This window comes from Grimontia sedimenti (genome assembly GCF_011045095.1).
Lineage (GTDB): Bacteria > Pseudomonadota > Gammaproteobacteria > Enterobacterales > Vibrionaceae > Enterovibrio > Enterovibrio sedimenti.
In genome coordinates this window covers 1-57043 of the sequence record NZ_JAALDL010000013.1, presented here as the reverse complement: position 1 = coordinate 57043, position 57043 = coordinate 1, and the positions used below count along the sequence as shown (strand labels likewise).

At 50.0% G+C, this 57043-nt stretch carries 59 protein-coding genes and 2 pseudogenes; 23 read left to right on the top strand and 38 right to left on the bottom strand.

The window, feature by feature from the left end:
- Positions 1 to 133: 133 nt before the first annotated feature.
- Together G5S52_RS24360 and G5S52_RS16475 are read right to left on the bottom strand one after the other, a co-directional pair.
- Positions 134 to 1183 carry an O-antigen ligase family protein gene (locus G5S52_RS24360; RefSeq protein WP_165016000.1) on the bottom strand — a complete coding sequence of 350 codons (1050 nt, stop codon included), beginning with the start codon at positions 1181 to 1183 and terminating at the stop codon, positions 134 to 136.
- Positions 1184 to 1192: 9 nt separating this feature from the next.
- On the bottom strand, positions 1193 to 1927 hold the full coding sequence (locus tag G5S52_RS16475; RefSeq protein WP_165015997.1) for a glycosyltransferase family 25 protein: 735 nt from the start codon (positions 1925 to 1927) through the stop codon (positions 1193 to 1195).
- A 287-nt stretch (positions 1928 to 2214) separates the two neighbouring features.
- Here G5S52_RS16475 and G5S52_RS16470 point away from each other — a divergent pair, with 287 nt between their 5' ends.
- The 3 genes from G5S52_RS16470 to waaA all read left to right on the top strand — a co-directional run bounded on the left by G5S52_RS16470 (position 2215) and on the right by waaA (position 5552).
- On the top strand, positions 2215 to 3144 hold the full coding sequence (locus tag G5S52_RS16470) for a glycosyl transferase family 90 (protein ID WP_165015994.1): 930 nt from the start codon (positions 2215 to 2217) through the stop codon (positions 3142 to 3144).
- Between the two features lie 84 nt (positions 3145 to 3228).
- On the top strand, positions 3229 to 4278 hold the full coding sequence (gene waaF, locus G5S52_RS16465) for a lipopolysaccharide heptosyltransferase II (RefSeq protein ID WP_165015991.1): 1050 nt from the start codon (positions 3229 to 3231) through the stop codon (positions 4276 to 4278).
- Positions 4272 to 5552 carry a lipid IV(A) 3-deoxy-D-manno-octulosonic acid transferase gene (gene waaA / locus G5S52_RS16460; RefSeq protein WP_165015987.1) on the top strand — a complete coding sequence of 427 codons (1281 nt, stop codon included), beginning with the start codon at positions 4272 to 4274 and terminating at the stop codon, positions 5550 to 5552. Before waaF ends, waaA begins: the two co-directional genes overlap by 7 nt.
- 18 nt (positions 5553 to 5570) lie before the next feature.
- Here the strand turns inward: waaA and G5S52_RS16455 are convergent, their stop codons facing one another.
- On the bottom strand, positions 5571 to 6293 hold the full coding sequence (locus tag G5S52_RS16455; protein WP_165015984.1) for a 3-deoxy-D-manno-octulosonic acid kinase: 723 nt from the start codon (positions 6291 to 6293) through the stop codon (positions 5571 to 5573).
- 198 nt (positions 6294 to 6491) lie between these two features.
- Here G5S52_RS16455 and G5S52_RS16450 point away from each other — a divergent pair, with 198 nt between their 5' ends.
- Genes G5S52_RS16450 through coaD form a run of 4 tightly spaced genes read left to right on the top strand, consistent with a single transcriptional unit; the run spans position 6492 to position 9608 of the window.
- The gene (locus tag G5S52_RS16450; RefSeq protein WP_165016336.1) at positions 6492 to 7559 is read left to right on the top strand and encodes a glycosyltransferase family 9 protein; all 1068 of its coding nucleotides are present in this window, start codon (positions 6492 to 6494) and stop codon (positions 7557 to 7559) included.
- A 2-nt stretch (positions 7560 to 7561) separates the two neighbouring features.
- The gene (locus G5S52_RS16445) at positions 7562 to 8338 is read left to right on the top strand and encodes a glycosyltransferase family 2 protein (protein ID WP_165015981.1); all 777 of its coding nucleotides are present in this window, start codon (positions 7562 to 7564) and stop codon (positions 8336 to 8338) included.
- Entirely contained in the window at positions 8335 to 9129 is a 795-nt protein-coding gene (locus G5S52_RS16440) for a glycosyltransferase family 2 protein (protein WP_165015978.1), read from the top strand. The genes G5S52_RS16445 and G5S52_RS16440 overlap by 4 nt, the downstream gene beginning before the upstream one ends.
- Entirely contained in the window at positions 9126 to 9608 is a 483-nt protein-coding gene (gene coaD / locus G5S52_RS16435) for a pantetheine-phosphate adenylyltransferase (protein ID WP_165015975.1), read from the top strand. The genes G5S52_RS16440 and coaD overlap by 4 nt, the downstream gene beginning before the upstream one ends.
- A gap of 30 nt (positions 9609 to 9638) precedes the next feature.
- Here the strand turns inward: coaD and mutM are convergent, their stop codons facing one another.
- From mutM to radC, 5 genes are all read right to left on the bottom strand, one after another.
- Entirely contained in the window at positions 9639 to 10448 is an 810-nt protein-coding gene (mutM, locus tag G5S52_RS16430; protein ID WP_165015972.1) for a bifunctional DNA-formamidopyrimidine glycosylase/DNA-(apurinic or apyrimidinic site) lyase, read from the bottom strand.
- Between the two features lie 4 nt (positions 10449 to 10452).
- Positions 10453 to 10959, bottom strand: coding sequence for a hypothetical protein (locus G5S52_RS16425; protein WP_165015969.1), 507 nt, complete (start codon positions 10957 to 10959; stop codon positions 10453 to 10455).
- A gap of 168 nt (positions 10960 to 11127) precedes the next feature.
- The gene (rpmG, locus tag G5S52_RS16420; RefSeq protein ID WP_002535344.1) at positions 11128 to 11295 is read right to left on the bottom strand and encodes a 50S ribosomal protein L33; all 168 of its coding nucleotides are present in this window, start codon (positions 11293 to 11295) and stop codon (positions 11128 to 11130) included.
- Positions 11296 to 11308: 13 nt separating this feature from the next.
- Positions 11309 to 11545 carry a 50S ribosomal protein L28 gene (gene rpmB, locus G5S52_RS16415; protein ID WP_046307935.1) on the bottom strand — a complete coding sequence of 79 codons (237 nt, stop codon included), beginning with the start codon at positions 11543 to 11545 and terminating at the stop codon, positions 11309 to 11311.
- Between the two features lie 287 nt (positions 11546 to 11832).
- Positions 11833 to 12507, bottom strand: coding sequence for a RadC family protein (gene radC, locus G5S52_RS16410; protein WP_165015967.1), 675 nt, complete (start codon positions 12505 to 12507; stop codon positions 11833 to 11835).
- 224 nt (positions 12508 to 12731) lie between these two features.
- Between radC and coaBC the strand changes: the two genes are divergently transcribed.
- The 3 genes from coaBC to slmA all read left to right on the top strand — a co-directional run bounded on the left by coaBC (position 12732) and on the right by slmA (position 15230).
- Entirely contained in the window at positions 12732 to 13955 is a 1224-nt protein-coding gene (coaBC, locus tag G5S52_RS16405; RefSeq protein WP_165015964.1) for a bifunctional phosphopantothenoylcysteine decarboxylase/phosphopantothenate--cysteine ligase CoaBC, read from the top strand.
- Positions 13956 to 13975: 20 nt separating this feature from the next.
- Positions 13976 to 14431, top strand: a complete 456-nt coding sequence (dut, locus tag G5S52_RS16400) for a dUTP diphosphatase (RefSeq protein WP_165015961.1) — start codon at positions 13976 to 13978, stop codon at positions 14429 to 14431.
- Positions 14432 to 14639: 208 nt separating this feature from the next.
- Positions 14640 to 15230 (top strand): nucleoid occlusion factor SlmA, encoded by a 591-nt coding sequence (gene slmA, locus G5S52_RS16395; protein ID WP_002535349.1) that lies wholly within the window; start codon positions 14640 to 14642, stop codon positions 15228 to 15230.
- Positions 15231 to 15321: 91 nt separating this feature from the next.
- Here the strand turns inward: slmA and G5S52_RS16390 are convergent, their stop codons facing one another.
- The 3 genes from G5S52_RS16390 to rph form a co-directional block, all read right to left on the bottom strand.
- Positions 15322 to 15552, bottom strand: a complete 231-nt coding sequence (locus G5S52_RS16390) for a hypothetical protein (RefSeq protein ID WP_205743944.1) — start codon at positions 15550 to 15552, stop codon at positions 15322 to 15324.
- A 286-nt stretch (positions 15553 to 15838) separates the two neighbouring features.
- On the bottom strand, positions 15839 to 16480 hold the full coding sequence (gene pyrE / locus G5S52_RS16385) for an orotate phosphoribosyltransferase (RefSeq protein WP_002535351.1): 642 nt from the start codon (positions 16478 to 16480) through the stop codon (positions 15839 to 15841).
- Between the two features lie 112 nt (positions 16481 to 16592).
- Complete coding sequence (rph, locus tag G5S52_RS16380) at positions 16593 to 17309, bottom strand: ribonuclease PH (RefSeq protein WP_165015955.1); 717 nt, start codon at positions 17307 to 17309, stop codon at positions 16593 to 16595.
- Positions 17310 to 17489: 180 nt separating this feature from the next.
- Here rph and G5S52_RS16375 point away from each other — a divergent pair, with 180 nt between their 5' ends.
- The 6 genes and pseudogenes from G5S52_RS16375 (at position 17490) to recG (ending at position 24516) form a co-directional block, all read left to right on the top strand.
- Positions 17490 to 18353 (top strand): YicC/YloC family endoribonuclease, encoded by an 864-nt coding sequence (locus G5S52_RS16375; RefSeq protein ID WP_165015952.1) that lies wholly within the window; start codon positions 17490 to 17492, stop codon positions 18351 to 18353.
- A gap of 154 nt (positions 18354 to 18507) precedes the next feature.
- Entirely contained in the window at positions 18508 to 19128 is a 621-nt protein-coding gene (gene gmk / locus G5S52_RS16370; protein WP_165015949.1) for a guanylate kinase, read from the top strand.
- Positions 19129 to 19222: 94 nt separating this feature from the next.
- Positions 19223 to 19498, top strand: coding sequence for a DNA-directed RNA polymerase subunit omega (gene rpoZ, locus G5S52_RS16365; protein WP_002535357.1), 276 nt, complete (start codon positions 19223 to 19225; stop codon positions 19496 to 19498).
- Between the two features lie 24 nt (positions 19499 to 19522).
- A pseudogene (gene spoT, locus G5S52_RS16360) lies at positions 19523 to 21630 on the top strand (bifunctional GTP diphosphokinase/guanosine-3',5'-bis pyrophosphate 3'-pyrophosphohydrolase).
- Between the two features lie 73 nt (positions 21631 to 21703).
- The gene (gene trmH / locus G5S52_RS16355) at positions 21704 to 22396 is read left to right on the top strand and encodes a tRNA (guanosine(18)-2'-O)-methyltransferase TrmH (RefSeq protein WP_165015946.1); all 693 of its coding nucleotides are present in this window, start codon (positions 21704 to 21706) and stop codon (positions 22394 to 22396) included.
- 38 nt (positions 22397 to 22434) lie between these two features.
- Positions 22435 to 24516, top strand: coding sequence for an ATP-dependent DNA helicase RecG (gene recG, locus G5S52_RS16350; RefSeq protein WP_165015943.1), 2082 nt, complete (start codon positions 22435 to 22437; stop codon positions 24514 to 24516).
- 45 nt (positions 24517 to 24561) lie between these two features.
- Here the strand turns inward: recG and G5S52_RS16345 are convergent, their stop codons facing one another.
- The 3 genes from G5S52_RS16345 to ompR form a co-directional block, all read right to left on the bottom strand.
- Positions 24562 to 24933, bottom strand: a complete 372-nt coding sequence (locus tag G5S52_RS16345; RefSeq protein WP_002535365.1) for a GntR family transcriptional regulator — start codon at positions 24931 to 24933, stop codon at positions 24562 to 24564.
- 139 nt (positions 24934 to 25072) lie between these two features.
- Positions 25073 to 26416, bottom strand: a complete 1344-nt coding sequence (gene envZ / locus G5S52_RS16340; RefSeq protein WP_002535366.1) for a two-component system sensor histidine kinase EnvZ — start codon at positions 26414 to 26416, stop codon at positions 25073 to 25075.
- A 3-nt stretch (positions 26417 to 26419) separates the two neighbouring features.
- Positions 26420 to 27136, bottom strand: a complete 717-nt coding sequence (gene ompR / locus G5S52_RS16335) for an osmolarity response regulator transcription factor OmpR (RefSeq protein ID WP_002535368.1) — start codon at positions 27134 to 27136, stop codon at positions 26420 to 26422.
- Between the two features lie 239 nt (positions 27137 to 27375).
- Here ompR and greB point away from each other — a divergent pair, with 239 nt between their 5' ends.
- On the top strand, positions 27376 to 27861 hold the full coding sequence (greB, locus tag G5S52_RS16330) for a transcription elongation factor GreB (protein WP_039849440.1): 486 nt from the start codon (positions 27376 to 27378) through the stop codon (positions 27859 to 27861).
- A gap of 38 nt (positions 27862 to 27899) precedes the next feature.
- Entirely contained in the window at positions 27900 to 30239 is a 2340-nt protein-coding gene (locus G5S52_RS16325) for a Tex family protein (protein WP_046307921.1), read from the top strand.
- A gap of 225 nt (positions 30240 to 30464) precedes the next feature.
- Here the strand turns inward: G5S52_RS16325 and G5S52_RS16320 are convergent, their stop codons facing one another.
- From G5S52_RS16320 to bioH, 3 genes are all read right to left on the bottom strand, one after another.
- Positions 30465 to 30938: a hypothetical protein gene (locus G5S52_RS16320; protein ID WP_002535372.1), complete on the bottom strand. Its 474-nt coding sequence runs from the start codon at positions 30936 to 30938 to the stop codon at positions 30465 to 30467.
- 97 nt (positions 30939 to 31035) lie between these two features.
- Positions 31036 to 31368 carry a hypothetical protein gene (locus tag G5S52_RS16315; protein ID WP_002535374.1) on the bottom strand — a complete coding sequence of 111 codons (333 nt, stop codon included), beginning with the start codon at positions 31366 to 31368 and terminating at the stop codon, positions 31036 to 31038.
- 98 nt (positions 31369 to 31466) lie between these two features.
- Positions 31467 to 32249: a pimeloyl-ACP methyl ester esterase BioH gene (bioH, locus tag G5S52_RS16310; protein WP_046303542.1), complete on the bottom strand. Its 783-nt coding sequence runs from the start codon at positions 32247 to 32249 to the stop codon at positions 31467 to 31469.
- A 40-nt stretch (positions 32250 to 32289) separates the two neighbouring features.
- Between bioH and G5S52_RS16305 the strand changes: the two genes are divergently transcribed.
- Together G5S52_RS16305 and nfuA are read left to right on the top strand one after the other, a co-directional pair.
- Positions 32290 to 32970, top strand: a complete 681-nt coding sequence (locus G5S52_RS16305) for a ComFC family protein (RefSeq protein ID WP_235956334.1) — start codon at positions 32290 to 32292, stop codon at positions 32968 to 32970.
- A 101-nt stretch (positions 32971 to 33071) separates the two neighbouring features.
- The gene (gene nfuA, locus G5S52_RS16300; protein WP_002535379.1) at positions 33072 to 33656 is read left to right on the top strand and encodes a Fe-S biogenesis protein NfuA; all 585 of its coding nucleotides are present in this window, start codon (positions 33072 to 33074) and stop codon (positions 33654 to 33656) included.
- 49 nt (positions 33657 to 33705) lie between these two features.
- Here the strand turns inward: nfuA and dinF are convergent, their stop codons facing one another.
- From dinF to G5S52_RS16270, 6 genes are read right to left on the bottom strand one after another with little or no spacing between them, the layout of a single operon-like run.
- A complete protein-coding gene (gene dinF, locus G5S52_RS16295; RefSeq protein WP_165015940.1) occupies positions 33706 to 35043 on the bottom strand; it encodes an MATE family efflux transporter DinF in 1338 nt (445 codons plus the stop codon).
- Between the two features lie 50 nt (positions 35044 to 35093).
- Entirely contained in the window at positions 35094 to 35612 is a 519-nt protein-coding gene (locus G5S52_RS16290; protein WP_165015935.1) for a GNAT family N-acetyltransferase, read from the bottom strand.
- Positions 35613 to 35641: 29 nt separating this feature from the next.
- Entirely contained in the window at positions 35642 to 36559 is a 918-nt protein-coding gene (gene cyoE, locus G5S52_RS16285; RefSeq protein WP_165015932.1) for a heme o synthase, read from the bottom strand.
- Entirely contained in the window at positions 36552 to 37610 is a 1059-nt protein-coding gene (locus G5S52_RS16280) for a COX15/CtaA family protein (protein WP_165015929.1), read from the bottom strand. The genes cyoE and G5S52_RS16280 overlap by 8 nt, the downstream gene beginning before the upstream one ends.
- An 11-nt stretch (positions 37611 to 37621) precedes the next feature.
- Positions 37622 to 38149 carry a redox-active disulfide-containing membrane protein gene (locus G5S52_RS16275; protein WP_062666878.1) on the bottom strand — a complete coding sequence of 176 codons (528 nt, stop codon included), beginning with the start codon at positions 38147 to 38149 and terminating at the stop codon, positions 37622 to 37624.
- Complete coding sequence (locus G5S52_RS16270) at positions 38146 to 38868, bottom strand: SURF1 family protein (protein WP_205743943.1); 723 nt, start codon at positions 38866 to 38868, stop codon at positions 38146 to 38148. Before G5S52_RS16270 ends, G5S52_RS16275 begins: the two co-directional genes overlap by 4 nt.
- Before the next feature lie 31 nt (positions 38869 to 38899).
- On the opposite strand from G5S52_RS16270, the gene G5S52_RS16265 reads away from it, so the two are divergent.
- The gene (locus G5S52_RS16265) at positions 38900 to 39106 is read left to right on the top strand and encodes a DUF2909 domain-containing protein (protein ID WP_002535390.1); all 207 of its coding nucleotides are present in this window, start codon (positions 38900 to 38902) and stop codon (positions 39104 to 39106) included.
- A gap of 9 nt (positions 39107 to 39115) precedes the next feature.
- Here G5S52_RS16265 and G5S52_RS16260 read toward each other — a convergent pair whose 3' ends face one another.
- From G5S52_RS16260 to lexA, 5 genes are all read right to left on the bottom strand, one after another.
- Positions 39116 to 40003: a cytochrome c oxidase subunit 3 gene (locus G5S52_RS16260; protein WP_062666875.1), complete on the bottom strand. Its 888-nt coding sequence runs from the start codon at positions 40001 to 40003 to the stop codon at positions 39116 to 39118.
- A 16-nt stretch (positions 40004 to 40019) separates the two neighbouring features.
- Complete coding sequence (locus tag G5S52_RS16255) at positions 40020 to 40568, bottom strand: cytochrome c oxidase assembly protein (RefSeq protein ID WP_002535392.1); 549 nt, start codon at positions 40566 to 40568, stop codon at positions 40020 to 40022.
- A 9-nt stretch (positions 40569 to 40577) separates the two neighbouring features.
- Positions 40578 to 42170 carry a cytochrome c oxidase subunit I gene (gene ctaD, locus G5S52_RS16250; RefSeq protein ID WP_165015925.1) on the bottom strand — a complete coding sequence of 531 codons (1593 nt, stop codon included), beginning with the start codon at positions 42168 to 42170 and terminating at the stop codon, positions 40578 to 40580.
- A gap of 12 nt (positions 42171 to 42182) precedes the next feature.
- On the bottom strand, positions 42183 to 43331 hold the full coding sequence (gene coxB, locus G5S52_RS16245; RefSeq protein WP_165015922.1) for a cytochrome c oxidase subunit II: 1149 nt from the start codon (positions 43329 to 43331) through the stop codon (positions 42183 to 42185).
- A 434-nt stretch (positions 43332 to 43765) separates the two neighbouring features.
- Positions 43766 to 44389 (bottom strand): transcriptional repressor LexA, encoded by a 624-nt coding sequence (lexA, locus tag G5S52_RS16240; RefSeq protein ID WP_165015919.1) that lies wholly within the window; start codon positions 44387 to 44389, stop codon positions 43766 to 43768.
- 244 nt (positions 44390 to 44633) lie between these two features.
- On the opposite strand from lexA, the gene plsB reads away from it, so the two are divergent.
- A complete protein-coding gene (gene plsB / locus G5S52_RS16235) occupies positions 44634 to 47066 on the top strand; it encodes a glycerol-3-phosphate 1-O-acyltransferase PlsB (protein WP_165015916.1) in 2433 nt (810 codons plus the stop codon).
- Positions 47067 to 47134: 68 nt separating this feature from the next.
- Here the strand turns inward: plsB and ubiA are convergent, their stop codons facing one another.
- Both ubiA and G5S52_RS16225 read right to left on the bottom strand, forming a co-directional pair.
- A complete protein-coding gene (ubiA, locus tag G5S52_RS16230; protein WP_165015913.1) occupies positions 47135 to 47995 on the bottom strand; it encodes a 4-hydroxybenzoate octaprenyltransferase in 861 nt (286 codons plus the stop codon).
- Complete coding sequence (locus tag G5S52_RS16225) at positions 47996 to 48532, bottom strand: chorismate--pyruvate lyase family protein (RefSeq protein ID WP_165015910.1); 537 nt, start codon at positions 48530 to 48532, stop codon at positions 47996 to 47998. It lies immediately after the preceding gene.
- Between the two features lie 201 nt (positions 48533 to 48733).
- Between G5S52_RS16225 and G5S52_RS16220 the strand changes: the two genes are divergently transcribed.
- Complete coding sequence (locus G5S52_RS16220) at positions 48734 to 49141, top strand: flagellar basal body-associated protein FliL (protein WP_039849444.1); 408 nt, start codon at positions 48734 to 48736, stop codon at positions 49139 to 49141.
- A gap of 57 nt (positions 49142 to 49198) precedes the next feature.
- Here G5S52_RS16220 and glpD read toward each other — a convergent pair whose 3' ends face one another.
- From glpD to ftsY, 8 genes and pseudogenes are all read right to left on the bottom strand, one after another.
- Positions 49199 to 50734: a glycerol-3-phosphate dehydrogenase gene (glpD, locus tag G5S52_RS16215; protein WP_165015907.1), complete on the bottom strand. Its 1536-nt coding sequence runs from the start codon at positions 50732 to 50734 to the stop codon at positions 49199 to 49201.
- Positions 50735 to 50885: 151 nt separating this feature from the next.
- Positions 50886 to 51646: pseudogene (locus G5S52_RS16210) on the bottom strand (DeoR/GlpR family transcriptional regulator).
- A gap of 94 nt (positions 51647 to 51740) precedes the next feature.
- Positions 51741 to 52577 (bottom strand): rhomboid family intramembrane serine protease GlpG, encoded by an 837-nt coding sequence (gene glpG, locus G5S52_RS16205; protein ID WP_165015904.1) that lies wholly within the window; start codon positions 52575 to 52577, stop codon positions 51741 to 51743.
- Between the two features lie 22 nt (positions 52578 to 52599).
- A complete protein-coding gene (glpE, locus tag G5S52_RS16200; RefSeq protein ID WP_002535414.1) occupies positions 52600 to 52929 on the bottom strand; it encodes a thiosulfate sulfurtransferase GlpE in 330 nt (109 codons plus the stop codon).
- Between the two features lie 321 nt (positions 52930 to 53250).
- Positions 53251 to 54114 carry an RNA polymerase sigma factor RpoH gene (gene rpoH, locus G5S52_RS16195; protein WP_002535417.1) on the bottom strand — a complete coding sequence of 288 codons (864 nt, stop codon included), beginning with the start codon at positions 54112 to 54114 and terminating at the stop codon, positions 53251 to 53253.
- A 128-nt stretch (positions 54115 to 54242) separates the two neighbouring features.
- Entirely contained in the window at positions 54243 to 55148 is a 906-nt protein-coding gene (gene ftsX / locus G5S52_RS16190) for a permease-like cell division protein FtsX (protein WP_165015901.1), read from the bottom strand.
- Complete coding sequence (gene ftsE / locus G5S52_RS16185) at positions 55141 to 55806, bottom strand: cell division ATP-binding protein FtsE (protein ID WP_165015898.1); 666 nt, start codon at positions 55804 to 55806, stop codon at positions 55141 to 55143. The genes ftsX and ftsE overlap by 8 nt, the downstream gene beginning before the upstream one ends.
- A gap of 5 nt (positions 55807 to 55811) precedes the next feature.
- Positions 55812 to 57043 (bottom strand): signal recognition particle-docking protein FtsY (gene ftsY / locus G5S52_RS16180; RefSeq protein ID WP_165015895.1); only part of this gene is annotated, 1232 nt, incomplete at its 5' end.

Genomic DNA, 57043 nt, shown 5'->3' with positions numbered 1-57043 from the left:
ATAGAACCTTCGTAGGCGATAGCCATTATAAACAAATAGATCGTGAGGGTTTCTGCATGGAGAAAAGGAACATCTGTTAATGCTGCAATTGAATATATGACTGAAGACAGCGCTCCAATAGATGTAATGAGGGTTATTTTTTCCAAACAAAGAGTAATGGAAGAAAAATTAAAAGTAAGATACTGAAAAGACCTCCCACTCCATTTTTTACCATGGAGTCTATGTATTGGTTATGATAATGCGAGTGTTTTGCTGCTTGCTTACTTATATACCCTTCTTTTGCAAGTCTTTCTTTCTCTTCCTTGTGTGACTCACCATAGCCTAAAATCGGCTTATCTTTAATTAGTTCAGCTCCAGCATGCCATAACTGAAGACGAAAACCGATCGAAGTATTGAGATTACCAGACTCAATTGAAGCAACTTCTTTCTTGGTTGCCTCATACCGTGCAACTATTGAAGATATATTCAATGTTAAAAGGCCAACAATTGAAAGTATGAAGATTGAGATATATTTCCTCATTCTTATTTTATTAGCGTTCTTAGTTAAAACGTAGCAAACTAACAATACAACAGCCACTCCCATGGCCAGCATGACACCACGACTCTCTCCCAATACAAGAGCATTAGATGAAAAGATAAAAGATGTAATCATCATTATTTTTTTCTTCTTGCTTTCTGCTTCAAAAAAAACCGCCAAAGAAGAAACAAGAAGAACAGCTGCAATCGTACTCAAGGGAATTGGGTTCATTTCCCAATGCCGCCCAAGAGACATTACACTCCCTTGGTAATAGGAAAAAAAACCAATAGATATAGCACCAAGAAAAAGAAAATAATGCACATTATCAGCAAAAATTTTCAATGTTCTTTTAGGTAAAATAGTGAAATAAAAAAATACAATAGCACTGGCCCTCACAACATTTGAACTATATCCATTTAAAAAGTAAAATATAATAGACAGCACAAAAAACAAGCCTAGCAACCATGCTGACTTCCTATTTTTTATATTTTCCGCAACACATTGAAATCCATCATTGAAAATAACAACGAGAAAAGAAAAAATAAATGCAAAAACCATATGTTTCTTTGCATCCGCATATAAAAACTGAACAGCAAATGCCCAAACTAAGGGAAGGAGAATAATACAGTCGATTACTACCTTTCTATAAGAATTAAATTCTCTCACCAAAAAATTCTACCTATGCTTCCAAAAAATAATTCTAGCTATAGATTCGTGGATTCGAAATAGCTCTCTATATAACTTAGAAAACAACCCAACTTGCACTTTATGCTTCCTTGACTTAGAGTCAGATGAGATAGTTGACGGTATATTTGCCCTCTCAAACAGAGATGGATGCACACTGTACGTTTTCACGCCATGCCTCCACGGTTTTTCCATATAGTCATCGACGGGCTCTATAAACCTCTTTGCATTCTTAACAAACTTTTGGGCAGCTAAAGGTGAAAGAATATAAGCAGTGGTTCCGCAACTTTTTTTACTAAACTGACCGACAGAAATACCGCAACTAAGCTTATAAAGTTCAGTAAAAGCAGACTGAAATGTCGAAGAAAGCTTAATATACCCATACTTTGAAGCATAATTCATGACTTCATCCAGAACCTCAGTTGAAACGATATCATCAATGTCAACGTTATCCTCAAGTATCAAGATAGGCGTATCTAGTTCAATACATTTTTCCCACAGTGAATAATGGCTTGCAAAACACGCTACTTCATTTGGTCGCAAGAAGTAGCCCTTTCTTTTGAACGTCAACTGAGGAGCAGCTTTTTCAGAGTGAGTAAATCTCTCAGAGCTACTGCCATCAATTGCATCAAAAAACTCGAATTCAACACCAGCTTTGTCAAGTTGTAGCTTCATCCTTTCTCTTCGATCACAAGAACGAGCTAAGCTGAGCACATACACCTTCATCAGTTTTTCCAATGCACCTAAACAACGCTGATTATACTCACCTAAGGGCAAACTCTACAAATCAAGTGCTTCCAATACTGTGCCTCCAGGCAACCGAACCCAAATTATCAATAGATAAAATCAGCGATATGTGTACTCACAATCAATTGACTATGATTTGATACTACTCATCAGTTTCAGCTTTGATTGGTTGACCTTGTATAATCAGCAAGGTTAAGAAGATACTTCTTCTCACTATTTGTAAAAAAAGAAGGCAATGCAGCAACTCTCCCAGAGGAAAACACCACGTGAAGTTCCCTTATTACTCAAAAAACGCGCTCAAAGCACTCATTCCAAACATCTTATGGCACAAAGTCGGTAGCTTTTTGTTAGCTAAAATCACATCAGATCAGAGAGCATCGATTGAGGAAAGAGTGAGTTACTACAATAAGCTAACGGTAGCCTTTGCTCCAAAACCTGAACAACAACAATTTTCTACTGTTGCTGCATTCAAAAAAACTCGCGGCTGGACTTACTTCTTTGATATCAAAGATGTAGTGCACTTTTTTGATCCTGATTTTTCGTTTAACTACATTAATGGTGACGTCACACATGTTCCTAACACACCAAGTTTTGTAAAGAGTCGCCCCATTGGCAGCATGAACGGTAATTCAGTTCTACTGAAACTCAACAAAGTGAGACATTTCGCGTTCGTCAAAGACAAAAGAAAATATCAAGAAAAAAAAGATATGGTGGCGTGGAGAGGCGTAGGTTATCAACCCCACCGTCAAACGGTCATTAAGGCTTTCTATAATCACCCAATGTGCAACATTGGTCAGACTAAACCTTGTCATGGCGCTCCTTGGGAAAAGGAAGAAATGAGCAAAAAGGAACAACTGGCATACAAATTTCTTCTTGCGATTGAGGGCAATGATGTTGCAACAAACTTAAAGTGGGCAATGTCATCAAACTCGTTGGTGATGATGTCTAGGCCCAAGTTCGAGACTTGGTTTATGGAAGGTAGACTCCAGCCTGGTATCCACTACGTTGAGCTAAAAGATGATTACTCGGACCTGATAGAGAAAGTTAACTATTATCTAAGCCACGAAGATGAAGCTCTAGGCATCATTAACAATGCCCACAGGTGGGTAGATCAATTCAGAGATCCTCAGGTTGAGAGAATGATTTCTCTTCTGGTCGCAGAGCGTTATTTCGAGCTTACAAGAAAAACTTCGTAAAGCTAAAATGTAATAAACCCCTCCAAGTTCGAGTAGAATGTCTTGCAATCACATTGAAATACCTCTCTATGAGCTCACATTGATATGAAAAAAATCTTGGTTATTGGCCCTGCTTGGGTAGGAGATATGGTGATGTCGCAGGCACTCTATATCGAACTCAAAAAACATCACCCTGATAGCCAGCTAGATGTTATGGCGCCTGACTGGTGTCGGCCTCTTCTCGAACGAATGCCGCAAGTTGATAAGACTATCGCGATGCCACTTGGCCATGGAGCATTAGCCTTGAATGTTCGCCGACATTTGGGTAGAGAGCTGCGCCAAGAAAAGTACGACTGTGCCTACGTTTTGCCTAATTCCGCAAAATCCGCACTTATCCCTTGGTTTGCGAAAATCCCCCTTCGCATTGGCTGGCGAGGAGAAATGCGCTATGGCCTACTCAACGATTTGCGGCCGAATAAAAAAGCTTTTTCCTTAATGGTTGAACGCTATATCGCCCTGGCTTACCCACGTGAAGACATGATTGACAGTTCCAGTTTGCCCGGATTGTCTAGGCCAAAACTGAATATTGATACGAAACTACAGCGAAAAGCTATTGAAAAATTCACCCTGCAACTCAACCGGCCCGTTGTCGGCCTGTGTCCTGGCGCAGAATTTGGTCCGGCCAAACGTTGGCCAGAATATCATTTTGCAGAAACGGCCCAAAGACTCATAGACATGGGTTTTCAAATTTGGTTGTTTGGTTCAGCAAAAGACAAGGAAGTAACGTCAAAAATTGTCGCCAGCTTAGATGAGAACCAACAAAAGTATTGCTCTAATCTAGCGGGTAAAACCAGTTTAACTGAAGCGATCGACCTGCTTGCTTTGTGCGGTACTGTGGTTAGTAATGACTCAGGACTCATGCATATCGCCGCTGCGGTCGGTTGTCGTTTGGTTGCTTTGTATGGTTCTACTTCTCCGGGTTATACACCACCTCTGGCGGAACATGTCGCAGTGTTACATACAGACATTGAGTGTCGACCTTGTTTTTCTCGCGAATGCCCAAAGGAACACCTTAAATGTCTGGCCGAATTAGAACCGGCTCGGGTGCTTAACGAGATTATCAGGCTAAACCCTATAGAGGTCGACGCGTGTTAGCCCGCTTTATCTACACACTATTACTAGCTATCGTTAGCCCAGTATTACTCTGGTCTCTTTACCGAAGACGCACTAACAAGCCTAGAATTGGTAATCGCTGGAAAGAGCATTGGGGTTATACTCCCACCTTGCAAGGGAAAAAACCTTTGTGGATACATGCTGTTTCAGTCGGCGAAGTTCTGGCTGTTTCACCATTAATTAGAGAACTTAAGCAAAAAGAGCCATCACTTCCGGTTTTACTCACCACAACGACAAGTACAGGAGCAGTGCAAGCTGAAAAGCTTGGTACGTTAGTCGAGCACCGCTACATGCCTATCGATTTTAGTCATTGCATTAACCGCTTTCTTAAAACAGTAAAACCCCGAGCTTTGATAATAGTAGAAACCGAACTTTGGCCCAATACACTGCATACAGTCCATCAGAATGGCATTCCAGTTACAGTTATCAATGCACGTCTTTCTGAGCGTTCTGCATCCGGCTATCGTAAAATCCAACCTCTGTTTAACGTAATATCAAATTCGCTAAGTGAGGTACTCTGCCTGCACCAAGACGACAAGCAGCGCTTTATCCAACTTGGAGTAGATGGAGCCAAAGTTTATGTGAGTGGCTCGATTAAATATGATCTATCTATTACCCCAGAAACACTGATCAAAGGACAACGTTTACGCTACCTTTTGGGCCCAGATAGGCCTATCTGGATTGCAGCTAGTACGCATAAAGGTGAGGATGAAAAGATGCTAAATATACATCGACGTATTCTCGAAAAAAGCCCTAATACACTTCTTGTCCTAGTTCCGCGTCATCCTGAGCGTTTTGATGACGTCGAGAGGCTTTGCCACCAGCAAGCACTTCAAACAGTGCGGCGTAGCCACACAGATGAAAAGGTGACAGCTCAAACTCAAGTGTATCTGGGTGACACCATGGGTGAGCTGCTCGTTATGCTTGAGTGCGCTGACATTACGGTCATGGGCGGCAGTCTGATAGGAGACAAGGTTGGGGGGCACAACCTATTAGAACCTGCAACATTAGGAAAACCCAGTCTGATTGGTCCAAGCTTTTTTAATTTTACTGATGTCACCAATCAGCTTTCAGATGCAGGGGCAACCAATGTCTGTGCGGATGAAACAGTTATTGCCGAAAGACTTTTTGAGTTATTTACTAACCCTCAAAAACGTTTAGCGATGTCAATTGCAGCCGAAGAAGTAGTGCAAAAGAACAAGGGGGCGATTGCCTTTACGATAGATCATATACTATCTCGCGTTTCAAAATGCTGATGGCACGAATGACAAGGCTTATTTAAAGCCGCTTGATCTATACCCATCAACTAGCCAGCCCCAGTGGTTGGCTTCATCAAACTTAATCCCAGCTTTGCTCTTTTCTTTTAAGAACGAGCGCAATAGTCGGTTTAAGTTGGTCTGTTTCCAACTATTACCTTTACGCAGCCCACACTTATCAAAATCGATTAGCCAAACTCGGTTATTATCATCAAGCAAAATATTGTGGGCATTCAAGTCAGTGTGGCAAACACCAGCGTGATGCATCTTTGCAACCTCTTTTCCAATCGCAAACCAGATGTGCGGAGTCAAGTCCGTATCTGCAAGCACTTTGACAAGATCTTTAGCATTTTGGATCAATTCAACGAGAATATCTGCGCGATAGGACAGCAAACCTGCTTTACTTGCTTTGGCAGCAACAGGCTGAGGAACATTCACTCCAGACTCACGAAGGTGTCGTAAAAGAACGAACTCCTGATAACATCGCGTATTTTTCCAACCACTAAACCAATATTGATCGGAAACCAGTTTTCCAAACAAACCTCCACGATGGTAGTGGCGGAGTGCCATAGGTAAGCGCTCGCCCTGTACAAACAACGTTATTCCTCGCCCTCTGGCAGAGCCAATGACTTTACTGTTCTGCTCCCAAAAAACTGGCTCAAAAGCTGATGCAGCATCACACTCCGATAATAGCGCCCCGTCAAACCACACTTGGCAATCGGGCAACGTTTTCTGATCCATTTACTTTCTCTTATCGATATATTGCAATAACTTACTCTGATAACAGTAACCAGATATCAGTGGCGCAGTTTATCCTCTCGAATCCAAACATTGTAAGCGATACAATGTTGCTGAATAAAGGTGGGAAGACGGTAACTTATCCCCCATACAAATTCACTCATATTTACTGCTTCGCTGCTCAAGGATACTATGAAACCTTTGTTTTCTGATGCTCCAAAATCAATTTGTATTCTTCGCCTATCCGCGATTGGTGATGTTTGCAACGCTATTGCGGCAGTTCAAGCCATTCAGAGTTACTGGCCCGAAACTCAGATAACTTGGATTACAGGCAAACTCGAAGCACAACTTCTTGATTCAGTGAAAGGCATACGGGTAATTGTCTTTGATAAAAAATCAGGTTTTAATGCCTACACCTCAGTATGGAAGCAGTTGGAGGAGGAAACGTTTGATGCCCTTCTGCACATGCAATACGCGATACGCGCGAGTGTAGTTAGCTTGGGTATAAAAGCAACATATACCCTCGGGTTTTCGGCTGATCGTAGCCAAGACTTCCAAACACTTTTTACCAATGTAAAAGTCCCATCACCAAAATCGAATCATGTCGCAGATGGTTTCATGGCATTCGCCTATAAGTTAGGTGTTAAAGATATGGTACCTAATTGGACACTTGAATACTCAGAAGCAGATAAACACTGGGCGCGCAGCAAGATGCACAACAAAAAGCCCAATCTACTGCTTGTACCTGGGGCATCAAAAGCATACAAAAACTGGAATGCGGCAGGTTATGTCAGCGTAATCAACCATGCCCGTAACAATGGATGGCATGTCATTTTGGCGGGTAGTCCCTCTCAGGTGGAAGTAGAACTGGCTAATGACATTCAGTCAATATTAGAGAAACCTTGTGAGAGTCTTGTGAGTCGGTCGAGCCTTTTGCAAATGCTGGCACTTATCGACAATGCCGACCTCGTTATTGCGCCTGATACAGGTCCAGTGCATATGGCAAACGCGATGAGCACCCCTGTTATTGGACTCTATGCACACCATAATCCGAAGAGAGTAGGTCCTTATCGTTACCTCAAATATACGGTATCTGTATACGAGGAGGCTGTTTTTTCTGAGACAGGAAAGACCCCGCAGCAACTTAACTGGCGAACTAGAGTTAAAGATAGTAATGCAATGAGCCTTATCAGCAGTGTTAGCGTTATTTCAATGTTTGATGCAGTATCAAAAGACTTATCTTTGCAACTAGAAAATGAAAGGATATAACCTTGGATAAACCTACGCTTGCAGTTGCATTAATTGTCAAAAATGAAGCTCAACACCTTAATGCTTGCCTCTCTTCGGTTGCCGGTTGGGTAGATGAGATTGTGATTCTTGATTCAGGAAGTACCGATGAGACGGAAGACATAGCCCGACGTTATACAGATAAGTTTTATGTTTCAGAGGATTGGCCAGGGTTTGGCATCCAGCGACAGCGTGCACAGCAATATGTCACCTCCGATTATGTGCTTTGGCTTGATGCTGATGAGCGCGTAACTCCAGAACTAAGAACTGCAATTCTGGAAGCCACGGCACTCCCGAAAGATAACACTGTCTATCAAATTAATCGTTTGAGCAGCGCTTTTGGTCAGTTCATCCATCACTCCGGCTGGACGCCAGATTGGTTAACTCGTCTCTATCCAACTTCGCTTACAACTTACAACGATGCATTGGTTCATGAGAAAGTGATTGAAGTACCTAAAACGCAAGTAAAAAAGCTAAACGGGAACTTGTTACACTATACCTATGACAACCTTCATCATTATATCGGAAAAACTACAGGCTATTTGCGCAGTTGGGCTGATGAGAGAGAGGGAACGAAAAAATCAAGTCTATCTAAGGCTCTGATTCATGCCTTTGCAGCATTTTTAAAGATGTATGTCCTAAGATGTGGTTTTCTTGACGGTCGCCGTGGTTTCATTTTGGCATGGCTAACCATGCATTCAACCTTCGTAAAGTATGTCGATCTTTGGCTAAGAGAACAAAAACATAAGGAAAATATGTGAAAGTCTCCTTAATCATTGCTACCTACAACTGGGAGCAAGCCTTAGCAGCAGTTTTGCACAGCCTAAAACTTCAATCCAAACTACCTGATGAGGTCATCATCGCCGATGATGGTTCAAAAGAAGCAACAGCAAATCTCATTGCAGATTGCGCTAAAGACTTCCCAGTACCTTTGATACACAGTTGGCAGCCTGATGATGGTTTTCGACTTGCGGAAAGTCGAAACCGCGCTTTTGCTAAGGCAACAGGTAACTACTACATCATGATTGATGGCGACCTAATTCTTCCCCCTCGGTTCATAGAAGACCATATTATTAATGCTAGACCCAATCAATTCATACAGGGAGGTCGCGTTATCATGGAACCAAATTGTTCCGAAAATACGCTCTTGACAAGAAAACTTCCCAGTCTGTTATCTAAAGGTATAAGAAATCGTCACAACTCAATTTCGAATCGCTTCATTAGTGGTTTGTTTTCTAAGATTTCAAACTCAGATAAATCAACACGTGGCTGCAATATGTCTTTTTGGGCAGATGATTTTAAGCGCGTCAATGGTTTTAATAATGACTTTGTGGGTTGGGGCCGTGAGGACAGTGAGTTTGTCCACCGTATGTTAAACAGTGGCATTAACCGACTTTATCTAAAGTTTGCTGGAGCTGGCTTCCATATCTATCATGACGAAAGTCCTCGTGAATCACTGCCAGCTAACGACATAATCCTGACCAATACCGTTGAACACAAACTCAAACGCTGCCAAAACGGCGTAGATAAGTTTATCGAGCATACATTATGACAACCAGAGTCATCTATCCCGGTACATTCGATCCCATCACTAACGGTCACGTAGATCTCATAGAACGCGCTGCAGCAATGTTTAGCCATGTTGTGGTTGGTATCGCTGCCAGCCCAAGCAAAAAGCCCCTGTTTGATCTTGAAGAGCGCGTCCAATTGGCAAAAGCGGTAACCGAGCATCTCGACAATGTCAGTGTGGTGGGTTTCTCCGGCCTTTTGGTGGACTTTGCCAAGCAATACAACGCGAACATTCTGGTTCGCGGATTGCGCGCAGTCTCCGATTTCGAATATGAGTTTCAGCTAGCGAATATGAATCGCCGTTTGATGCCTGAACTTGAAAGCGTCTTTCTCACGCCTTCGGAAGAAAACTCGTTTATCTCTTCCACGCTAGTGAAAGAAGTGGCTCTTCATGGTGGCGACACCAGTGGTTTCGTTCATCCCAAAGTGCTCGAAGCATTGAAATCTCAACTGAAGAAATAACAACGATAAAGCCCGCTAAAGCGGGCTTTATTATTTTTGGCACTCGGGGCAAAACACCGTATTTCGCTGCCCTATCTTCACACTGTCAAGTTCAGTGCCACACACCGGGCACGGTTTTCCTTGTCTGCCATACACCAACAACTCTTGCGCAAAGTAGCCTGGCTTGCCATCAGCTTGAGTGAAATCTTTCAGCGTCGTGCCACCTTGTTTGATGGCAGTTGCCAAAACGTCTTTGATGTCTGCCACCAGTATATTGGCTTCTTCGAGGCGAAGTTGTCCTGCTGGACGCTGTGGGTGGATTCTAGAGGTGAACAGAGATTCATTGGCGTAGATGTTCCCCACCCCGACGACGACGGCGTTATCCATAATAAATTGCTTAATCGCCGTGCGTTTCCCCTGCGCCTTTTCAAACAGATATTCACCAGTAAACGCGTCAGTGAGTGGCTCTGGACCCAATTTTTCCAAAGCGGGATGGTCTCCGCCCTTTTCCTGCCAAAGCCACGCGCCAAATCGACGTGGATCGTTGTAGCGAATTACTTTTCCATTGGAGAGGTGTAAATCGACATGATCGTGCTTATCCGGCTCTGCCGCCTGTGGCAATACCCGTAAACTGCCTGACATTCCTAAATGCACCAGCGCATAGCCAATATCCGTTTCCAGTATCAAGTACTTTGCGCGGCGTTTCACTGCACGAATTGTCTGGCCTTCGATATCAAATAAGGTGTCCGGAACAGGCCAACGTAGTTTGGACTGTCTGACCTCCAGTTTGGTAACCACCTGATCCGTCGCATGGGGCTTAATACCCATACGGCTCACTTCAACTTCCGGTAATTCTGGCATCCTGCTAATTCTGGTTGGCGAATGGGAACAGGTAGTTTGGATCAACAGAGACCGCAAGCCAACGGTTTTCCCAGTTTTGAATGAGCCAGAATTGAGGCAATTGATAATAGGTCAGACGTAAAGGCTCGACAGCTTCACCTCTATCCACCACCAAAGTCGCCGGTTCACGAAGACCAGGTTTTAACTTGTCATAGGTGTCTGTGTCGATTTCTGTGCCAGACAGGTTAATCCATCGGTTTGCCAATTCAGTGGCTGAGATAGACAGCTTTCTATCGGTTTGCCATGGCATGGCATTGGTGAGGGTGAATTTCGGAAAACGCAGTGCTTTGACTTCCACATCGGATGGCATCAAAGCAATGATCCCATCAGGTAGTACCTGCTCAACCGATTGTTCGGCCTCACTTTCTGCCAGCTGGCTTCTAAGGTAGGTTGGCAGGTTTATCAGTGTGATAAACGCCAAAATCCCCAAGATAAGGAAATTGTTGAATGTTCTGCGGGACGGTGTAGCCATCGCTCACTCTCAGTATCTTCAATCGTCATTCAAAGTGTACACCTAAACAGACTAAAAATACTCGCATTCAAAAGTCATCAAGCTGTTTGGATATCTATCGAAGTCTCTGATTTACGGATATAAAAAAACCCAGCCAAAGCCGGGTTCTTTATCAGAGGCGAAAACCAATTACTTGATTTTTGCTTCTTTGTACATAACGTGTTGACGAACAACTGGATCAAATTTCTTGATCTCGAACTTGCCCGGCATGTTACGTTTGTTCTTATCAGTAGTGTAGAAGTGACCAGTACCAGCAGATGATACCAGGCGGATCTTCTCGCGAATGCCTTTAGCCATTCTTTAAGTCCTCTTAAACGTTCTCACCACGGGCACGGATATCTGCCAGAACAGAATCAATACCTTTCTTGTCGATGATGCGCATACCTTTAGGGGTAAGACGCAGTTTAACGAAGCGGTTTTCGCTTTCTACCCAGAAACGATGAGTTTGCAGGTTCGGCAGAAAACGACGCTTGGTGGCGTTATTAGCGTGAGAGCGGTTGTTACCAACTACAGGACGCTTGCCAGTTACTTGGCATACTCGTGACATGAATGTCTCTCCAAATCGTTTCAGCTCGATATCAACCTTGTCCGCCAGTCCTGCAAACAAGGTCAGGCTCTACGTCAAGGCTATCAAAGGTGGCGCATTATACTAACTGTCTTTCCATTGCTCAAGTCCCGAGCAGATCCTTTTGACAGTTTTTGATCGTTTTTTAGCAACCTAGGTGACGTTGACCTGAGGTAAACCTCACTCACCCCCAGAAAAAACGCCATGTTAGCGGCTTTCTACCGAATTAGAGAAAAGGTGTTAAAGACGACCAGAGTACCGAAATACCCTTAAATCCAACCACGTTCGGCGAAGGATACCACGTCCCCATCCCCAATCACCATATGGTCGAGCAAACGAATGTCCACTAAAGCTAAAGCATCGCCAATTCTGTTGGTGATATGACGGTCTGCTGTGCTGGGTTCAGCGATACCCGAAGGGTGATTATGGGCGAGAATCACTGCATTGGCGCCTACATCGAGACAACGTTTTACCACTTCTCTCGGATATACATTGGCGGAATTGATTGTACCTTCAAACAAAATCTCGTCTTTTATAGGGCGATTCTGATTATCAAGGTAGAGCACGAGAAAGGCTTCCCTTGGGCGGTCACGCAGTTTGCAGGAAAGGTATCTGGCGGTATGTGACGGACTGGAAAGTGCATCCTCCCTCGCCAACGTTTCACCTAGGTGACGTTTGCTAAGCTCCAACACGGCCTGAAGTTGGGCATATTTCGCAGAACCCAGCCCTTTGCGTTCACTGAATTGTTTCAGTTCAGCCTGCATTAACCCTCTAAGTGAACCAAAATCTTCTAAAAGGTAGCTAGCAAGTTCAATCGCATTCATGCCCTTAACACCGGTGCGCAAGAAAATGGCAAGAAGCTCTGCATTGGTGAGCGACTCTGGGCCTCTCGCCAACAACTTCTCACGTGGCCGACACTCTTCAGGCATATTTTTTAGCGACATGACATTCTCAGTGAAAGAAAACCCCGAGCGTCGCTTTCACCATTAAAACCGTCAACATCATCATCAAAACGCTGCGATAGACTTACAAACTCGGCAAGTTTGAGTGGCTACGTATTTACATTTCGAACGTGAATAATATCGCTTTCACATTCGTCGAGCGTAACAGGCGCTTTCCCGGTCTTTTGTGTTATCTTTCCTCTCATTATCCATTGGCTAAATTAGTTATGGCTCAGAAAATCACTCAGACCCTGTCGGGCAAACGGATTGTTTTAGGTATCGGTGGCGGTATTGCGGCTTATAAATGTGCCGATCTGACGCGTCGCCTGATTGAACGTGGCGCTGACGTTCGCATTGTCATGACTCACGCAGCGAAAGAATTTATCACCCCGCTGACCATGCAGGCAGTCTCTGGCCACCCTGTGTCTGACAGCTTGCTCGACCCTGCTGCTGAAGCCTCAATGGGTCATATCGAAATTGCGAAATGGGCAGATTTGGTATTGTTGGCACCTGCCACTGCTGACCTAATTGCCCGTGTGGCGGCAGGCATAGGCAATGATCTTCTGACGACCCTTTGCTTGGCAACAGATGCACCAGTTGCGATTGCGCCCGCCATGAACCAGCAAATGTACCGCGCGGTTGCCACGCAGGAAAATCTCGCGACATTGAAACGACGCAGCCACCCAATTTGGGGGCCAGCAAGCGGTGAACAGGCCTGTGGTGATATTGGCCCAGGTCGCATGCTAGAGCCGATGCAGTTAGTCGGTTTGGTTGAAGACCACTTCACCGAAGGAGACCTCTCCGGCACTTCTTTTCTCATTACCGCAGGGCCAACCCGCGAAGCCATTGACCCGGTGCGTTACCTCACCAATCACAGCTCAGGGAAAATGGGCTATGCGATCGCAGAAGCGGCCGCTAAACGGGGCGCAAGTGTCACTCTAGTCAGTGGCCCAGTGAACCTGCCAACACCAAATGGCGTTAACCGAGTGAATGTCGAAAGCGCGCAAGAGATGCATGACGCGGTTCACGCCCACGCTCCTAAACATCACATTTTCATCGCCTGTGCGGCGGTCGCTGATTTCAGGCCTGCCAATGTGGCCGACCAGAAGATGAAAAAGCAAGATGGCGAAGATGACATGACGATCACGCTTGTCAAAAACCCTGACATCGTCGCTTCTGTTGCTTCACTGGAAGAGAATCGCCCGTTTACCGTCGGCTTTGCTGCTGAGACCCAGGATGTAGAACAGTACGCACGCGGTAAACTTCAGAAGAAGAATCTGGATTTGATTTGCGCCAATGACGTCTCTCTGGAAGGGCAAGGCTTTAACAGCGACCAGAATGCACTGCACCTATACTGGCCAAAAGGCGATAAAGCACTGCCTCTGGCGAGCAAATCAGATATTGGCAACCAGCTTGTCAGCGAAATTACAGCACTCTACAACATCAAATAAGTAAACAGCGGAACTAGGTTATGAAAAAAATCGATCTGAAAATCCTCGACCCACGCGTCGGTAACGAATTCCCACTCCCTGCATACGCGACAGAAGGCTCTGCAGGTCTGGACCTTCGCGCCGTGCTGGATACCCCGCTGACACTGGAACCAGGCCAAACGGAACTTCTTCCGACAGGTCTTGCTATCCACATTGCTGACCCTTCACTGGCAGCAACCATTCTTCCACGTTCAGGCCTTGGCCATAAGCACGGCATCGTGCTGGGCAACCTGGTAGGCCTCATAGATTCAGATTATCAAGGCCAGCTCATGGTTTCTTGCTGGAACCGAGGCAACACAACCTTTACCATTGAGCCAGGTGAGCGTATTGCGCAACTGGTTTTTGTGCCAGTTGTACAAGCCCAGTTCAACATTGTTGAAGACTTCGACGCGACCGAGCGTGGTGCCGGAGGATTTGGACACTCTGGTACAAAATAACAGCGTTAACCCGGTGAAATATCTGAAAAATGCCACAGAAGTGTGGCGTTTTTTATGCCGCATTCACGGTTTCGGGAATTACTGTAGGCTTCACCTGCAATCAAGGTGCATTATTCTTTTAATACAGAGAGGCCGTCGTTAATATAGCGGCTCTTCAGCCTAGATTTCGGGTCAGTGACCCCAAGAACAATAAAGGAACCATCTATTCATGGCTGGCCAAAAAAAGCAGAATCGCAGAGAGGAAATCCTCCAGGCCCTGGCTCAAATGCTGGAGTCCAACCAGGGCAGTCAACGCATTACCACCGCCAAACTTGCCGCGCAGGTAGGCGTTTCTGAAGCCGCGCTATACCGACACTTCCCAAGTAAAGCACGCATGTTCGAAGGCTTGATAGAGTTTATCGAAGAGTCACTGATCACCCGTATCAACCGCATCCAAAGTGATGAAAAAGATACGATGACCCGTTTACGCTTGATCCTACAATTGCTGTTAGTTTTCGGAGAGCGTAATCCGGGACTGACACGCATCATGACAGGACATGCCTTGATGTTTGAGCAGGACAGGCTGCAAGGTCGCATCAATCAGCTATTCGAAAAAATCGAGAGCCAACTGCGTCAGGTGCTGCGTGAGCGCCGCCTTCGTGAAGGTAAAGGTTTCCCAGTTGATGAGAATGTACTGGCAGCTCAGCTTCTCGGTCAGGTAGAAGGTAGCCTCAACCGCTTCGTGCGTTCAAACTTCAAATACGCGCCGACTGCGGAGTTTGACCAGTACTGGCAGCTTCTGAGCGCTCAACTGAATTGATTGTGCTGCGAAAAGCAGAAAAGAAGGCTGCATAATGCAGCCTTCTTTATTTGTTGTAGCAAACGGCCAACTCATTGCCGTTTACCACATGTTAAACATGCAGATTATCTACGCACACATGGAAGTCACTGGCTGTACCGCATTGGGTCACTTCTTCTTTTGAGTAACCAATGTCCATGCTGGTCTTGGATTGCTGCTCATTCAGCTGAGCAACACAAGAGTGGAATTGTGTTGAATTAGCACAAGCTTGCGTCTCTTCCAATGTATACCCCGCCTGCGCTCCAGCAGTAAACAAACCGAAAGTCATTAGTGTCGCTACCATTACTTTTTTCATAGTTTCTTCTCCGACTTAGCAGTGTGTAGGGTGCAGCAAAAGCGTTTTGTGATTCGCTGTGCCGCTTTGATGAGTTCATAATACTCACTGACGCTGAACAAATACTGAACAAATGCAACAATGATCACGTTTTTTCATGCAATTATTTTTCTATCTGCATGATGACCACGGTTCTCCAAGGCAAACAGCTCCCTTCAAAGCAGTAACATCTCAAGTAGAAGATACAAAAAAGCCCGCACAAAAGCGGGCTAAATAAAAGGTGCGAGCATAACGGCTAGATACCGTATTCCGCGCGATATGCTTTTACTGCATCCAATTGTTCTGGGTTGCCGCCCTGCTCTTCCAGATACGTCACCAGATCGCCAAGGCTGATGATAGACACCACCTGACAGCCAAAGTCTCGCTCGACTTCCTGAATAGCAGAAAGCTCGCCTTTACCGCGCTCTTGACGGTCAATCGCCACCAGAACACCAGCCAAATCAGCACCGTTTGCCTGAATGATTTCCATCGACTCGCGAATCGCTGTGCCTGCGGTGATCACATCGTCCACCAGCATCACACGGCCTTCCAGCGCGCTACCGACCAGATTGCCACCTTCACCGTGGTCTTTGGCTTCTTTACGGTTAAAACAGTAAGGCGTGTCCACATCGTGATGTTCAGCCAGCGCAACCGCAGTGGTAGTCGCAATGGGAATGCCTTTGTACGCAGGGCCAAACAGCAGATCGTATTCAATACCCGCATCAACCAGCGCTTCAGCATAGAAACGGCCCAGACGCGCCAAATCCCTGCCTGTGTTGAACAGACCGGCATTAAAGAAGTAAGGGCTCTTACGACCTGACTTCAAAGTGAATTCACCGAACTTCAAGACTTCTTTTTCCAATGCGAATTCGATGAACTGACGCTGATAGGCTTTCATTTTCTCTCCTGTCGAACAAAAGTCGGCTAGCTTGCCGGTTTTACCTGAGGCGCATCCGCCTCGCTTAAAACTAGGTTAAAAAAAAGCGGCTCCAATAGAAGCCGCTTTCTCATCAATCAATTAACGATGCTTTCTGAATCGCTACAATGTCCTGAATACCTTGGGTTGCCAGAGACAACATGGCATTAAGCTCATCGGCAGTGAACGGTTCCGCTTCTGCAGTACCCTGCACTTCAATCATGCGGCCATCTTCCAGCATCACTACGTTCATATCCGTGTCTGCTGCGGAGTCTTCCACATATTCCAGATCGCAGATTGGTGTACCTTCAAAGATACCCACAGAAACCGCGGCAACATGACCTTTCATTGGGTTCTCTACCAGTTTGCCTTCACTCACCAGCTTGTTCAGCGCATCGGCCATCGCCACGCTTGCGCCAGTAATCGATGCAGTGCGGGTACCACCGTCAGCCTGAATAACATCACAGTCAACGGTGATAGTGAAATCACCCAGCTTTTCAAGGTTCACAGCAGCGCGCAGGCTACGGGCGATCAGGCGCTGGATTTCCATAGTGCGGCCGCCTTGCTTACCGTTTGCCGCTTCACGACGGTTACGGGTGTGGGTTGCACGTGGCAGCATACCGTACTCAGCGGTCACCCAGCCTTGTCCTTTCCCTTTCAGAAAGCGCGGCACGCCTTCTTCAACGCTTGCGGTACAGATAACTTTGGTATCACCAAACGCCACCAGCACAGAACCTTCCGCATGGGCGGTAAAATGACGGGTAATTGTGACTGGACGAATTTGACCAACTTCTCTGCCGCTAGGACGCATAGGACTCACCTGTTTATAAATGCTGAATTTCGTTAACCGGCGATTATAACGGCTTCACCTTTTACACGCTAATACAATGCGGTCTTGTCTGCTTTTTTCTTCCGTTTCCCTTCATGCTGCTGACATAAAAGGCAGCGACTGCGTATAATCATCACAACTTTCATCAATGAGTGAACTTCAATGATCCACAGTATGACTGCCTACGCCCGTCGGGAAATCAAGGGCACATGGGGCACAGCCGTTTGGGAAATCCGCTCGGTTAACCAACGTTACCTCGAAACCTATATCCGCATGCCAGAGCAGTTCCGTGGCCTTGAACCTATCATTCGTGAGCGATTCCGTTCCCGTCTTGCCCGCGGCAAGGTGGAATGCAATCTGCGCTTTGAAGCCAATCAGTCAGCTAACACTGAGCTTAAAATCAATGAAGAATTGGCAAAACAAGTGATTCACGCGGCAAAGTGGATCAAAGAAATGTCCGGCGAAGGCAATATTGGTCCTTTCCAGGTACTGCAGTGGCCGGGTGTGATGGAAACCCCAGAGCAGGACATGGATGTGATCAACAAAGCCTTGCTGGAAGGTTTCGACAAAACCGTTGACGATTTCATCGCTGCACGTGCCAGCGAAGGCGACAACATGAAAGCGCTGATTGAACAGCGTTTGGAAAGCATTGCCGCTGAAGTAGTGAAAGTACGCGCGAAAATGCCGGAAATCCTGCAATGGCAACGTGAACGCCTCCTTACAAAGCTGGAAGAAGCGAAAATCGAACTGGACGCTAACCGCGTGGAACAGGAAATCATCTTGCTGGCTCAGAAATCTGATGTTGCGGAAGAGTTGGATCGCCTAGACTCTCACGTATCAGAAACCAAGAAAATTCTGAAAAAAGGTGGCGCTTGTGGTCGTCGCCTGGACTTCATGATGCAGGAATTCAACCGCGAGTCGAACACGCTGGCTTCGAAATCTATCAGCACGGACATCACCGCTTCTGGCGTTGAACTGAAAGTGCTGATCGAGCAGATGCGCGAGCAAATCCAAAACATCGAGTAATCGATACGAAAAGCTGAAAAGCCCGGTCTTTGTGCCGGGCTTTTTGTTCCCGCTTTAGGTTGCTGCCATTATTGGGTTATCCTAAAAGTGGAATTCAATTTTTGTGCGGGTCATGGTACCCTGCGCGCCCTTTAACCTCACAGTGATCAAGACCATGAGCCAAGGTACGCTTTACATCGTTTCAGCGCCAAGTGGTGCCGGTAAATCAAGCCTGATTTCGGCATTGCTGAAAGACAATCCTCGTTACGACATGAAAGTGTCTGTTTCTCACACCACCCGTGCATCTCGTCCGGGCGAAGAGAACGGAGTTCACTACCACTTCGTGTCAGTTGACGACTTTAAAGCGCTGATCGAACAAGAAGCCTTCCTGGAATACGCCGAAGTATTCGGTAATTTCTATGGCACATCACGCCTGTGGATTGAAGAAATGCTGTCAAAAGGCGTCGATATTTTTCTCGACATCGACTGGCAGGGTGCTCAGCAAATTCGCGAGAAAATGCCGAACGCAAAAAGCATCTTCATTCTGCCGCCAAGCCGTGAAGAGCTTGAGCGCCGCCTGAATGCGCGCGGTCAGGACTCTGATGAGGTCATCGCAAAACGCATGGAAGAAGCCCGTTCTGAGATCTCTCACTATAACGAGTATGATTACGTTATCGTGAACGATGATTTCGATGTGGCCCTGATGGACATCAAAGCCATCCTTCGCGCCGAGCGAATGAAGCAAGACAAGCAATACAGCCGTCACCATGACATGATCGACAGGTTGTTGGACTAATAAGCATCGCTATTGAAAGATGTTTGTTGTTTAGGTCAGTTCGCTTTTGTATAATTTTCGGTCATTTTGATTTTATTACTTACTGGAGTTCTTCATGGCACGCGTAACCGTTCAAGACGCTGTTGAAAAAATTGGCAACCGCTTCGATCTAGTATTGGTAGCAGCTCGTCGCGCACGCCAAATGCAAACTGGTGGTAAAGACTCACTGGTTCAGGAAGAGAACGATAAGCAAACTGTTATCGCTCTGCGTGAAATTGAGGAAGGCCTGATCACTAAAGAGATCCTGGATGCACGTGAGCGCCAAGAGCAGCAAGAACAAGAAGCTGCAGAAATGGCTGCTGTAAGCACCATCACAGGTACTCTTCGCTAATCTAACTTCAGGGAAACAGGCAGATTGTATCTCTTCGATAGCCTGAAAGAAGTCGCAGCACAATACTTGCCGGAGTCGCACTTAGAGGCACTCCGGCAAGCGTATTTGGTCGCGCGAGATGCCCACGAAGGGCAAACCCGCTCAAGCGGGGAACCATACATCATCCACCCTATCGCTGTTGCCCGTATTCTTGCGGAGATGCGCCTTGATCACGAAACCTTGATGGCAGCCCTGCTGCATGATGTGATTGAAGATACTGACGTCACCAAAGAAGACCTCCAGCAACGTTTTGGCGATACTGTTGCCGATCTGGTCGATGGCGTCTCCAAGCTCGATAAGCTCAAATTCCGCGACCGTCAGGAAGCGCAGGCGGAGAACTTCCGCAAAATGATCATGGCCATGGCCCATGACATCCGCGTAATCCTTATCAAACTCGCTGACCGCACGCACAACATGCGTACATTGGGTGCATTGCGTCCAGACAAACGTCGCCGCATTGCCCGCGAAACCCTCGAGATTTTCTCGCCACTGGCGCACCGTCTGGGTATCCACAACATCAAAGTGGAACTTGAAGAGCTTGGCTTTGAAGCCCTCTACCCGACCCGATACCGCGTATTGCGCGAGGTAGTGATTCATGCGCGCGGCAACCGCAAAGAGATGATCCAGAAAATCCACGCCGAAATTGAAGGCGCCTCCAGGATGCGGGTATCAATGCCAAGGTGTTGGGTCGTGAGAAGAACCTCTACTCCATCTACAACAAGATGAAGAATAAGGAGCAGCGCTTCCACACCATCATGGATCTCTACGCTTTCCGCGTGATTGTCGATTCGGTGGATACCTGTTATCGCGTGCTGGGGCAAATGCACAACCTGTATAAGCCGCGCCCGGGACGCATGAAAGACTACATCGCGGTACCGAAAGCGAACGGCTACCAGTCGCTTCATACCTCTATGATCGGCCCTCACGGTGTCCCTGTAGAAGTACAAATCCGTACCGAAGACATGGATCAGATGGCGGACAAAGGTGTTGCGGCACACTGGGCATACAAAGATGGTGCAGACCGTGCTGGCGGCGGTGGCACCACCGCACAGGTGCGTGCGCAGCGTTGGATGCAAAGCCTGCTGGAACTTCAGCAAAGTGCAGGTAGCTCGTTTGAGTTTATCGAAAGCGTGAAATCAGATTTGTTCCCGGACGAGCTGTTCGTGTTTACGCCGAAAGGCCGCATCGTTGAAATGCCTGTTGGCGCAACCGCTGTGGACTTCGCTTATGCCGTGCATACGGACGTCGGTAACTCTTGCGTCGGCGCGAGGGTGAACCGTCAGTCTTACCCACTCAGTCAACCGCTGAAAAACGGCCAGACCATAGAGATCATCACTGCCCCTGGCGCGCGTCCAAACGCGGCGTGGCTCAACTATGTGGTGACGTCCCGTGCGCGTACCAAGATTCGTCAGGTACTGAAAACCAAGCGTCGCGAAGAGTCTGTGATTCTGGGTCGCCGTCTTCTGAACCACGCCCTTGGCGAGAAGAATATTCAGGACATCGAGCAGGAAAACATCGACAAGGTCTTGCACGATCTCAAGCTCGACAGCGAGGAAGATCTGCTGGCAGATATCGGTGCCGGTGAGCTGATGAGCGTGGTGATTGCCAAGCGTCTGCTTGGTGATGCTGACAGCCTGGAAGAGCAAGGCGGATGCCTGCCAATCCGTGGCGCTGAAGGTATCTTGCTGACTTACGCGAACTGCTGCCGTCCTATTCCGGGCGATCACATCGTCGGACACGTCAGCCCAGGTAAAGGGCTGGTCATTCACCGTGAAGAATGTGCCAACATCCGCGGTTATAGTCAGGAGCCAGACAAATATATGTCTGTCGAATGGGGTGATGACATTGATCAGGACTTTGCGACCGCACTGCGTGTTGACATGCTCAACCACCAGGGCGCACTGGCCGATTTGACCAACACGATTGCCGCGACAGGCTCTAACATTCAGGGTTTGACGACGGAAGAGCGCGATGGCCGTCTGTACACGATTTACGTGAAACTCACGACTCATAACCGTGTCCATCTGGCAAACATCATGCGCCGTATCCGTATCATGCCGAATGTGGTGAAAGTCAGCCGTCAGAAGAATTAATGCACTGACAGTGCTAACTGTTAAGTCTTTAACGCCCGCCCTTGCGGGCGTTTTTATAAACGAGAAAAACACCATGACACCAGAACGTTTTGCACGCATCCATGAAGTATTGGCTACCCGCCAGCCGGACCTTACTGTGTGCATGGAAGAAGTCCATAAACCCAACAACATCTCCGCCATTATCCGCACTGCCGATGCTGTTGGTGTTCATCAGGTTCATGCCGTCTGGCCGAAAGACAGTCAAATGCGCGCATTAGGCGGCACTTCTGCGGGCGCACGCAACTGGGTGGACGTTGTTACCCATGACAACACGCCAGAGGCATTTGAAACCCTGAAAGCCAAAGGCATGCAGATTCTGGTGACCAACCTGTCTGATACCGCCGTCGATTTCCGCGAGATTGACTACACCAAGCCGACCGCCATCGTGATGGGTCAGGAAAAGACCGGCATCAGCAAGCAAGCGCTTGAATTGGCTGATCAAGACATCATCATTCCCATGATAGGTATGGTACAGTCACTGAATGTATCGGTCGCCAGCGCGCTGATTTTGTATGAAGCGCAGCGCCAACGCCAAAACGCAGGCATGTACCGGCGTACACGCACTTTGATCCCACAAGCGGAAGTTGACCGCATCATCTTTGAGCGTGGTCACCCTGTGTTGGCAAAAGTCGCCAAACGTAAAGGCCTGCCTTACCCGGATTTGGATGAAGAAGGCCAAATCGTTGCTGATGAAGCCTGGTGGGCCAAGATGCAGGCAGCAAAATAAGCCTGCAATCGTATTGATTTAGGAGAGATGAACACACCATGCGCGCGTCAATGCTGGATGCCGTTCCCGTTACCTCGCTGACTGGAGTCGGCGGCAAAATGGCAGAGAAGCTGGAAAAGCTGGGGCTTTTCACGGTGCAGGATCTGCTATTCCATCTCCCCTACCGCTATGAAGACCGCACCCGTATCTGGCCTATCATGAGTCTGATGCCGGGCCAACATGCCACCGTTGAAGGTGAAGTGGTTAGCAACAACACTGTCTTTGGGCGTCGCCGTATGCTGACGGTGAAAATCACAGACGGTAACGGCTCGCTCACGCTGCGTTTTTTCAACTTCAATGCTGCAATGAAAAACAGTCTTGAACAGGGCAAGCGCGTCAAAGCCTATGGTGAAATCAAACGCGGTCAGGGTGGCCTTGAAATCATCCATCCCGAATACAAAGTCTTCTCCGAGCCCACTGAGCTTTCGCTGGAAGAAACCCTGACACCGGTTTACCCAACCACAGAAGGCCTTCGCCAGCTGACGCTGAGAAACCTGACCGATCAGGCGCTTGAGTTGCTCGAAGGTGCTGCGGTGCAGGAACTCTTACCGGAAGGCTTGTACGACAGGCAAATCACCCTGCGTGATGCGCTGAAAATCCTGCATCGCCCGACGCCAGATATTTCGGTGACCCAGTTGGAGAAGGGTGAACACCCGGCTCAGAAGCGCCTGATCCTAGAAGAACTGTTAGCGCAGAACCTCTCGATGCTCGCGGTTCGCAGCAAGTTGCAGCAAGATCCGACATTTTCGCTGCCGCCTTCAACCGAGTTAAAACCAAAGCTCTTGGAATCCTTGCCATTTACGCCAACGGGCGCGCAGTCCCGCGTGGTGGCCGATATTGAACGTGACATGGGGCTGGAAAAGCCCATGATGCGTCTGGTACAGGGTGATGTGGGCTCAGGCAAAACCTTAGTGGCTGCACTCGCTGCATTGCAGGTGATTGAGCAAGGCTATCAGGTTGCTTTGATGGCACCGACGGAGCTCCTTGCTGAGCAGCATTCGATCAACTTTGCCAACTGGCTGGAGCCTTTGGGCATTTCCGTTGGTTGGCTCGCAGGCAAACTGACAGGCAAAGCCAAAGAAGCAGAACTTGCGAAAATCGCCAGCGGCGAAGCCAAAATGATAGTGGGCACCCACGCCCTTTTCCAAAAGCATGTCGAGTTCGACAAACTTGCGCTTGTCATCATCGATGAGCAGCATCGCTTTGGCGTCCACCAGCGCCTTGAGCTTCGCGAGAAAGGGATGAAGCAAGGCATTCATCCTCACCAGCTCATCATGACTGCTACACCTATTCCACGTACGCTGGCGATGACCGCCTATGCCGATCTCGATACCTCCATCATCGACGAGCTGCCACCGGGAAGAACGCCGATCCAAACGGTTGCCGTACCGGATACCCGACGCATCGACATCATTAATCGTGTCCACGCGTCCTGCTTGGAAGAAGGACGTCAGGCTTATTGGGTGTGTACACTGATTGATGAGTCTGAAGTGCTGGAAGCGCAAGCTGCTGCAGAAACGGCCGATGATTTGGCGCGTGCCCTACCCGACCTAAAAATCGGTCTGGTACATGGCAGGATGAAAGCGGCAGAAAAGCAGGAAGTGATGCAGGCTTTTAAATCCGGTGAGCTTCATCTTTTGGTCGCCACCACAGTGATCGAAGTCGGCGTGGATGTGCCAAACGCCAGTCTGATGATCATCGAAAACCCAGAGCGTCTCGGTCTGGCGCAACTTCACCAGCTTCGTGGCCGTGTCGGACGTGGTTCGGTCGCTAGCCACTGTGTGCTTTTGTATCACGCACCGCTATCAAAGACCGCTACACAGCGCTTAGGCGTGTTGCGTGAAAGCAGTGATGGTTTTGTGATTGCTCAGCGCGATCTGGAAATTCGTGGCCCAGGTGAGCTCTTGGGCACCAAACAAACGGGGATGGCAGAGTTTAAGATTGCCGACTTGGTCCGCGATCAGAAACTCATCCCTGAAGTGCAGAAGCTTGCGTTGTATTTGCACCAAAACTATCCGGACAACGCCAAAGCCATTATCACCCGTTGGCTTGGTAACAACGACAAATACAGCAACGCATAAAAAGGGCGGATATCCGCCCATTCTTCATTCAGCCAATGTTGCTAATCAGTCTTCCCAATACTGCATCACCAGCGCCATCACTTCTGATTTGCTGTAACCGACTTCCCGGGCATCATCAATCAGCGCTTTCAGCGTCGGCTCTATAAACCCGAAGCGATCTTCCATTCGGCCTTGCAACCCTTGCCGCGCGACAATCATGCCCACGCCGCGCTTGCGCTCTAACCAGCCTTCTTCTTCCATGTTTTGGTAGCAACGTGAAATCGTCATCGGATTGATATTCAACTCTGCGGCTAACTTTCTGACAGAAGTCAGCTTCTCCCCGGGGATGAGCGTTCCGGCCACAATCTGACGCTGAATCTGCGTCATCAATTGTTTGAACTTCGGGGACGGATCCTGCGGGTCGATGACTATCTTCATGTTTCATCTCTGCTGTATCGGCGCTGTATTACAGTATTAGCAGATGATTCAAATATGAGACAAGTTTATGGACTGTTTTTCATATCAAAAAATAAAAAACGCGGATTCAAGATCCGCGTTTTTATCGGTAAAGATGCTTCTAACGCCGCTTTCTCGGCTGGCGTTTAGCCACTGGCAAGACAATTTGCGCCCGCAAACCGCCCTGTGAACGCTGGCTGAGTTTTAGCGTGCCGTTATGCTGCTCAGTAATACGCTTGACGATGGCAAGTCCAAGGCCAGTGCCTTCACTGCCCCGCGCGGTGTCACCACGGGTAAAGGGCTGCAATACTGTGTCAATCTGATCGGCTGCGATACCCGGTCCATTATCTTCCACCGCAATCCACTGATGTCGACGGTCAGCAGAAGTACCGGTACTGATTTTGACCCAACCGCCACCATAGCGCACTGCATTCACCACCAAGTTAGTCACCGCACGACGGATAGCCACTTCGTTAGCATCCAGCTTTCCAACCAGCTCGCCTTTAGATACTTCAAGGTCATGTCCTGTTGCACCATCAGCGACAGACACATCTTCGGCCACCACATTCAGGTCAATCTCTGTCATGTCCTGAAGCTGAACCGAACGCAAGTAATCCATAAACTGGTTGATGATTTCATTACACTCTTCGGTGTCTTTAATCATGCTCTCAGCCAGATAACTGTCTTCCGGCGACATCATTTCGGTCGCCAGACGAATCCGGGTCAATGGCGTACGGAGATCATGGCTAACACCTGCCATCAGCAGTGCCCTATCTTCCTCCAGTTTGCGAATGCCTTCGCTCATCTGATTAAACGCTTTCGTCACCGCACGGATATCTGACGCACCGCGTTCTGGTAAAGGTTCCGGGAATTTCCCGTGTCCGACATCCTGCGCCGCACGTTCCAGTGCCGCCAATGGTCGGTTCTGCACTTTAATAAACATCCAGCCGCCACCGATCACCAGTAAGGCGATAAACATGGAATAGAAGAACAGGGGCTGGAAGTCATCCTGATGCAGCTCCGAGAGCGGTATCCGCATCACGTAACCGGGGAACGCCTCACTTTCCAGCCAGAGCACATAGTTCTTCGACTCCAGACTGATGCGCGCTTCCGTCGGAGCACCGAGCTTTTCGGACATGTCCGCACTGAGGTAATCCACTGACGCGGCGTTATCAAACTCCTCCATCATCGCTGGCTCATCGTCATCATGCATGGTGACACCAAGCTTTTCGAGTAACTGGCGACGTAACAGTTCATCCATGTGATAAACCTTGCCGTTCGATAACAGCAAATCGTCATCCAGCATGACTTCGATTTCATGAGCGAGGATTTTGTTGAACTGTTTGATGCTTGGCAGCAAGGCGTAATTGAGGATAGTGAGGTAGGAGAAGATCTGGCTGGCAATCAGAAGGCCAGCCAGCACCACGAGCGTACGGGCAAAGTTACTGCGTGGGGAGAAGCGCATTAATTAGGCTTCTCCGTCCGGTACGAACACGTAGCCCAGACCCCAAACGGTCTGAATATAACGAGGTTTGCTTGGATCTTCTTCAATCATGCGGCGAAGTCGCGAGATTTGAACGTCAATCGAACGCTCCATCGCGGAGTACTCACGGCCACGCGCCATGTTCATCAGTTTGTCGCGGGACATCGGCTCACGGGCATTGGTCACCAATGCTTTCAGTACGGCAAACTCACCTGATGTCAGCGTCAGTGGCTCATCGTTACGGAACATTTCGCGGGTGCCCAGATTCAGACGGAACTGACCAAACTCGACAATTTTTTCTTCACTGGAAGGCGCACCCGGAGCTTCTACCGTCTGACGACGAAGCACTGCACGAATACGTGCCAGCAGTTCACGTGGGTTGAAGGGTTTCGGCAGGTAATCGTCAGCACCCACTTCCAGACCCACGATGCGGTCAATTTCGTCGCCTTTTGCCGTCAGCATCAGGATCGGCAATTGATTGTTCGCCTGACGCAGGCGGCGGCAGATGGAGAGGCCATCTTCACCCGGCAACATCAGGTCCAACACCATCAGGTGGAAATTCTCACGAGAGAGCAAACGGTCCATTTGCTCGGCATTCGCCACACTGCGCACCTGAAAACCTTGCTCAGACAAGTAACGCTCGAGCAGCGAGCGAAGACGCATATCATCGTCAACAACCAGGATCTTATGATTATCTTGCATGACTTACCTTTCTCTCCGTGTGGTGGAAATGCCACCAATAATAAATTCGGACTCTGATATAAAACATCAGAGTAACGTCCTGTGGGAAGAAAAACTGTTACCAGTTGTAACCCTGCCCCAGAAAATTGAATGCGAAATTCGTGCCTCAGCTTAACGTTGCCGGGCAGCTTCGCTTTAATCATGGCAGCAAAGCGGTTATAACTCTTGCCGGAAAACGAAACAATCGCTCGGAAAGCAGAATGAAAAAAACCGATTTGGTCACCCGGGAAGGCTACAACAAACTCAAACAAGAGCTCGATTACCTCTGGAAAGAGCGCCGCCCGGAAATCACCAAGATTGTCTCTTGGGCCGCCAGTCTTGGCGACCGTTCAGAAAACGCGGATTACACTTACAACAAGCGCTTGCTGCGCGAGATAGACCGCCGCGTCCGCTACCTCCGTAAACGTCTCGAAATCCTGCGTGTGGTCGATTATAGCCCTCAACAGGACGGTAAGGTGTTTTTCGGTGCCTGGGTCGATATCGAAAACGAAGATGGCGACACTCTCTCCTTCCGTATTGTCGGTCCCGACGAAATTTATGGCCGGAAAGACTACATTTCTATCGACAGCCCTATGGCGCGCGCTTTGATTAAAAAAGAAGTGGATGACGAAGCGGTGGTGACCACACCGGAAGGGCCAAAAGTCTGGTACGTCAACAGTATCCGCTACCAGCAAGACGAACACTAAGGTGACGCTGCGGCGTGACAATGAATCTAAGGAACACCATGACAACTTCAATCTACCAACAGATCGCGACAGAACTGAATGTCCGCGATGCTCAGGTTATTGCTGCAGTAAACCTGCTGGATGACGGCAATACCGTCCCCTTTATTGCCCGTTACCGTAAGGAAGTGACCAACGGCCTCGACGACACCCAGTTGCGTAACCTTGAATCCCGTTTGGGCTACCTGCGCGAGTTGGAAGAGCGCCGCCAGGTGATCCTGAAATCGATTGATGAACAAGGCAAACTGTCTGATGCACTGAAAAAAGACATTCTGGATGCTGACAGTAAAAACCGTCTTGAAGATTTGTACCTGCCATATAAACCCAAGCGCCGCACCAAAGGTCAAATCGCGATTGAAGCCGGCATCGAACCACTGGCGACTCTGCTTTGGGAACAGCCGGACCACGAACCAGAAACCGAAGCGGCGAAATACTTAAACGCTGACGCAGGCTTTGCTGATACCAAAGCGGTACTCGACGGTGCCCGTGCGATTTTGATGGAGCAATTTGCCGAAGATGCCGCGCTGCTGGACAAAATCCGCCGTCATCTGAACCAAAGCGCGGAAATTCAAGCCCGCGTGGTCGCAGGCAAAGAGGAAGAAGGCGCGAAGTTTAAAGACTACTTTGCCCATGATGAATTGCTCAGCAAGGTGCCTTCGCACCGCGCGCTCGCCATGTTCCGCGGCCGCAATGAAGGGATTTTGCAACTGTCACTGAATGCCGATCCGGGTCAGGATGAAAAATCCACTGGCTCATATTGTGAAACCATCATCAGTGACCACTATGGCGTGACCATTGGCGCTGCAGCCGCTGACCGCTGGCGTAAGCAGGTCGTGAGCTTCGCATGGCGTATCAAGATCTTGATGCACATGGAAACCGAGCTGATGGGCAACCTACGCGAGATGGCAGAAACTGACGCTATCAAAGTCTTCGCCGATAACCTGAAAGACTTGCTGATGGCCGCACCTGCGGGCCCTCGTTGCACCTTGGGTATCGACCCTGGCCTTCGCACCGGTTGTAAAGTCGCGGTGATCGACAACACCGGTAAGCTTTTGGATACCGCCACCATCTATCCAACGCCGCCACAAAACAAAATTGCAGAATCTGCACGCGTGGTGATGGCACTGGTGAAAAAGCACAATGTGGATTTAATTGCGATTGGTAACGGCACAGCTTCCCGTGAAACCGACGCCTTTGTGGCTGGCATGCTGAAAGATGCGGGTGAGAAAATCCAAACCGTGATGGTCAGTGAAGCAGGTGCGTCGGTCTACTCCGCCTCTGAGCTTGCCGCGACAGAGTTCCCGGGCCTTGATGTGTCACTTCGTGGTGCGGTTTCTATCGCCCGTCGTCTGCAAGACCCACTCGCTGAGCTGGTGAAAATCGATCCAAAATCTATCGGTGTAGGTCAATACCAGCATGATGTTAGCCAAAGCCAGCTTGCCAAGCGTCTGGACGCCGTCGTGGAAGACTGTGTAAACGCCGTCGGTGTGGACGTAAACAGTGCCTCTGCAGCGCTACTGACCCGCGTCGCTGGCCTATCTACCACCATGGCAGCCAACATTGTGGCCTTCCGTGACGAAAATGGCCGCTTTGAAGATCGCAAAACCCTGCTCAAAGTGCCGCGTCTTGGTCCGAAAGCCTTTGAACAGTGTGCGGGCTTCCTTCGTGTCATGAAGGGTAAAAACCCACTGGATGGCTCTTCCGTTCACCCAGAGGCCTACCCTGTCGTGAAACGTATTGCCGAGAAATCCGGTAAAGGCGTTGATGCCATGATTGGCAACCATGACTTCCTGCGTGCGCTGAAAGCAGCAGACTACGCTGACGATACCTTTGGTATCCCGACCGTGACCGACATCCTGGCAGAACTGGCAAAACCTGGCCGCGACCCACGCCCAGAGTTTAAGACCGCCACCTTTGCCGATGGCGTCAATGAAGTGAAAGATCTGATCCCGGGTATGGTGTTGGAAGGCGTGATCACCAACGTCACTAACTTCGGCGCTTTTGTTGATGTCGGCGTACATCAGGACGGTCTGGTACATATCTCTGCGCTGTCAGATAAGTTCATTTCTGACCCACGTGAAGTCGTCAAAGCCGGCGATGTGGTGAAAGTGAAGGTGATGGAAGTCGATCTGCAGCGTAAGCGTATTGGCCTATCGATGCGCCTGAGTGATGAGCCGGGTTCAGATAACAAACCTGCCCGCGAATCCCGCCCTCGCCATCAGGAACGCAGCTTTAGCGGCAATAACCGCAATGACAACAACCGCCGTGATAACCGTGGCGGTCAGCAGTCGGGTTTCGGTGGCGCATTTGCCGATGCCTTTGCCAAAGCGAAGCGTAACTGATCGCTGAGAAACCAAAAACAGCGCCAAGAGGCGCTGTTTTTGTATCTGCTTGCTAGGGGCTGTTGACCTTTGGTGGTTATATTCTGTTCTAGCCATAAGCGTTTTAGGCGCGGCGAGGTGTGTGCCGCCTAGTCATTCTAAGCAAATACACCTCAACAAAGCATAAAATCCCCACAAACTGCTGCAAAAACAATCACCAAAGGTCAACAGCCCCTAGGCTTACCGTCAAATGACGATCAGCACTTCTGATGGGATATTCGCGGCTGACGATTGCTGATAGCGCATGGCAACGACCGCACCAGTGCGTTGAGAAGCTTTAAGCTCGTCGATTTTATCCAAGATCTCTTTCGGCAGCTTAATGCGCATGGCATAGCCGTTTTCGTTCTGCGGCACATACGAACCGCTGGAAAGCATGTTGGTGAGCTGACTTAGGGTTTCATGTGCAGCGAAACCACCACCATTGAACTGCCTTGGGTTTTGTTCCAGATCGGCGTAATCGGGGTGTTCAGAAGGATCCCAAGATGGGTTCTTGAGTTGTTTCTCTTCGGCGAGTACTGGTTTCTCTTCGGCAGTGGCATTTGCCTGACTGGGCGGGACAATTTTTTCGCGCACGCGATTTTCCCGCGCAACTTGCTCCGTTGGCGGGTTCACTGACGGTACGACAGCAGGGATGCTGACGTTAGCGGGCGAAATGTTCATGCCAATGTTGTCTCCCAACACCGACCGAAGGCGCGTCGCCTGCGAGCATAGGCGGGGCAATCCCCGCGAATGCGCGTGCTATATCTCTATAGCGAAACTAGACCAATATTGCGATCAGTCCGCCAATGGTACCCAGTGCAGAAAGCACCTGACCGGCGGAATACGCAGCATCGTCGTTGCTTTTCACTTCTTCAGGGTGGTCCATGCCAAGCGCCCCATAGGTGAAAGACTCAACTTTAGACGAAGTGTTCGTGCCTTCGGCTTCCGTTGCTTTGTTAACAGTCTTACCGTCCGACACTTCCTTCGCGACCTGCTCGTAAGACTGCTTGGCACCCTCTGCCGCCTGCGCTTCATTGCCCTTTGCCGCCTGATTTGGCTGCATTGGCTTAGCGTAAGCGTGCTGAGAATACCCAACGTTACCTATATTCATTATGGTCTCTCCTGATGCCATAGCAAGTAACTTGATTAAAGTATCGGCGGCTTCAGATTAAAATTTAGCCCCAATTCACTTAATTTCGCTACTTTCCATTAACAGGACGGCAAACATTGGCCACAAAAAGCCAGAAGCTCTTGTGAAAAATGGTCGGGATCAGAAATGAACGGTGCGTGCGACGCTTTGGCAAAGATTTGCCGCTGCGAACGCGGTGCCAGAACATCCAACTCTTGCGCCACTTTGACAGGCACAAGGCCGTCCAGCCGACCGTACATTCTGAGCCAAGGCATTGAAATATCATGCAAGTGAGGCCGTAAATCAGCGTCAGCAAGAATACCAAGGCCGGCGCTAAGCGCCTCTGGCTGAGGAGACGGGTGAGAGAGGACCGCCTGTTTCAACCACTTAATATCTTGCCGTGCTGTCGGGCTTCCCATTGCCTGAAGCGCCATGAAACGTTCAACCGTCGTCTGAAAGTCTTCAGCCAATTGTTTCGTAAACGCCTGCAATACCTCGGGTTTTATCCCTCGCCATCCATGTTCTGCAGCAAATCTTGGAGAGCTGGCAATCGTGACTAGACCTTTCACACGTTCCGGTGCGAGCAGTGCAGCCTGAGTGGCAACCATTCCCCCCAAAGACCAACCGGCCCAAACAGATTCCTGCGGTGAATTATCAAGCAAGCACTGTGCCATTTCCTCTAAGGAAAAGGCATCGGTCGGTTGACTGAAGCCATAGCCCGGAAGGTCAACACAATGAACGCGGTAATGCGGGGTGAGAGCAGGCAGGATGTTTTGCCATACGGCGCTGTTCATCCCCCAGCCATGAATGAGAATCAGATCGGAACCCTGGCCTTCCGTGTGCCAGTACAGAGAAGTCGTCATTTACACTGCCTAAATTCGTTTATCAACAAGCATGTCCTTGATGTTAAGCACTATCTTACGTGCCTTGCCGCTGCGTTGTCAGCTTTGCCACCACAGGTTGGAGCAGCGTGTTTATCCCTGGTGTCATACCTGTCACGCCAGCTTGCCCCGTCAGCCACGCTGCCTGCATTGCGGCTTGCCCACCCCTTACGTGATTGAAAGCTGCGGCAGATGTTTGAAAAAGCCGCCGCCGTGGGACAGTTTGGTTTGTGTCGGTGCCTATTCCTTTCCTTATGACAAGCTGCTTCACCGCTTCAAGTATCAAGGACATTACTGGCTTGCCCCTGCTCTCGCTAAACTGCTCGCGACAGAGATTGAATCACCTGCGCCTCTCCTTCTTCCCGTGCCCATGCATTGGAAACGCAGGCTTTGGCGCGGATTTAACCATAGCAGTGTGCTGGCCGCAGAGCTCGCGAGACAACTGAAGGTTCAATCTGAGCCCAATGTCTTAAAACGCATTCGTGCCACTCGCCAACAGCAGGGATTAGACCGACAATCCCGTCTTTCAAACTTAAAGCAGGCATTTTCTATCGAAGGAAAACTGCCGCCACACATCGCCTTGGTCGATGATGTTGTCACCACGGGTGCAACTGTCGCCCAGCTTTGCCGCTTGCTCCGGCAGCATGGCGTGGAACGTATTGATGTGTATTGTCTTTGTCGCACACCACCAGAAGCCACTTAATTGAAAAGTGAGGGAAAAGTAACCTCGAAGCTTGAGGGGTGATAGCGGACAAAAACAAGCGTACAATGTAAACAAATACTGGATAAATCAGGTAAGAAGCCGTGTCACAAATTATTATTTCAGAAAGTGCACAGAGCCATTTCGGTAAACTGCTTGAGCAGCAGCCGGAAGGGACAAACATCCGCGTATTCGTGGTTAACCCTGGCACGCAAAACGCAGAGTGCGGCGTTTCTTACTGCCCTCAGGATGCAGTGGAAGCGACTGATACCGAACTCAAATTCGAAGGTTTTTCTGCCTACGTAGATGAACTGAGCCTTCCGTTTCTGGAAGATGCTGAGATTGATTTCGTCACTGACAAAATGGGCTCACAGCTGACGCTGAAAGCACCTAACGCGAAAATGCGTAAAGTGTCTGACGATGCGCCACTGATGGAGCGCGTTGAGTACGTGATCCAGACTCAGGTTAACCCACAGCTGGCAGGCCACGGTGGTCACATCAATCTGATTGAAATCACCGAAGACAAAGTGGCAGTGATTCAATTCGGCGGCGGCTGTAATGGCTGTTCAATGGTTGACGTCACCCTGAAGGACGGTATCGAGAAGCAACTGCTGGAAGAATTCAGCGGCGAGCTTAACGGCGTTCGTGACGTCACTGAGCACGCACACGGTGATCACTCTTACTACTAAGAGCGATTATCTGAGAAGAAAGGCGCCCAATGGCGCCTTTTTTGTCTGGTTAGTTTGCCGCTAGGAAGGTGTCTCTGCGCCACTGGTGGATGAAAAGTACCCCCAGCGTTAATCCACGCAACGCCATAAAGCCGAGCATCGCCGCCCATAGCGCATGGTTGCCCCAGCCACTTAACAGCCACCAAATCACAAAGAAACCTGCCATCGCAACAAACATGGTGTTTCGCATTTCGCGTCCGCGCGTCGCACCGATAAACACACCATCAAGTAGAAAACACCACATGGCCACCAGCGGCATGGCAATGAGCCAAGGCAGATACACAAATGCCTGTTCACGCACAGCAGGAATATCAGAAATCACCCCGACGATCTGCTCGCCGAAGATCAGGAAAGCCGCGGTGATAAGCAGGGAGATTACCAAGCTCCAAAAGGTGGTTGCAGTGAGTGAATCCATCAGCTCGTTTCTGTTCCGGGCACCAATTGCTTTCCCTACCATGGCTTCCATCGCATAGGCAAAGCCGTCCATTGCGAAAGAGACCAGCATCAGGAAGTTCATCAAAACCGCATTGGCTGCCACCACATTGTCGCCCAGTGTCGCGCCCTGAAAGGTCATAAAGGTGAAGGCCAGCTGCAGGCAGAGGCTTCGAAGAAAGATGTCCCGGTTAAGCTTTAAAAGCCTTCCCATGCCCGCAGAAGCTTTTTTCCACTGCGCCAATGGTGCAGGCAACATCTCTTGCTTCCAGCGCTGCGCCACGAAATACAAGCCCAGTGCCATACCGCTGTAATCAGCAATCACACTCGCTGCCGCAGCGCCCTGCACTTTCCAGCCGAAACCCACAACAAACAGCACATCAAGCACGATGTTGATGACGTTGATAACAATCAGCAGCATCATCGGCTTTTTCGCGTTCTGGGCTCCCAATAGCCATCCCATGATCACAAGGTTGGTCAGCGCAGCAGGCGCACTCCAGATACGCACAGAGAAATACTGATCGGCATAGCGCTTCACTTCTGCGCTTGCATCACTGTAGGAAAACACCCAATCCGCAATCAATGGATGCACGGCGATAATCGCCAATGCCAATAACCAGGCAAGGGAGATACCCTGCAGGAACACATTCGCCAGCCCCGTCTTATCGTCAGCGCCATAAGCTTGTGCGGTAAGCCCAGTGGTAGCCATACGAAGAAAACCGAGTAGCCAGAAAGTCACCGCGATCATGGTGCTGCCGACCGCCACACCACCGAGATACCAGGCGTGGTCGAGGTGGCCAATCACGGCCGCATCCACCAGTCCCAACAAAGGCACGGTAATGTTGGAGAGCACCATAGGAAACGCGAGCGAGAATACGCGTATGTGGAGGGCTTTTTGTTGCAGCGCTGACAGCATAAATTGGCTCTGTGGTTATCGACAGATAGAGAGTAAGTGGCGGAAGTTTATCAGAATGTGCGGGTTAAAAAGACGGTACCCTTGAGGGCTTCGCCATCACGCACAAATCCGTTTTTCTCCAACACGCGGATAGAGGCCAGATTGTTCTCTTCGGCCCCACCGGAAAGCGTCGCGACCTTGCCGCTCTGCTGGCACCAGCTCACCAAGCCTTGCAGCATCTCGCTGGCCAATCCCTTTCCCTGCTGCTCCTCACTCACCACATAGCCCAACCGAAGATCGAGCAAACCATCTGTATTGGTTTCTGCATACAGCAAAATAAACCCCGCGAGAGATTGCGAATCACGCTCTGTCACAGCGAGGAAAGTGGATTCTGTTAAAGCCTGTTGAAGCCAAACCGCAGCGCTTTGGGCGTCGTTCACCGATTGGATATCCGGCGGTAAATGCTGCTTCACCGCTGGCGTCAATAGGGCTGCGAATTCCTTAGCGAGATTACCGGAGGTCTCTGAACCAGACGATAACGCCGCGACATCCAGCCGCGGCGTTGAGAATTGAAGATGGGAAAGCATCATCCCTGCTCACTGTTTGCTTGGGTGTGCAACTATCCTATCGCACGCCACGCATGATCGGCGAGCAAAGCCACAAACAAACCAAAGACATGCCAAATGGAGTATTTAAACGTCTGCCAAGCCAACCCTTTGCGGTCATGGAATTTCAACTGCCACGCGTACCAGGCAAAGCCGAGATTGAGCGCCAAACTACCGAAGAGGTAAATCAGTCCACTCATTCCTGCAAGCCAAGGCAATAAGCCCACCACCACCAAAAGCAGGGTGTAGAGTAAAATCATGGTCTTGGTGAATTCCACACCGTGGGTCACTGGCAACATGGGCACGCCTGCTTTGGCGTAATCTTTCTCACGGTGAATCGCGAGCGCCCAGAAATGCGGTGGGGTCCAGGTAAAAATCAGCATTACCAGCAAAAGCGCGTGTGGGTCGAGCGTCCCCGTTACCGCGACCCAACCGAGCAGCGGCGGCATCGCGCCGGCCAAACCACCAATCACGATGTTCTGAGGCGTCGCATGCTTCAGCCATACGGTGTAGACCACCGCATAGCCAATCAAACTGGCAAAAGTGAGCCATGCCACCAGCACATTCAATACCCAAAGGAGCGCAAAGCCAGCGACCATCAGCAAGCCACCAAAGGCCAGAGCCTGTGACGTACCTACCCGGCCTTTCGCAACGGGGCGGTGAATAGTGCGCTGCATCTGTCTATCAATACGCTGATCAATTACATGATTGAACACCGCAGCCGCAGCGGACTGCATACCAATCCCTAACAGGCCCAGAATCACGGCGTGGGCAGGAGGCAACGACGGTACCGCCAAACACATACCCACCATGGCAGTAAGCAATAGCATGGCCACCACTTTAGGCTTGGTCAGTTCCAGATAATCCCGCCATTGAGCGGTTTCAGTATTCGGGGCGCTGTTTGCCAGCGAAGGCGTGTTGAATTTAGCCATGGCTTAACCTCCCTGAGTCTCCCAAAGACGACTGCGCAACGGTCATAGAAACGGGCGCGAACACGCCAATCACCGTCCTGACAGTCACTAAAAGTAAAAGCAATCCGCAAACATTGTGTGCCACAGCAACAGACAGCGGCAGCAAGGCGACCACATTGGTGACACCAAGCGTTATCTGAATACCCAGCGCGCCTAAGAGTAGTAGCGATGCGCCAGCACCAAGCGGTTTTCTGACCGCAAACGCCAGCAGTAAAATGAGCGCCGTGACCACCATGGCACCGATTCGGTGGGTGGCGTGAATCGTGACGCGCTGATCGAAATTCAACACGCCATATTGGTAAGTCTCGTTTTTCGGGCTGATGGGATGAAACGCCGAGGCGTCGTATTTCTCTGCCCAGTCCACTTCACAGACAGGCAGTTGCGTACAAACAAGAGCCGCATAGTTAGCTGATGTCCAGCCACCGAGCGCAATTTGCATCACCACTGCCATAAGCGCCGCAACTGACAATGCCTTGAGCTTTCCGCCAACAGAGGCTTTTTGAAGGCCTACCTCGAGCTGTGTCGCCCCTTTAATACGTCGTCTTTCCAGCAAGGCCAACATGAATAGCAAAGTGACGGTGGTGAAACCACCGAGCAAATGCCCCATCACCACAATCGGCATCAGGTTCATGGTCACCGTCCACATACCCAACGCTGCCTGAAAGGTCACCACCGCCAGCAGCACGCTCGGCAGCATGCGGTTACGTTCAGGGCGACGCCACGCTAAAAAGGCAATGGCAGCAATCACTAACCCGAGCGTTCCCGCCACATAGCGATGGATCATTTCATTCCAGGCTTTTTGAATTTCAACAGGCGCGTGGGGGAAAGCTTCTGCGGCCTGGGCGATTTTCTCGGCCGATTGCGGTACGGTCAGGAAGCCATAACAACCGGGCCAGTCGGGACAACCCAACCCGGCCTCAGTGAGACGAGTGAAAGCGCCAAGCGCAACCACGACCAAAGCCAAAGCCAGTGCGCCGTAAATCAGTCCGAGATAGCGTTTGTCTTTTTCCATCTCGACCTCCCTTACCCGACTTTGGAGAGTTTCATGAGCTTACGAAGATCGGACAGCAGTCCTTTGCTTTGTGCCACCTGTGCTGATTTTTCCGCTGGCACCGGATAGGCAAGAATAAGGTTGTTTAGAGGGTCAACAAGATAAATCGCGTTTTCAGAGAAGGGCAGCGACGACATGGTTTGTTGTTGCGTTGCATCGATGTTTTGGCGGGTGACATTGGTGCCTTCTTCCACCGCCGAGCTTTCCGGTGTCAGCAGGATGCTGGCAACCCGTTCACGCTCACGTCCAACCGCCACCGGGATTTGGTTAAGTTGAAACAGCGCACTCTCACACTTCTCATCACAAGCATTGGGGTAGGAGTAGACCAAACGCCATTGCCCATTGTGTGACAGCCAGTCCGCCTTCACTTCTTCGGCGATGAGCTCGCCATTGTTGGTCACGCCTTTATTGTACCAGCCAAAATCCAGCACCAATTTGGCAGCCAGAACCGGCAGAACAAAAATCACGGTGACCAGTATCAGCGCTTTTTTCCCATTCATATGCGTCCTTTCCTCCACCAAAGCCCAAATCCAATCACTACCACCAGCGCCAATCCAAACCACTGCATGGCGTAGGCATAGTGCTTTTCCGGCTTCATCACGACAGGCTCCCAGATGGGTTTCGCACCTGTACTGAAGCTCTCTCCGTTGCTGTCGCTTATCACATCACCGCGGATAAGCCAGGGTTTGAGGGAAAGTCCGGAAGCTTGTTCCAGACCTTGAATTTCCACCGATTGCACCCGCTTGGGCCAACCGTTTTCTGTTTCCACTTGTGCCAGCACGACCCTGTCTGAGGGAAAATCGATGATGCCGGTCACTGAAAATTGTCCTTCTAGCGTTGGCAATGTCGGCAATGTATCCCTTGTTGCCGGCGCCGCTACCCAACCCAGCTCGACCAATATCCACTGATTGTCGCTTCTGAACGGTAGAAACCAGCGGTATCCCACGCGGCCTTCGAAGGTTTGGTTATCGAGTAGTACGCTCTTCGATGTATCAAACTGGCCAGTTAACTTGACCCGCGTCCCTTTCAATTCCAGTGGCAAAGACGCCAAGGCGGTCACTTCCTGCTGCGAACGCTCTGCCATTTGCGACAAAAGCACTTCTTTTTCTGCCCCGCGGGACATTTGCCACATCCCCAGCTTGACCAAGAGCACTGTCATCGCCAGAGTGAATACAAGAAAACCAATCCGTCTTATTTGCCGTATGTTGGAAGAAGACATCCGGTCACCTTTTTGACTCTCAGGAGGCAATATGCTGCTCAAAGGGATCCTCGTCTGCCTGTTGGTCTTTATCGTGTTTAATCTGTTCCGTGCTCTGCCGATTATGCTTAAGGGTCAATCCGACGTTCCCATGTCCCGCTTTTTAGGACGTCGCGTTTTGTTCTCTGTGCTTGTGTTTGTCATCTTACTGGTCGCTTTGGCGACCGGAGTGATTGAACCCAACAGCCGCCCTTATTAATTTGCGTCCCTACAAGATGTAGACGAACACGAACAGACACAGCCATACCACATCCACAAAGTGCCAATACCAAGCACCAGCCTGGAAGGCGAAGTGATGCTCAGGGGTCATATGTCCTTTCAGTACCCGCAACCAAATAATGAACAGAATGATCGAGCCAAGGAAAACATGCATACCGTGGAAACCGGTAAGCAGGAAGAAGGTGTTCCCGTAAATCCCTGAATCCAGCCTGAGGTTCAGCTCTTGATACGCGTGTACATATTCTTCCACCTGAAGCCCGAGGAAAATCCACCCCAGCAGCACGGTAACACCAAGAAACAGTTTCACGCGTTGGCGGTTGCCTTCTTCCATCGCTACATGTGCAAAGTGCAGCGTGACAGACGAAGCAAGCAGAATAATGGTGTTAATCAGCGGTAAACCCCAAGCTCCCATGGCTGTGGTTTCCGTGCCACCTGGCGTTTTCACCAAAGGCCAACCTGGAATAAAGTCAGGCCAGAGCACTGCTGCCGTCATGGCATTGTTGCTCGCTCCTCCCAGCCAAGGAACCGCAATGACTCGGGCGTAAAACAATGCACCAAAGAAGGCAGCAAAGAACATCACTTCCGAGAAGATGAACCAGCTCATGCCCTGGCGGAAAGAACGGTCCATTTGCGCTGAATACAAGCCGCCCATCGACTCATGAATCACATCACGGAACCAGCCGAACAGCATAAACATCAAAATGCCGGTGCCAATCAGCAGCATCCATGGGCCATTGCCACCGAACAATCCGGCGACTGTCGAACCAGCGCCCATTGCGATAAAGAACAAGGCAATAGCACCGACAATCGGCCACTTGCTCTGTGCAGGCACATAGTAGTTTTCGTACTGGGCATCGGTATTGGTATCTGTCGTCATGATGACCTCACTGCATTTACTGAGTCACAGGCTCAGTCTTTGCGCTAAACAGGGTATATGCCAGCGTCAGGGTGCTGATGTCTTCCGGCAGCTCCGGGTCGACATAAAACACCAGTGGAAGTTCTGCGTCTTTTCCTGCTTCAAGGGGCTGGCGGTTAAAGCAGAAACATTCAATTTTGTTCAGATATTGCGCGGCAAGACCCGGGGTAACCGAAGGCACCGCCTGTCCGACCGAGTTCACCAAGGTGTTGTTGGTGGCACGGTAAGCGATGGTGCGCGTCTCTCCCGGATGCACGGTGAGCTTTTTCACCTCTGGCACAAAATCCCAGCCAAGACCGGGATTAATGTAGGCAACAAACTCAACGGTGACAGTGCGGGAAAAATCCACCTGATTACTTTCCGTCGCCGCGACATCACTGGTTTTACCGTTAATGCCGGTGATGTCGCAGAACACGTCATAAAGTGGCACCAGTGCGAAGGCAAAGCCAAACATCAGCACAGCCAAGCCCGCCAGCTTTGCTGCTGAACGTCCTGTTTTTTGTGTCTGCTGTTCTTGCTCTGCCATATGCTATCCTCAATCGATTTTCGGTGGTGTTGAGAAGGTGTGATAAGGCGCAGGTGAAGGCACTGTCCATTCCAATCCTTCTGCACCTTCCCAAGGTTTCGCTGGCGCAGGCTCGCCGCCGCGAATACATTTCACCACCAGCACCAAGAAGATAAGCTGGGAGAAACCGAACAGGAAAGCACCGACACTGACAATCGCGTTGATATCAGCGAACTGCAGGGCGTAATCCGGAATACGACGTGGCATGCCAGCCAGCCCCAGGAAGTGCATTGGGAAGAACAGGATGTTGACCGAAATCAGTGAGCACCAGAAGTGCCAGTTGGCGAGCGTCTGGTTGTACATATGCCCGGTCCATTTTGGCAGCCAGTAATAAGCCGCTGCCATGATGGAGAAGATAGCCCCGGACACCAGAACATAGTGGAAGTGTGCCACCACGAAGTAGGTGTCATGGTATTGGAAGTCCACCGGTGTTATTGCCAGCATCAGGCCGGAGAAGCCCCCGATGGTGAATAACACAATAAAGGCGAGCGCAAACAACATGGGCGTCTCAAAGGTCAATGAGCCTCGCCACATGGTCGCCACCCAGTTAAACACTTTCACGCCGGTCGGCACCGATATCAACATGGTGCAATACATGAAAAAGAGTTCTGCAAACACCGGCATGCCTGTTGTGAACATGTGGTGCGCCCATACCACAAAGCTCAAGCCTGCAATGGATGCGGTCGCGTAAACCATGGACGCATAGCCAAACAGTGGTTTGCGGGCAAACGCTGGCACAATCGCAGAGATTATCCCGAAGCTCGGCAGGATCATGATGTACACCTCTGGGTGCCCGAAGAACCAGAAGATGTGCTGGAACATGACCGGATCGCCACCACCGGCGGCATCAAAGAATGACGTGCCGAAGTACTTATCGGTCAACACCATGGTGACTGCCCCGGCAAGCACTGGCATCACCGCAATCAACAGGAAGGCAGTGATAAACCAAGTCCAGACGAACAACGGCATCTTCATATAGGTCATGCCCGGTGCACGCAGGTTCATGATGGTCACTATCACGTTGATCGCGCCCATGATGGAGCTGATACCCATGATATGAACAGCAAACACGAACAGTGCGGTGCTGTCGGGGGAATAGGTGGTGGAGAGCGGTGCGTAGAAAGTCCAGCCAAAGTTTGGACCGCCTCCTTCCATAAACAGCGACATGATGAGCATCAGGAAGGCAAACGGCAGTATCCAGAAGCTCCAGTTATTCATGCGTGGCAGAGCCATATCCGGCGCGCCAATCATCATAGGCACCATCCAGTTAGCCAATCCTGTAAAGGCTGGCATGACCGCACCGAATACCATGATAAGACCATGAACCGTGGTCATCTGGTTAAAGAAGTTAGGATCAACCAATTGCAATCCCGGCTGGAACAACTCCGCCCGGATAACCAATGCCATCGCCCCGCCCAGCAAGAACATGCTGAAGCTGAAGATCAAATACATGGAGCCGATGTCTTTATGGTTGGTCGTTAACAGCCAACGCATCAACCCTCGGGGTTTATGATCATGGTCGTGGTCATCGTGACCGACCTGATCAGGCGTCATATCCGTCATTGCGATTTCTCCTTAAAGATCGTCACCGTTGAGCACAGCATTGATTTGAGACGCCTGAATAGCATCGCCCGTGTTGTTGCCCCAAGCGTTTCGCTCGTAGGTGATCACCGCTGCCAGCTCTTTCAGGCCGAGTTGCGCACCAAACGCCTGCATGGCCGTGCCTGGTTTGCCGTGGATTACAATATTGAGGTGGTCGAGTACCTTATCGGGATCAGCAGAAATGCCTTGTTGGGCAAGCGCCGGGAACACACCTGGAAGACCCAGACCATTGACTTGGTGACAGGCAGCGCAGCGCGAGTTGTACACTTCCTCGCCCAGCTCCATCAGCTCTTCCATGTCCATGTTCATCGCCAGCAGTTTCTGCTCTTCTTCTTTCACCTTGGCTTGCGCAGCCGCGGTTTCCGTCACCCAAGCCTCGAACTCGTCGACCGGTTTGGCAATCACCACAATCGGCATAAAGCCATGGTCTTTACCACAGAGCTCTGCACACTGACCGCGGTAAATCCCCGGCTTGTCGATACGCGTCCACGCTTCGTTGATAAAACCAGGGTTGGCATCTTTCTTCACGGCAAAGTCCGGCACCCACCAAGAGTGGATGACATCCTCAGAGGTGATAAGGAAACGCACTTTCTTGCCAATTGGCACTACCAGCGGGCGGTCAACTTCCAACAGGTAGGTGTCACGCTTGGTTGATTCACCATCAATTTGCGCAGCAGAAGTCGCCAGCAAAGAGAAGAATTCCACTTCATGGTCGAAATAGCGGTAATGCCATTTCCATTGAGAACCCGTCACCTGAATCGTCAGTTCTGAATCAGACGGATCTTCCATTGCCAACAACACCTTGGTTGCCGGAACAGCCATACCAATCAGGATCAGAAAAGGGATTAGCGTCCAGAGAATCTCCACTTTGGTGCTTTCATGGAAGTTCGCTGCTACCGCGCCTTTAGATTTGCGGTGATGGATGATAGACCAGAACATCACGCCGAAAACGACCACGCCGATAGCGACACAAATCCAGAGAATCGTCATATGAAGGCCATAGACTTTCTCACTGATTTCCGTCACACCGGGAGTCAGGTTAAACGAGGACGCTTCGTTGGCAGCATTGGCCGCAAACGAAGAGAAAATTGCGAGCGCGTATAGAAGTTGGCGAGTCTTCACCGGTTCCCTCCTCAAAGTCACTTCGCAGTGCTAAATGTAAATGGATGCAAAAAAATGAAAGTTTGGTTAACACTCTGTTTACAACTAAAGCTAGGCAAGGAACGTGGAAAGAACAAAATTTGAGCGGCAGAATGCCCCGAAACATGATGCCAGCCACGAATTTACGAGATGAAGACAACTGTTTCATCCTCAACGATTTTGTGCCGCTTTTCTTAAAAAACTTCAGAAATCCAAAGCAAAAAAATCTTTATTTTAAGAAGAGTTAATGCCTTGTTTTGAGGAAAGTGACCGCGCAGAACAGAGAATTGCGGGTGTGCAAAAATGCAGAGGGGAAGCGGTCTGTAGCACGAAAAACTCGCAAAAAGAAAGGCAGCGTCGGACTTTTCATCCGAAGCTGCCTGTTTCTTTAACTCTTGTAATGCGAAGCTAGAGTGTTACATCCAGTCTGTGTTGCGAATCACACCAACAGCAATACCTTCAATCGTGAGATGCTGATGAGCCAGGTCAACAACGATCGGCGCGAATTCTTCGTTCTCAGCATGAAGCAGCACCTGATTGCCTTTGCGCTCAAGGCGCTTCACGGTGACATCATCTTCAACACGCGCGACAACCACTTGGCCGTTTCGCACGTCCTGCGTTTTATGTACCGCCAGCAGGTCGCCATCCATAATACCGATATCTTTCATACTCATACCGCTAACGCGTAGCAAGAAATCCGCATTCGGTTTGAACAGGTTCGGATCAACCTGATAGTGCATTTCCACGTGCTCTTGCGCGAGGATAGGTTCACCGGCTGCCACGCGGCCAATCAAAGGCAGGCCTTCTTCATCGTTCGCCGCTTCGGTTTCCACCAGCAAGCGGATACCGCGTGATGCACCGGGTACGATTTCAAGCACGCCTTTACGCGCCAGCGCTTTCAGGTGCTCTTCTGCCGCATTGGCAGAACGGAACCCGAGTTCTTTCGCGATTTCGGCACGCGTCGGTGGCATACCGGAGTCATCGATCTTTGCTTTGATCAAATCAAAGACTTGCTGTTGTCTTGCGGTTAACGGCTTCATATCATGACCTGTCTTTTTATACAGTTAACTGTGAGTATATCCAGTGTTTAACCACTTGAAAAGGCGGATTTTGCGCCAATCTCTAATAAAGGCGCTGCTCAGCTCACAATTTTTCTGACTGCCCAGCTCACCATACCTTGGCTCATCCATGACATAAGCCCGCGGATTGGTGTCATTTCCCTGCAAGTTCGGGGATGTTTTCTGCTAGACTTGCCACGCACAAAATATAAGAGGCTGCGATCAGATGTCTGCTTGCCAATCGATTTATCACAAGCTATTGAATTTACCGCTGTCGGTACTGGTGAAAACCATCAGTATTCCGTCAGATCCCATAAACCAGCTGGACCTCGATCTGTCCCGCCCTATGGTTTATGTCTTGCCGTTCCGCTCTCATACCGATCTGCTGACCTTGCGCAGCAGCTGTCTGCAACTGGGTTTGCCAGACCCGCTGGAACCTTTGGAACTGGGAGGAAAAAGCCTGCCGCGCTATGTCTGTGTGTCTGAAGGCAAGCGCATGTTTAAAGACAGCGACCCTGTCCCGGCTGACTCCCTCACTCTGTTCACCGAATGGCTCGAGCTGCACAAGCGTGACACCGATCTCGACATCCAAATGGTGCCGGCATCTGTGGTGTGGAACCGCGATCCGGGCAATGAATCACGTCCGGCAGCACCTGCGCTGCAAGCCATGAATGGCCTGCAAAAGTGCTATACCATTTTCACGCTTGGCCGTGACAGCATGGTTCGCTTTAGTAATGCAGTTTCTCTGCGTTTTATGGCCGACAAGCACGGCACAGACACCACGATCGCGAACAAGCTGGCACGTGTGGCGAAAATCCACTTCTCACGCCAAAAAATGGCAGCATCCGGCCCTGGCTTGCCGGATCGCCAACTGCTGTTCAAACGCCTGCTGGCTTCCAAAGCCATTGATAAGGCGGTACAGGATGAAGCGGCAAGCCGTGATGTGCCATTAGAGAAAGTGCGCAAAGAAGCCATCGACATGATGGAAGAAATCGCTGCAGACTTCTCGCCAAGCCTTATCCGCTATGGCGATCGCATCCTGACCTGGCTTTGGAACAAGCTGTATCAAGGCCTTAATATCAATAACTCCGAGCGTGTGCGTAAGCTGGCGCAAGATGGTCATGAGATTGTGTACGTGCCTTGTCACCGTTCGCACATGGACTACCTGCTGCTTTCGTACGTGCTTTATAAAGAAGGTCTGGTGCCACCGCACATCGCGGCGGGCGTAAACCTGAACTTCTTCCCGGCGGGTCCTATTTTCCGTCGCGGCGGCGCGTTCTTCCTGCGCCGTACTTTTAAGGGCAACCGCCTCTATTCCACGGTATTTCGCGAATATCTGGCTGAGCTTTTTGCCAAAGGTTACTCGGTAGAATACTTCTCGGAAGGCGGTCGTTCGCGTACTGGCCGTCTGCTTCCGGCGAAAACCGGCATGCTGGCAATGACCATTCAAGCGATGCTGCGCGGCCTTAAACGCCCAGTGACTCTGGTTCCTGTCTACATCGGCTACGAGCACGTGATGGAAGTGAGCACCTACGCCAAAGAGCTTCAGGGCAAGCGCAAAGAGAAAGAAAGTTTCGGCCAGGTGCTGGGCATTCTTCGCAAACTGCGTAACTACGGTAAGGGCTATGTGAACTTCGGCGAGCCGATTCCTGTGAACCACTTCCTGAATGAGAAGGCACCGGATTGGCAAAAAGACATCGACCCGATTGAACCTCAGCGTCCAGATTGGCTGCTTCCAGCAGTGAATGAGTTGGCAGAGCGCATGATGACCAAAATCAATGATGCTGCTGCAGCCAATGCCCTGACCCTGTGTGCGACTGCCCTGCTCGCCTCCCGCCAAAGCGCGTTGAGCCGTGAAGCGCTGGAAGAACAACTGACCATTTACCTCGAGTTGCTGCGTCAGGTGCCGTATTCAGCGACCAGTACAGTGCCAGCAGATTCAGCACAGGAACTGGTTGAGCATGCGCTGAGCCTGAACAAGTTCGTAGTCGAAAAAGACTCGCTGGGTGAAGTGATTTCGCTGGATCGTCAGCAGGCCATCCTGATGACTTTCTACCGCAACAACATCATTCACCTGTTTGCGGTACCTTCACTGATCGCTCAAATGCTGGTATTCAAGACCCGTGTTTCACGTGAAAACCTGATGGACTCGATTCGCCAGCTTTACCCGCTGCTGAAAGCTGAGCTCTTCATGAGCTTCGATGATGCGTCATTGCAAAGCTACGTCGATGCGACCTTGATTGAGCTTGAGCGTCAATCGCTGATCACCGTAGATGGTGACACCATCAGTCGTAACAACGGTAAGCTCACACAACTTCAGTTGCTGGGCCGCACGATTGCAGAAACCCTGCAGCGCTACGCGATCACCCTGACACTGTTCAGCCATGAGCCAGACACCTCGAAGTCCGATCTGGAGCAACAAAGCCAGATGATGGCGCAACGTCTGAGCCGTCTACACGGTATCAACGCACCGGAATTCTTCGACAAAGGCGTGTTTGCGACTTTGCTGAACTCGCTGCGTGAACAAGGCTATCTGAATGACGACGACCATGCCCGCGCTGATCGCGTTGAGGCGCTCCGCGAGTGTGTATTCGGTTTGATTTCACCGGAAGTGCAGCTAACCATTCAGGCTATCCTGAACCAGCCATCAGAAGACTAATCATCTGATCGCTAAAAACAAAAAACCTCGCCAATGTGCGAGGTTTTTTATTGTTGTTAAGTTGCGTATTACTTGGTTAACACAGCAAGCGCCAAACCAATAAATACCAGCATGCCGACGTAGTTATTATTCAGGAAGGCTTTGAAGCAAAGCTCTCTCTCACGGCCACGCGCCAACCACTGCTGATAAACAAACAGCGCCGAAGCGGCCAATAGGAACCAGTAGTAAACCTGTGACAGCTCGCTGAGGTAGCCCACCAGAACCAACAACAGGACCGTGATCAGTTGCAGGATACCAATGGCAATCTTGTCGAAGCGGCCAAAGAGAATGGCGGAGGATTTGATGCCGACTTTCAGATCATCATCGCGATCAACCATGGCATACAGGGTGTCATAAGCCACTGTCCACAACACATTGGCCAGAAACAACATCCACGCCACTGGCGGCAATTCGCCAGATTGCGCCGCATAGGCCATCGGGATCGCCCAGCTAAATGCCATGCCAAGCACCAACTGCGGCATATGGGTGAAGCGTTTCATGAAGGGATAGATAGACGCCAACAGTGCGGCAACCACAGATAACTTGATGGTCAGCGGGTCAAGCGTCAGTACAAGCAGGAATGCGCCTAGAATCAGCAGACCAAACAGGGCTAATGCCTCTTTGGCGGTCACCAGTCCAGAAGGTAACGGGCGGGCTTTTGTGCGTTTCACATGACCATCAAAGTTACGATCAGCAAAGTCATTAATCACACAGCCTGCCGCTCGCATCATAATAACGCCAAGTACGAAGACCACCAGCACGTGCAGGTTCGGCACCCCGTCTGCAGCCAGAAACAATGCCCACAGGGTTGGCCACAACAGCAACAAACTGCCGATTGGCCTGTCCATTCGCGTCAATTGCCAATACGCTCTCGCCTTGGCCGCATCCATTTAGCCTTCCTCCTGATAAACCGGTGCATCCGGCAAAAACAGCTCGGACACCAGCATCGGCTTTTCATTGACCCACAAGCGCGAACGACGCGCCAGCAGGGATTGTCCTTCGACCATCACAGTCGCGACTTCAATGGCATCACGACGGGCATTGGCCTGATTAAACACGCGCTGCCCCAAAGGCACTGCGCCAAGATCGGCAATATCTTGCTCTTTTTCTGTCAGGGTCGATTTAGGCACCAAAGTACGAGCACATAGCCATGCATCCCCATCACCAGACAGGACCACTTCACGTACCAAACAAGACTCTTCACCTAACAGGCTGAGCTCATTCTCAGTCAGGTCAGATTGTTCTATTTCATGTAAGCCCAACACCTCAACGGCCAGCGTGCGACAGTGCGCTTTCAACCTTTCTGTCATCGAGTGGCGTTCCAGTAACCACGCCCCTTCGCGGGTAGTTTCAAGTGTTTGCCAGTCTGGCTCCTCCCACCTTGCATTCATGAGAGCTTGTAAGTGTAATTCCTTGAATTCTGACATGTTATCCTGGGCCAAAGAGCAAAAAAACCACAAAACTTTCGCCGAATCGGCCAATAGTGTTTAGTATTAATATACCTAAACCACTTAGAGATTCAGGCTTTAAGTGGTTTAGGTATATTGCGCTATTGTACAAGCTGTGCCCCTATTCGCGCAGCTAAACTACCATAAGAGATTGATGAAATCCGGGGTTTGGCAAAAACCATGAAAAAAAATATCACTGCTGTTTTCGCCTTAATCGTGTCTCTGCTGTTTTCCCTTCCAACCTTGGCTGAGGAAGAGAATGCCGCGCAGTTCAGCTATTTTACGCTTGAGCCAGAGATCACCACTAACTTTATTACGGAAGGCCGCAAACTTGGGTTTATTAATGTCCGAGTTGACCTAATGGTGGATGACCCTTCACTGATACAGATGCTGGAATATCACCAGCCGCTGATCCGCGACACCATCATTGAAGTGTTGAGCCAGGAAAATGAAGTGCGTGTGAAATCCCTCTCCGGCCGCGAGTCGATTCGCAAAGCGTGTCTGGACAAGGTAAACGAAATGCTATTGGCGGAAACCAATCAGAAAGTCATTGCGGACCTGCTGTTTACAAAATACTTGTATCAGTAAGCATTTGAAACTGAAAAGGCGGCTTGTTAGCCGCCTTTTGTGTTTTTGGGCCTGAACTCAGGCCGTCGCGGCCTCATCCATTGCTGATGCGCCTCTGGAAATGTAGTCAGCAACCTGTTGTTGCTGTTCCTTAGAAAGGTACAAGCCCAGTTTGGTGCGACGCCACAGCAAATCTTCAGCATCCTGCACATATTCAGATGCCATCAGATACTCCACTTCGCGCTGTGACAATCCTTCACCGAAATCGATACCCAAATCAGCAGCCGTCTTCGCGCCATTGAGCCACACCCAGACGCGACTGCCATAAGTGATGGCCAAGCGGTTAGCCGTGAAATCATCCATCCACGGACACTCTTGTTTCAAGCGCTGCTGTACATCGTCGAAGCTTGAAATATCCTCACCGCCCGGCAACACCTGATCTGCGGTCCAGTCTTCGCCCATCTCAGGGAAGAAAGGTTCCAGCTTATTCACCGCTGCACGAGCCAGTTTCCGGTAGGTCGTCAGCTTTCCACCGAAAATGGTCAGCATCGGCGCATCACCGCCGTTGTCATCCAGATCGAGGGTGTAATCACGGGTGATGGCTTGTGGTGAGTCAGATTCATCGTCACAAAGCGGACGCACACCGCTGTAGGTCCACACCACATCATCCGTACTCAACTGACGTTTAAAGTGCTGGTTATAAACATTCAGAACATAATCGACTTCTTTCTGTTCAATCGCCACTTCACGTGGGTCGCCTTTGTATTCCACATCAGTCGTACCAATGATGGAGAAGCGGTCAAGATACGGCAGCACAAACACAATGCGGCCATCTTCGTTTTGCAGGATATAAGCGGCCTCTTCGTTATGAGCGCGAGGCACGACCACATGGCTACCTTTGATCAGACGAATGCCGCGAGGCGATTTGAGCGAGGTGCTATCGTCATAGAAGGATTTCACCCAAGGGCCTGCCGCATTCACCAACACTTTGCATCGGCGGCTGAAGACTTCTTGAGTCACAGTATCGAGGATATCCACGTCCCAAACGCCAACGTTTCTCTCTGCGCGCACGACCTTACAGCGGTTGCGCACTTCCGCGCCACGCTCGGCTGCGTCCATGACATTCAGGATCACCAATCGTGCGTCATCGACCCAGCAATCTGAGTATTCGAAACCCTTTGTCATTTCAGGCTTCAGGACAGAATCAGCACCAAAACGAAGCCCTTTGCTGGCGGGCAAGGTGGTGCGCTTTCCAAGATGATCATACATAAACAGACCAATACGGATCATCCAGGCCGGGCGCAAGTGTGGGCGATGCGGTAAACGAAAACGCATCGGCCAGGCAAGGAATGGGGCTTTTTTCAAAAGCACTTCACGCTCGGCCAAGGCTTCACTGACCAAACGAAATTCATAATGCTCGAGGTAACGAAGGCCGCCGTGAATAAGTTTGGAGCTGGCTGAAGACGTCGCAGAAGCAAAGTCGGCCGCTTCATAAAGGCCAACACTCAAGCCACGACCAGCAGCATCCGCAGCAATACCTGCGCCATTAATGCCACCACCGACAACAATCACATCCAACACGTCGTTATTTTGATTTTCTTTTGCCTGTTCCATTACACCCTCACGCTCATACGAACATTTTAACTTTCGTTTTCGAGCATTCTAGTACAAAAAAGCGCCATCCCCAATGACAAAATGAAGAAAAATCGCGCATTACGGGCATAAAAAAACCGCCATCAGGCGGTTTCATCATCGAAAAAGAAAATCACTCGACCATTTCTATTTGAGTTTCAGTATCTTGCAACCGCGCTTGTAACGTTTCCGGTAAAGGCGCATTGGTAAAAAGCATATCGACCTGCGCAATGTCACCAACGTTGACCATGGCGCTTCGGCCAAACTTGGTGTGGTCAACAGCCAGCATGACTGAGCGGCTGTTCTCCATGATGGCCTGTTTCACACGCACTTCGTGATAATCAAAATCTAAAAGGCTACCGTCGAGGTCGATACCACTGATCCCCAGAATGCCAAAATCCAGACGGAACTGGGAAATGAAGTCCAGCGTCGCCTCACCCATAATGCCACCATCACGGTTGCGCACTTCTCCGCCCGCCATGATGATGCGAAAGTCTTCTTTGGCCATCAGAATACTGGCTGCATTGAGGTTGTTGGTCACAATGCGCAGATCTTCGTGGTTCAGCAGTGCACGCGCGACCGCTTCCGGCGTGGTACCGATATCGATAAACAAGGTCGCACCATCTGGAATATGCGCCACAAGCGCCTGTGCCAACTTGTTTTTGGCTTCTTGCTGCATTGCCTTACGGGCGTCATAAGCGGTGTTAACAGAGCTGGAGGGGATGGTGGCGCCACCATGCTGGCGACGGATTTTGTTCTCAGCCGCAAGCTCGTTTAGATCGCGGCGGATGGTTTGGGGGCTGACATCAAAGTGAGCCACCAGATCGTCAGTACTGACGTATCCTTGCTTCGAACAAGATCGAGTATTTCCTGGTGGCGTAATGTCTGTTTCACGGCATCCCCTGCGAAAAAGTAAAAACCACCCACAGTTTACGTGGCTGCACTGGGATTGCCAATCAGGCCAGTTCAAGGATGAGCAGAGCTCACATTACCTCGTTTTTCGAAGTTTCGCGTCTATGACCCCAAGTGCACACCCTGACACTAGACCGAAAAGGTGCGCCATGTTGGCAATAGCCATACCAAAGGGTTCGAAAAAGCCAACAGCCAGCCAAAGCAGCATAAAGCCAACATAAGCTGGTTCAATGGAAAGTCCCCGCTCTGGTGCCAAAGCTCCCATGAGCCACAAGTATCCCAACAACGCATACACGACACCGGACATACCGCCGAAAGCAGGGCCGTCAAAGGCGTACTGACCCAGACCGGAGAAAAGCGCCGTCAGCAGAAAAAGCTGCATGAGCTTGGCACTACCGCTGTGTTTTTCGATTTTGCCACCAAGCACCCACCACCACAGCAGGTTGAAAACGATGTGAGTTGCGGAGAAATGAAGCAAGGCGTGGGAGAACAGCCGCCAAAGTTGCCATTGCTGTTCATCTGTCGCCGGGAAGTGGAGCAGAGAGAACACATCATTGCCGAAACCCAAAGTCAGTCCGGCATACACCACAATACACACCACCATGATGGAGAGCGTGAAAGGCCCCGCATTTTGTTTGAGTGATGTCAGCAGCCCCTGACGAGGATAGAAAAACTTGGCGGTACGGCTTTCAGCCATGTTCCATGACGCTGCCTGATACTTCTCATCACCCGGGTTCTGCAGGAAAGCGGCGAGCTCCGCTTCTGCCTCAATCTGGTACTGGCTATCTGCCAGCCACAAGGCAAACTGCCCTTCCCCCTCAGGCATCATCTGAATCGCGATGTTCCTTGATGCCATGTAATCGATAAAAGCCTGAGCGGCTCGGGGGTTAGAAAGTGCAGTCAGCCTTATCATAGTACCTCTTCGTTGTTTTCGATCAGATGCCCGATTCCACCGGCAGGGATTGTCGGTGCCAGGCTTCGAATCCACCATCTACACTGTACACCTGCTCAAAGCCTTGGTTAATCAAATATTGTGCTGCGCCCTGACTGCTTACGCCGTGATAACACATCACCAACACAGGCTGTTCGAAGTCCACTTCATTCATAAACTGCACAATGGAGTCATTGGTAAGGTGAAATGCGCCCTGTGGATGAGATAGTTGAAATGACTGAGGATCCCGGATATCAACCATCACAGCGTGATGATCATCACCTTCCAGCATAGCCAAAGCGTCCGTTACAGAGATATGCGCAAATTGTTCCATGGGTTATTCCACTCCCGTCTGACCTGATCAATATACGTCTCCCGGCCACTTATGGCTTCAAGACACGTAAAACAGCATTGTACATGACTTTTTTCTTCACCATGCCATGGAGAATACAAGGGCTTTGTATGCTTTTTCACCGCCTGTGGAAAACACTGTGGATTGCGTTGATAAAGTATGATCTGAAAGCCGGATCCACTATATGTTGTGTTGATCGTAATAAAACTGTGGAAAACATTTTTGTCGGGGCGATTTTGGAAGAATTTTAGGTACAAAAAAACCGACAATCTGTCGGTTTTCTTCAACGTATTCAGTAAGCAATCACAAAGCGTCGCCAACCGCTTCTTTCAGTTTACGCATCGCGTTCTTTTCAAGTTGACGGATACGCTCTGCAGACACCTGATAGTGATCAGCCAGTTCCTGCAAAGTGGCTTTGTTGTCATCGTCCAGCCAGCGTGAACGGATAATGTGCTGGCTACGCTCGTCGAGTCCGGACATGGCTTGTGCCAGGCGACGATTCGCGTGGTCTTCCCAGTTCTGTGATTCCAGGTTGGTCGCGACATCCGAGCTTTTATCTTCCAGATAGAAGACAGGAGCAACTGCACCGCCTTCACGCTCATCATCATCTGCGCCAGCATCAAATCCAGCATCCTGCGCTGCAAGACGGGATTCCATCTCGCGCACTTCTGCCGCGTCAACGCCCAGCTGGTCAGCAACCATATTCACTTCTTCGGCGTTGAACCAGCCCAGACGCTTCTTCGACTTACGCAGGTTGAAGAACAACTTACGTTGCGCCTTGGTGGTTGCGACTTTCACGATACGCCAGTTGCGCAGTACATACTCGTGAATTTCTGCTTTGATCCAGTGAACAGCGAAAGAAACCAAACGCACACCCACTTCCGGGTTAAAACGCTTCACGGCCTTCATCAGACCAATGTTACCTTCCTGCACCAAATCAGACACTGGCAATCCATAACCGGAATAACCACGGGCGATATGAACAACAAAGCGCAGGTGAGATAGGATCAGGCCTTTTGCCGCATCCAGATCTTCCTCGTAGTGAAGACGTTCTGCCAGCTCACGCTCCTCGTCCGCAGACAGCATTGGGTAGCCGTTTACCTGCTGCAGATAGCTATCAAGGCTATCTTGGGAGATGGGGGCCAGTGCATACATCTCTGTTGTCATTTTCACCTCTTTTCGACTTTATCGAACTATTCTTCGCTTTCGAAGCGAACCAGATACTCTACTCGAGTTCAAAAAAACTGCAAGTAGGTACCATTTTGTGACCTGCTTTTATCGGATAGGTTCAAACATCAGACAGGTTCTATATCCCGCATATGTTTTGCAGCAGCGAGTCTTGCAGCCAGAAGGCCAATCAGTCCTGACACCATCAGCAAAATCAGCCCTTCTTCCAGAGTCAGTGCCGATAGCCTGAAACCGCTGCTATATAATGTAGCCAATTTTGCCACAGCTGCATCCATCAACAGGCTATTCACTATGGTCACCAGCCAGGCAACAATCGCACCTGCCAACGCCAGCCACACGCCGGTATACAGATACGGGCGCAGTATGTAACTATCTGTTGCGCCTACCAGTTTCATCACCTGAATTTCTTCTTTCTGGCTCTGTACTTGCAAGCGCAAGGTGTTGCCGATAATCAAGAACACTGCCATCAGCAACAGACCGGAGAACACCCAGGTTAATGTCAGCACCAGTGATTCAATGGCAGACAGACGTTGCAGCCAATCGCTGTCGAGACGCACTTCTTCTACTTCCGATGTGGCTCGCAGTTTCGCGGCAAGGGCAGTCACTGCCGCCGCATCATCACTCGCAGGCGTCAACACCACCACCGCGGGCAGGGGATTATCTTCCAGAAGACTTACGGCTTCTTCAAACCCTTGGATTTGTCGAAGCTCGGTTAATCCCTGCTCCGGCGAAATAAATTCAGCAGTCGCCACTTCAGACCAAGCTGCGAGCTCTTCGCCAAAGGCTTCCGCGCGGCTTTCCGACACTGGATTCAGATAGACCGTTAATTGGTTGGGAGCCTGCCACTCTTGTGTCACTGCAACGACGTTTTTCGCCAGCATAAACAGCGTGGCTGGCAGTGCCAGTGAAAACGCGAGAGCAAGAACCGTAAGCAGGTTCCCTAGAGGTTTCGCCATTAAATCGCGAAACGCCTGACCGCCCTGCTGTTTGTGCACAGAAATGAAGTTAGCCACGTGCCACCTCCGACAGGTGACCCTGATTCAGTTCAAAACGGCGCATGTCATAGCGGTTGAGTAGCGACGTATCGTGGGTGGCCATGAGTATGGTCACGCCAACTTGGTTAAACTGGCGGAACAATTCCATGATTTGTTGCGACAAATCTGCATCCAGGTTACCCGTTGGCTCATCAGCCACCAGCACCATCGGGCGGTTGACCACGGCGCGGGCAATGCCGACGCGTTGCTGCTCACCACCGGAAAGCTGAATCGGCAAGCAGGCCGCCTTATCCAGCAAACCTACTTTATCCAGTGCCGCTGACACACGTTTCTTGATGTCGTTTTCACTCGCCTGTTCGATGCGTAGCGGCAATGCCACATTGTCGAACACGCTTCTGTCCATCAGGAGCTTGTGATCCTGAAAAATCACACCGATATGGCGGCGCAGAAAAGGAATGTCTTTTCGCGCAATGCGTGAGATATCGTGGTCATTAAACAGAACTTGTCCGTCACTTGGCCGTTCAATCGCACACAGCAATTTCAGCAGGGTACTTTTCCCCGCCCCCGAGTGACCGGTCAAAAATGCCATGTCACCCTTGGGTAAGTGAAAACTCACTTTTTGCAGTGCCTGCTGCCCACCGCGGTAGGCCTTACTTACCTGCTGAAACTGGATCACGCCTATCAGTCCTCCTGACTAAACAGAGCTTCGATAAAGTCTTCCGCTACAAACGGACGTAAATCGTCGATGCCTTCACCCACACCGATAAAGCGGATTGGGATGTTGAATTGGTCAGCCACCGCGAAGATCACGCCACCTTTCGCCGTACCATCCAACTTGGTCAGAGTGATACCGGAAAGCGGTGCGATGTCGTTAAACAGACGCGCCTGACTGATCGCGTTTTGGCCTGTGCCTGCATCGATGGTCAGCATGATTTCATGCGGCGCATTCTCGTCGAGCTTTTTCATCACGCGGACGATTTTCTTCAGCTCTTCCATCAGGTTAGCTTTGTTTTGCAAACGACCCGCGGTATCGGCGATGACGACATCCACATTACGTGCTTTTGCAGCTTCAATCGCGTCATAGATCACTGATGCACTGTCCGCACCTGTGTGCTGTGCAATCACAGGAACGTTATTGCGATCGCCCCATACTTGCAGCTGTTCGACTGCGGCTGCGCGGAAAGTGTCACCTGCCGCCAGCATGACTGACTTACCCTGCTGCTGGAATTGCTTGGCAAGCTTACCGATGGTGGTGGTTTTACCCACACCATTCACGCCAACCATCAAGATGACGAATGGGCCATCTTTTTTCTCAACGTCCAGTGGCTTTTCCACCTTGCTCAGGATGTCTGCCATTTCTTGCTTGAGGATGCCGTAAAGCGCTTCACCATCTTTTAACTCTTTGCGAGACGCTTTGTCAGTGAGGCTGTCGATGATCTTGGTAGTGGTGTCCATACCCACATCAGCAATCAGCAGCTGCTCTTCGAGCTCTTCAAACAGCTCATCATCAATTTTCTTACCGCTGAACAGGCCAAAGAAACCTGCGCCCAGATTGACTTTGGTTTTCTGAAGACCGCGTTTCACGCGCGCAAAGAAGCCTTCTTTTTTCGGTTTTTCTTGCTCAGTCTGAGCCGCTTGCTCCGCTGCAAGACGAGCCTCTTCCTCGGCTTGTGCTTGCGCTTCAGCTTCTGCCGCCAGACGAGCTTCTTCTTCTGCCTGCGCCTGTGCTTTCGCTTCAGCTTCTGCCGCTAAACGGGCTTGTTCTTCCGCCTTTGCTTTCGCCTCAGCTTCTGCCGACAAACGGGCTTGTTCTTCCGCCTGCGCTTTTGCTTCAGCTTCTGCCGCTAAACGGGCTTCTTCTTCCGCCTGCGCTTTTGCTTCAGCTTCTGCGGCTAAACGGGCTTGTTCTTCCA

Excerpts from the sequence above, each read along its gene's own strand:
- G5S52_RS16475 (WP_165015997.1), bottom strand. The coding sequence starts at position 1,927 with ATGAAGGTGTATGTGCTCAGCTTAGCTCGTTCTTGTGATCGAAGAGAA.
- waaF (WP_165015991.1), top strand. The coding sequence starts at position 3,229 with ATGAAAAAAATCTTGGTTATTGGCCCTGCTTGGGTAGGAGATATGGTG.
- G5S52_RS16455 (WP_165015984.1), bottom strand. The coding sequence starts at position 6,293 with ATGGATCAGAAAACGTTGCCCGATTGCCAAGTGTGGTTTGACGGGGCG.
- coaD (WP_165015975.1), top strand. The coding sequence starts at position 9,126 with ATGACAACCAGAGTCATCTATCCCGGTACATTCGATCCCATCACTAAC.
- mutM (WP_165015972.1), bottom strand. The coding sequence starts at position 10,448 with ATGCCAGAATTACCGGAAGTTGAAGTGAGCCGTATGGGTATTAAGCCC.
- G5S52_RS16425 (WP_165015969.1), bottom strand. The coding sequence starts at position 10,959 with ATGGCTACACCGTCCCGCAGAACATTCAACAATTTCCTTATCTTGGGG.
- rpmG (WP_002535344.1), bottom strand. The coding sequence starts at position 11,295 with ATGGCTAAAGGCATTCGCGAGAAGATCCGCCTGGTATCATCTGCTGGT.
- rpmB (WP_046307935.1), bottom strand. The coding sequence starts at position 11,545 with ATGTCACGAGTATGCCAAGTAACTGGCAAGCGTCCTGTAGTTGGTAAC.
- radC (WP_165015967.1), bottom strand. The coding sequence starts at position 12,507 with ATGTCGCTAAAAAATATGCCTGAAGAGTGTCGGCCACGTGAGAAGTTG.
- coaBC (WP_165015964.1), top strand. The coding sequence starts at position 12,732 with ATGGCTCAGAAAATCACTCAGACCCTGTCGGGCAAACGGATTGTTTTA.
- dut (WP_165015961.1), top strand. The coding sequence starts at position 13,976 with ATGAAAAAAATCGATCTGAAAATCCTCGACCCACGCGTCGGTAACGAA.
- slmA (WP_002535349.1), top strand. The coding sequence starts at position 14,640 with ATGGCTGGCCAAAAAAAGCAGAATCGCAGAGAGGAAATCCTCCAGGCC.
- G5S52_RS16390 (WP_205743944.1), bottom strand. The coding sequence starts at position 15,552 with ATGGTAGCGACACTAATGACTTTCGGTTTGTTTACTGCTGGAGCGCAG.
- pyrE (WP_002535351.1), bottom strand. The coding sequence starts at position 16,480 with ATGAAAGCCTATCAGCGTCAGTTCATCGAATTCGCATTGGAAAAAGAA.
- rph (WP_165015955.1), bottom strand. The coding sequence starts at position 17,309 with ATGCGTCCTAGCGGCAGAGAAGTTGGTCAAATTCGTCCAGTCACAATT.
- G5S52_RS16375 (WP_165015952.1), top strand. The coding sequence starts at position 17,490 with ATGATCCACAGTATGACTGCCTACGCCCGTCGGGAAATCAAGGGCACA.
- gmk (WP_165015949.1), top strand. The coding sequence starts at position 18,508 with ATGAGCCAAGGTACGCTTTACATCGTTTCAGCGCCAAGTGGTGCCGGT.
- rpoZ (WP_002535357.1), top strand. The coding sequence starts at position 19,223 with ATGGCACGCGTAACCGTTCAAGACGCTGTTGAAAAAATTGGCAACCGC.
- trmH (WP_165015946.1), top strand. The coding sequence starts at position 21,704 with ATGACACCAGAACGTTTTGCACGCATCCATGAAGTATTGGCTACCCGC.
- recG (WP_165015943.1), top strand. The coding sequence starts at position 22,435 with ATGCGCGCGTCAATGCTGGATGCCGTTCCCGTTACCTCGCTGACTGGA.
- G5S52_RS16345 (WP_002535365.1), bottom strand. The coding sequence starts at position 24,933 with ATGAAGATAGTCATCGACCCGCAGGATCCGTCCCCGAAGTTCAAACAA.
- envZ (WP_002535366.1), bottom strand. The coding sequence starts at position 26,416 with ATGCGCTTCTCCCCACGCAGTAACTTTGCCCGTACGCTCGTGGTGCTG.
- ompR (WP_002535368.1), bottom strand. The coding sequence starts at position 27,136 with ATGCAAGATAATCATAAGATCCTGGTTGTTGACGATGATATGCGTCTT.
- greB (WP_039849440.1), top strand. The coding sequence starts at position 27,376 with ATGAAAAAAACCGATTTGGTCACCCGGGAAGGCTACAACAAACTCAAA.
- G5S52_RS16325 (WP_046307921.1), top strand. The coding sequence starts at position 27,900 with ATGACAACTTCAATCTACCAACAGATCGCGACAGAACTGAATGTCCGC.
- G5S52_RS16320 (WP_002535372.1), bottom strand. The coding sequence starts at position 30,938 with ATGAACATTTCGCCCGCTAACGTCAGCATCCCTGCTGTCGTACCGTCA.
- G5S52_RS16315 (WP_002535374.1), bottom strand. The coding sequence starts at position 31,368 with ATGAATATAGGTAACGTTGGGTATTCTCAGCACGCTTACGCTAAGCCA.
- bioH (WP_046303542.1), bottom strand. The coding sequence starts at position 32,249 with ATGACGACTTCTCTGTACTGGCACACGGAAGGCCAGGGTTCCGATCTG.
- G5S52_RS16305 (WP_235956334.1), top strand. The coding sequence starts at position 32,290 with ATGTTAAGCACTATCTTACGTGCCTTGCCGCTGCGTTGTCAGCTTTGC.
- dinF (WP_165015940.1), bottom strand. The coding sequence starts at position 35,043 with ATGCTGTCAGCGCTGCAACAAAAAGCCCTCCACATACGCGTATTCTCG.
- G5S52_RS16290 (WP_165015935.1), bottom strand. The coding sequence starts at position 35,612 with ATGATGCTTTCCCATCTTCAATTCTCAACGCCGCGGCTGGATGTCGCG.
- cyoE (WP_165015932.1), bottom strand. The coding sequence starts at position 36,559 with ATGGCTAAATTCAACACGCCTTCGCTGGCAAACAGCGCCCCGAATACT.
- G5S52_RS16280 (WP_165015929.1), bottom strand. The coding sequence starts at position 37,610 with ATGGAAAAAGACAAACGCTATCTCGGACTGATTTACGGCGCACTGGCT.
- G5S52_RS16275 (WP_062666878.1), bottom strand. The coding sequence starts at position 38,149 with ATGAATGGGAAAAAAGCGCTGATACTGGTCACCGTGATTTTTGTTCTG.
- G5S52_RS16270 (WP_205743943.1), bottom strand. The coding sequence starts at position 38,868 with ATGTCTTCTTCCAACATACGGCAAATAAGACGGATTGGTTTTCTTGTA.
- G5S52_RS16265 (WP_002535390.1), top strand. The coding sequence starts at position 38,900 with ATGCTGCTCAAAGGGATCCTCGTCTGCCTGTTGGTCTTTATCGTGTTT.
- G5S52_RS16260 (WP_062666875.1), bottom strand. The coding sequence starts at position 40,003 with ATGACGACAGATACCAATACCGATGCCCAGTACGAAAACTACTATGTG.
- G5S52_RS16255 (WP_002535392.1), bottom strand. The coding sequence starts at position 40,568 with ATGGCAGAGCAAGAACAGCAGACACAAAAAACAGGACGTTCAGCAGCA.
- ctaD (WP_165015925.1), bottom strand. The coding sequence starts at position 42,170 with ATGACGGATATGACGCCTGATCAGGTCGGTCACGATGACCACGACCAT.
- lexA (WP_165015919.1), bottom strand. The coding sequence starts at position 44,389 with ATGAAGCCGTTAACCGCAAGACAACAGCAAGTCTTTGATTTGATCAAA.
- plsB (WP_165015916.1), top strand. The coding sequence starts at position 44,634 with ATGTCTGCTTGCCAATCGATTTATCACAAGCTATTGAATTTACCGCTG.
- ubiA (WP_165015913.1), bottom strand. The coding sequence starts at position 47,995 with ATGGATGCGGCCAAGGCGAGAGCGTATTGGCAATTGACGCGAATGGAC.
- G5S52_RS16225 (WP_165015910.1), bottom strand. The coding sequence starts at position 48,532 with ATGTCAGAATTCAAGGAATTACACTTACAAGCTCTCATGAATGCAAGG.
- G5S52_RS16220 (WP_039849444.1), top strand. The coding sequence starts at position 48,734 with ATGAAAAAAAATATCACTGCTGTTTTCGCCTTAATCGTGTCTCTGCTG.
- glpD (WP_165015907.1), bottom strand. The coding sequence starts at position 50,734 with ATGGAACAGGCAAAAGAAAATCAAAATAACGACGTGTTGGATGTGATT.
- glpG (WP_165015904.1), bottom strand. The coding sequence starts at position 52,577 with ATGATAAGGCTGACTGCACTTTCTAACCCCCGAGCCGCTCAGGCTTTT.
- glpE (WP_002535414.1), bottom strand. The coding sequence starts at position 52,929 with ATGGAACAATTTGCGCATATCTCTGTAACGGACGCTTTGGCTATGCTG.
- rpoH (WP_002535417.1), bottom strand. The coding sequence starts at position 54,114 with ATGACAACAGAGATGTATGCACTGGCCCCCATCTCCCAAGATAGCCTT.